At 67.1% G+C, this 55162-nt stretch carries 53 protein-coding genes and 1 tRNA gene (1 of these 54 cut by a window edge); 24 read left to right on the top strand and 30 right to left on the bottom strand.

All coding sequences use genetic code 11. The features are described from left to right. The 8 genes from LTI14_RS07695 to LTI14_RS07660 form a co-directional block, all read right to left on the bottom strand. Nucleotides 1-554: the 5' portion of a cytochrome c oxidase assembly protein gene (locus tag LTI14_RS07695; protein ID WP_241476172.1), read on the bottom strand. The gene continues 280 nt to the left of window position 1, outside the view; the window shows 554 of its 834 coding nt (coding positions 1-554); the start codon lies at nucleotides 552-554; its stop codon lies beyond the left edge, outside the window. Nucleotides 555-585: 31 nt separating this feature from the next. Beyond that, nucleotides 586-1050, bottom strand: a complete 465-nt coding sequence (locus LTI14_RS07690; protein ID WP_241464652.1) for a DUF2243 domain-containing protein — start codon at nucleotides 1048-1050, stop codon at nucleotides 586-588. Nucleotides 1051-1073: 23 nt separating this feature from the next. Next, a complete protein-coding gene (locus LTI14_RS07685) occupies nucleotides 1074-1730 on the bottom strand; it encodes a GyrI-like domain-containing protein (RefSeq protein WP_241476171.1) in 657 nt (218 codons plus the stop codon). Between the two features lie 82 nt (nucleotides 1731-1812). Next, nucleotides 1813-2304, bottom strand: a complete 492-nt coding sequence (locus LTI14_RS07680; RefSeq protein ID WP_241476170.1) for a hypothetical protein — start codon at nucleotides 2302-2304, stop codon at nucleotides 1813-1815. Between the two features lie 303 nt (nucleotides 2305-2607). Continuing rightward, a tRNA-Val gene (locus LTI14_RS07675) sits at nucleotides 2608-2680 on the bottom strand. Between the two features lie 67 nt (nucleotides 2681-2747). Next, nucleotides 2748-3611, bottom strand: coding sequence for a polyphosphate--glucose phosphotransferase (ppgK, locus tag LTI14_RS07670; RefSeq protein ID WP_241464655.1), 864 nt, complete (start codon nucleotides 3609-3611; stop codon nucleotides 2748-2750). Nucleotides 3612-3652: 41 nt separating this feature from the next. Next, complete coding sequence (map, locus tag LTI14_RS07665) at nucleotides 3653-4555, bottom strand: type I methionyl aminopeptidase (RefSeq protein WP_241464656.1); 903 nt, start codon at nucleotides 4553-4555, stop codon at nucleotides 3653-3655. Between the two features lie 10 nt (nucleotides 4556-4565). Further along, nucleotides 4566-5810 (bottom strand): MFS transporter, encoded by a 1245-nt coding sequence (locus LTI14_RS07660; RefSeq protein WP_241476169.1) that lies wholly within the window; start codon nucleotides 5808-5810, stop codon nucleotides 4566-4568. Between the two features lie 76 nt (nucleotides 5811-5886). On the opposite strand from LTI14_RS07660, the gene LTI14_RS07655 reads away from it, so the two are divergent. After that, the gene (locus tag LTI14_RS07655) at nucleotides 5887-6066 is read left to right on the top strand and encodes an SPOR domain-containing protein (RefSeq protein ID WP_241464658.1); all 180 of its coding nucleotides are present in this window, start codon (nucleotides 5887-5889) and stop codon (nucleotides 6064-6066) included. Between the two features lie 180 nt (nucleotides 6067-6246). On the opposite strand, the gene LTI14_RS07650 is transcribed toward LTI14_RS07655, so the two are convergent. Beyond that, complete coding sequence (locus LTI14_RS07650) at nucleotides 6247-7731, bottom strand: amidase (RefSeq protein WP_241476168.1); 1485 nt, start codon at nucleotides 7729-7731, stop codon at nucleotides 6247-6249. A 250-nt stretch (nucleotides 7732-7981) separates the two neighbouring features. Here LTI14_RS07650 and LTI14_RS07645 point away from each other — a divergent pair, with 250 nt between their 5' ends. Next, nucleotides 7982-8734, top strand: a complete 753-nt coding sequence (locus LTI14_RS07645) for a LamB/YcsF family protein (protein ID WP_241469467.1) — start codon at nucleotides 7982-7984, stop codon at nucleotides 8732-8734. A 298-nt stretch (nucleotides 8735-9032) separates the two neighbouring features. Here the strand turns inward: LTI14_RS07645 and panB are convergent, their stop codons facing one another. Further along, on the bottom strand, nucleotides 9033-9851 hold the full coding sequence (panB, locus tag LTI14_RS07640) for a 3-methyl-2-oxobutanoate hydroxymethyltransferase (protein WP_241464661.1): 819 nt from the start codon (nucleotides 9849-9851) through the stop codon (nucleotides 9033-9035). A gap of 103 nt (nucleotides 9852-9954) precedes the next feature. Between panB and glnA (LTI14_RS07635) the strand changes: the two genes are divergently transcribed. Then, nucleotides 9955-11295: a type I glutamate--ammonia ligase gene (gene glnA, locus LTI14_RS07635; protein WP_241464662.1), complete on the top strand. Its 1341-nt coding sequence runs from the start codon at nucleotides 9955-9957 to the stop codon at nucleotides 11293-11295. Between the two features lie 2 nt (nucleotides 11296-11297). Further along, nucleotides 11298-14414: a bifunctional [glutamine synthetase] adenylyltransferase/[glutamine synthetase]-adenylyl-L-tyrosine phosphorylase gene (locus tag LTI14_RS07630; RefSeq protein WP_241476167.1), complete on the top strand. Its 3117-nt coding sequence runs from the start codon at nucleotides 11298-11300 to the stop codon at nucleotides 14412-14414. A 76-nt stretch (nucleotides 14415-14490) separates the two neighbouring features. On the opposite strand, the gene LTI14_RS07625 is transcribed toward LTI14_RS07630, so the two are convergent. The 3 genes from LTI14_RS07625 to LTI14_RS07615 form a co-directional block, all read right to left on the bottom strand. Next, nucleotides 14491-15171 carry a type 1 glutamine amidotransferase domain-containing protein gene (locus tag LTI14_RS07625; protein WP_241469463.1) on the bottom strand — a complete coding sequence of 227 codons (681 nt, stop codon included), beginning with the start codon at nucleotides 15169-15171 and terminating at the stop codon, nucleotides 14491-14493. A 55-nt stretch (nucleotides 15172-15226) separates the two neighbouring features. Beyond that, complete coding sequence (locus LTI14_RS07620; RefSeq protein WP_241476166.1) at nucleotides 15227-16258, bottom strand: LLM class flavin-dependent oxidoreductase; 1032 nt, start codon at nucleotides 16256-16258, stop codon at nucleotides 15227-15229. Between the two features lie 440 nt (nucleotides 16259-16698). Further along, nucleotides 16699-17109: a hypothetical protein gene (locus tag LTI14_RS07615; protein WP_241464666.1), complete on the bottom strand. Its 411-nt coding sequence runs from the start codon at nucleotides 17107-17109 to the stop codon at nucleotides 16699-16701. A gap of 59 nt (nucleotides 17110-17168) precedes the next feature. Here LTI14_RS07615 and LTI14_RS07610 point away from each other — a divergent pair, with 59 nt between their 5' ends. After that, entirely contained in the window at nucleotides 17169-17600 is a 432-nt protein-coding gene (locus tag LTI14_RS07610) for a VOC family protein (RefSeq protein WP_241464667.1), read from the top strand. Nucleotides 17601-17728: 128 nt separating this feature from the next. Here the strand turns inward: LTI14_RS07610 and glnA (LTI14_RS07605) are convergent, their stop codons facing one another. Next, nucleotides 17729-19153, bottom strand: coding sequence for a type I glutamate--ammonia ligase (gene glnA / locus LTI14_RS07605; protein WP_241464668.1), 1425 nt, complete (start codon nucleotides 19151-19153; stop codon nucleotides 17729-17731). A 238-nt stretch (nucleotides 19154-19391) separates the two neighbouring features. Between glnA (LTI14_RS07605) and LTI14_RS07600 the strand changes: the two genes are divergently transcribed. The 4 genes from LTI14_RS07600 (at nucleotide 19392) to LTI14_RS07585 (ending at nucleotide 21880) form a co-directional block, all read left to right on the top strand. Beyond that, on the top strand, nucleotides 19392-19823 hold the full coding sequence (locus tag LTI14_RS07600) for an RDD family protein (protein WP_241469459.1): 432 nt from the start codon (nucleotides 19392-19394) through the stop codon (nucleotides 19821-19823). Continuing rightward, complete coding sequence (locus LTI14_RS07595; RefSeq protein WP_241464670.1) at nucleotides 19820-20704, top strand: EamA family transporter; 885 nt, start codon at nucleotides 19820-19822, stop codon at nucleotides 20702-20704. The genes LTI14_RS07600 and LTI14_RS07595 overlap by 4 nt, the downstream gene beginning before the upstream one ends. A gap of 148 nt (nucleotides 20705-20852) precedes the next feature. Next, nucleotides 20853-21500 (top strand): hypothetical protein, encoded by a 648-nt coding sequence (locus LTI14_RS07590; RefSeq protein ID WP_241476165.1) that lies wholly within the window; start codon nucleotides 20853-20855, stop codon nucleotides 21498-21500. Between the two features lie 5 nt (nucleotides 21501-21505). Next, nucleotides 21506-21880 (top strand): hypothetical protein, encoded by a 375-nt coding sequence (locus LTI14_RS07585; RefSeq protein WP_241464672.1) that lies wholly within the window; start codon nucleotides 21506-21508, stop codon nucleotides 21878-21880. On the opposite strand, the gene LTI14_RS07580 is transcribed toward LTI14_RS07585, so the two are convergent. After that, nucleotides 21873-23267 carry an ASCH domain-containing protein gene (locus tag LTI14_RS07580; protein ID WP_342357738.1) on the bottom strand — a complete coding sequence of 465 codons (1395 nt, stop codon included), beginning with the start codon at nucleotides 23265-23267 and terminating at the stop codon, nucleotides 21873-21875. The genes LTI14_RS07585 and LTI14_RS07580 overlap by 8 nt on opposite strands. Next, nucleotides 23264-24787: an acetyl-CoA hydrolase/transferase family protein gene (locus tag LTI14_RS07570; protein ID WP_241464673.1), complete on the bottom strand. Its 1524-nt coding sequence runs from the start codon at nucleotides 24785-24787 to the stop codon at nucleotides 23264-23266. Before LTI14_RS07570 ends, LTI14_RS07580 begins: the two co-directional genes overlap by 4 nt. A 107-nt stretch (nucleotides 24788-24894) precedes the next feature. On the opposite strand from LTI14_RS07570, the gene LTI14_RS07565 reads away from it, so the two are divergent. Continuing rightward, entirely contained in the window at nucleotides 24895-25452 is a 558-nt protein-coding gene (locus LTI14_RS07565; protein WP_241464674.1) for a flavin reductase family protein, read from the top strand. 37 nt (nucleotides 25453-25489) lie between these two features. On the opposite strand, the gene LTI14_RS07560 is transcribed toward LTI14_RS07565, so the two are convergent. Further along, nucleotides 25490-26722 (bottom strand): saccharopine dehydrogenase family protein, encoded by a 1233-nt coding sequence (locus tag LTI14_RS07560; RefSeq protein ID WP_241464675.1) that lies wholly within the window; start codon nucleotides 26720-26722, stop codon nucleotides 25490-25492. After that, nucleotides 26722-28281, bottom strand: a complete 1560-nt coding sequence (locus LTI14_RS07555; RefSeq protein WP_241476164.1) for an APC family permease — start codon at nucleotides 28279-28281, stop codon at nucleotides 26722-26724. The genes LTI14_RS07560 and LTI14_RS07555 overlap by 1 nt, the downstream gene beginning before the upstream one ends. Nucleotides 28282-28389: 108 nt before the next feature. Between LTI14_RS07555 and LTI14_RS07550 the strand changes: the two genes are divergently transcribed. Continuing rightward, nucleotides 28390-28932, top strand: coding sequence for a TetR/AcrR family transcriptional regulator (locus LTI14_RS07550; protein ID WP_241464677.1), 543 nt, complete (start codon nucleotides 28390-28392; stop codon nucleotides 28930-28932). Between the two features lie 33 nt (nucleotides 28933-28965). Here LTI14_RS07550 and LTI14_RS07545 read toward each other — a convergent pair whose 3' ends face one another. From LTI14_RS07545 to LTI14_RS07515, 7 genes are all read right to left on the bottom strand, one after another. Continuing rightward, nucleotides 28966-29709, bottom strand: coding sequence for an MBL fold metallo-hydrolase (locus tag LTI14_RS07545; protein ID WP_241476163.1), 744 nt, complete (start codon nucleotides 29707-29709; stop codon nucleotides 28966-28968). A 207-nt stretch (nucleotides 29710-29916) separates the two neighbouring features. After that, complete coding sequence (locus LTI14_RS07540) at nucleotides 29917-30333, bottom strand: ATP-binding protein (RefSeq protein ID WP_241464679.1); 417 nt, start codon at nucleotides 30331-30333, stop codon at nucleotides 29917-29919. After that, on the bottom strand, nucleotides 30326-30658 hold the full coding sequence (locus tag LTI14_RS07535; RefSeq protein ID WP_241464680.1) for an STAS domain-containing protein: 333 nt from the start codon (nucleotides 30656-30658) through the stop codon (nucleotides 30326-30328). Before LTI14_RS07535 ends, LTI14_RS07540 begins: the two co-directional genes overlap by 8 nt. Next, complete coding sequence (locus LTI14_RS07530) at nucleotides 30655-32613, bottom strand: glycosyltransferase family 2 protein (RefSeq protein ID WP_446740381.1); 1959 nt, start codon at nucleotides 32611-32613, stop codon at nucleotides 30655-30657. Before LTI14_RS07530 ends, LTI14_RS07535 begins: the two co-directional genes overlap by 4 nt. After that, a complete protein-coding gene (locus LTI14_RS07525; RefSeq protein WP_241464681.1) occupies nucleotides 32610-33755 on the bottom strand; it encodes a PP2C family protein-serine/threonine phosphatase in 1146 nt (381 codons plus the stop codon). The genes LTI14_RS07530 and LTI14_RS07525 overlap by 4 nt, the downstream gene beginning before the upstream one ends. A gap of 124 nt (nucleotides 33756-33879) precedes the next feature. After that, complete coding sequence (locus LTI14_RS07520; protein WP_342357737.1) at nucleotides 33880-35223, bottom strand: DEAD/DEAH box helicase; 1344 nt, start codon at nucleotides 35221-35223, stop codon at nucleotides 33880-33882. Nucleotides 35224-35504: 281 nt separating this feature from the next. Further along, nucleotides 35505-36890, bottom strand: coding sequence for a cryptochrome/photolyase family protein (locus LTI14_RS07515; protein WP_241476162.1), 1386 nt, complete (start codon nucleotides 36888-36890; stop codon nucleotides 35505-35507). A 100-nt stretch (nucleotides 36891-36990) separates the two neighbouring features. Here LTI14_RS07515 and LTI14_RS07510 point away from each other — a divergent pair, with 100 nt between their 5' ends. Genes LTI14_RS07510 through LTI14_RS07500 form a run of 3 tightly spaced genes read left to right on the top strand, consistent with a single transcriptional unit; the run spans nucleotide 36991 to nucleotide 37868 of the window. Continuing rightward, nucleotides 36991-37329 carry a biopolymer transporter Tol gene (locus LTI14_RS07510; RefSeq protein ID WP_241464683.1) on the top strand — a complete coding sequence of 113 codons (339 nt, stop codon included), beginning with the start codon at nucleotides 36991-36993 and terminating at the stop codon, nucleotides 37327-37329. A 40-nt stretch (nucleotides 37330-37369) separates the two neighbouring features. Next, nucleotides 37370-37708, top strand: a complete 339-nt coding sequence (locus tag LTI14_RS07505) for an ArsR/SmtB family transcription factor (protein WP_241476161.1) — start codon at nucleotides 37370-37372, stop codon at nucleotides 37706-37708. After that, complete coding sequence (locus LTI14_RS07500; RefSeq protein ID WP_241464685.1) at nucleotides 37701-37868, top strand: zinc transporter permease; 168 nt, start codon at nucleotides 37701-37703, stop codon at nucleotides 37866-37868. Before LTI14_RS07505 ends, LTI14_RS07500 begins: the two co-directional genes overlap by 8 nt. A gap of 138 nt (nucleotides 37869-38006) precedes the next feature. Here the strand turns inward: LTI14_RS07500 and LTI14_RS07495 are convergent, their stop codons facing one another. Both LTI14_RS07495 and LTI14_RS07490 read right to left on the bottom strand, forming a co-directional pair. After that, the gene (locus LTI14_RS07495; protein WP_241476160.1) at nucleotides 38007-39416 is read right to left on the bottom strand and encodes an aldehyde dehydrogenase family protein; all 1410 of its coding nucleotides are present in this window, start codon (nucleotides 39414-39416) and stop codon (nucleotides 38007-38009) included. Then, nucleotides 39413-40024: a hypothetical protein gene (locus tag LTI14_RS07490; protein WP_241476159.1), complete on the bottom strand. Its 612-nt coding sequence runs from the start codon at nucleotides 40022-40024 to the stop codon at nucleotides 39413-39415. The genes LTI14_RS07495 and LTI14_RS07490 overlap by 4 nt, the downstream gene beginning before the upstream one ends. Nucleotides 40025-40098: 74 nt before the next feature. Between LTI14_RS07490 and LTI14_RS07485 the strand changes: the two genes are divergently transcribed. After that, on the top strand, nucleotides 40099-42114 hold the full coding sequence (locus LTI14_RS07485; RefSeq protein ID WP_241476158.1) for a primary-amine oxidase: 2016 nt from the start codon (nucleotides 40099-40101) through the stop codon (nucleotides 42112-42114). A 40-nt stretch (nucleotides 42115-42154) separates the two neighbouring features. Here LTI14_RS07485 and LTI14_RS07480 read toward each other — a convergent pair whose 3' ends face one another. Next, nucleotides 42155-42772 carry a TetR/AcrR family transcriptional regulator gene (locus tag LTI14_RS07480; protein ID WP_241464689.1) on the bottom strand — a complete coding sequence of 206 codons (618 nt, stop codon included), beginning with the start codon at nucleotides 42770-42772 and terminating at the stop codon, nucleotides 42155-42157. A gap of 27 nt (nucleotides 42773-42799) precedes the next feature. Next, entirely contained in the window at nucleotides 42800-43798 is a 999-nt protein-coding gene (locus LTI14_RS07475; protein ID WP_241464690.1) for an AraC-like ligand-binding domain-containing protein, read from the bottom strand. 293 nt (nucleotides 43799-44091) lie between these two features. Here LTI14_RS07475 and LTI14_RS07470 point away from each other — a divergent pair, with 293 nt between their 5' ends. The 9 genes from LTI14_RS07470 to LTI14_RS07430 all read left to right on the top strand — a co-directional run bounded on the left by LTI14_RS07470 (nucleotide 44092) and on the right by LTI14_RS07430 (nucleotide 54568). After that, nucleotides 44092-45573, top strand: coding sequence for an APC family permease (locus LTI14_RS07470; protein ID WP_241469444.1), 1482 nt, complete (start codon nucleotides 44092-44094; stop codon nucleotides 45571-45573). A 169-nt stretch (nucleotides 45574-45742) separates the two neighbouring features. After that, the gene (locus LTI14_RS07465; protein WP_241464692.1) at nucleotides 45743-47230 is read left to right on the top strand and encodes a fumarylacetoacetate hydrolase family protein; all 1488 of its coding nucleotides are present in this window, start codon (nucleotides 45743-45745) and stop codon (nucleotides 47228-47230) included. After that, nucleotides 47227-47889, top strand: a complete 663-nt coding sequence (locus LTI14_RS07460) for a GntR family transcriptional regulator (RefSeq protein WP_241464693.1) — start codon at nucleotides 47227-47229, stop codon at nucleotides 47887-47889. Before LTI14_RS07465 ends, LTI14_RS07460 begins: the two co-directional genes overlap by 4 nt. Nucleotides 47890-47904: 15 nt before the next feature. Next, complete coding sequence (gene hpaE / locus LTI14_RS07455) at nucleotides 47905-49410, top strand: 5-carboxymethyl-2-hydroxymuconate semialdehyde dehydrogenase (RefSeq protein ID WP_241464694.1); 1506 nt, start codon at nucleotides 47905-47907, stop codon at nucleotides 49408-49410. Nucleotides 49411-49458: 48 nt separating this feature from the next. After that, the gene (gene hpaD / locus LTI14_RS07450) at nucleotides 49459-50568 is read left to right on the top strand and encodes a 3,4-dihydroxyphenylacetate 2,3-dioxygenase (RefSeq protein ID WP_241464695.1); all 1110 of its coding nucleotides are present in this window, start codon (nucleotides 49459-49461) and stop codon (nucleotides 50566-50568) included. A gap of 63 nt (nucleotides 50569-50631) precedes the next feature. Continuing rightward, nucleotides 50632-51417, top strand: a complete 786-nt coding sequence (hpaH, locus tag LTI14_RS07445; RefSeq protein WP_241476157.1) for a 2-oxo-hept-4-ene-1,7-dioate hydratase — start codon at nucleotides 50632-50634, stop codon at nucleotides 51415-51417. Continuing rightward, the gene (locus LTI14_RS07440; RefSeq protein ID WP_241476156.1) at nucleotides 51402-52187 is read left to right on the top strand and encodes an HpcH/HpaI aldolase family protein; all 786 of its coding nucleotides are present in this window, start codon (nucleotides 51402-51404) and stop codon (nucleotides 52185-52187) included. The genes hpaH and LTI14_RS07440 overlap by 16 nt, the downstream gene beginning before the upstream one ends. A gap of 10 nt (nucleotides 52188-52197) precedes the next feature. Then, complete coding sequence (locus LTI14_RS07435) at nucleotides 52198-54093, top strand: FAD-binding monooxygenase (RefSeq protein WP_241476155.1); 1896 nt, start codon at nucleotides 52198-52200, stop codon at nucleotides 54091-54093. Nucleotides 54094-54109: 16 nt separating this feature from the next. Further along, on the top strand, nucleotides 54110-54568 hold the full coding sequence (locus LTI14_RS07430; protein WP_342357736.1) for an aldehyde dehydrogenase family protein: 459 nt from the start codon (nucleotides 54110-54112) through the stop codon (nucleotides 54566-54568). Here LTI14_RS07430 and LTI14_RS07425 read toward each other — a convergent pair. After that, a complete protein-coding gene (locus LTI14_RS07425; protein WP_241465085.1) occupies nucleotides 54459-54809 on the bottom strand; it encodes a DUF2200 domain-containing protein in 351 nt (116 codons plus the stop codon). The two genes, LTI14_RS07430 and LTI14_RS07425, sit on opposite strands and share 110 nt — an antisense overlap. Between the last annotated feature and the right edge of the window lie 353 nt (nucleotides 54810-55162).

Here is a 55162-nt window from a genome sequence, read left to right as displayed (position 1 = left end):
GAGGCTGTGAACACATAGCCGGCCATGAAGATGTGCAGATGCACCAGCGCATAGGCCACCGGGGAGACGTGCATGACCTGGAACAGGTCCGTGGTGTAGAGCAGCCAGAGTCCGCCCGCGTTCAGCACGCCCGCGACCACCGGATGGGTGAGCACCCGTCCGCCGGGACTGCGCAGGACCCGGGTCAACCCTCGGGCGGCATGCACCGGAAGCGCGCGCAGGGTGAGGGTGACCGGTGCGCTGAAGACCAGCAGCAGCGGGGCGATCATGCCCAGCAGCAGGTGCCCGGCCATATGCGCGGTGAAGCTGGTGTGCGCCGCGGTGGCGACAGGCCCGAGCAGCCCGGTGGCCGCGCAGCCCAGCCCGAGGTAGAACAACACGCTGCGGTGCAACGGCCAGGGAGTACGTCGGCGGGAGGCCCAGAGTGCCGCGGCATGACCCAGCGCCGCGGTGAGCAGCATGAGAACGACGACGACGTCGAGCGCGGCCCAGACCGAGGGGTCCGCCGGCGCGAGACCCGTCGGAGCACCGAGGTGATCCTCCTGGTGACCCATCAGCGGCTCATCGGCTTGTCCGTCCCGACGTTCAGGCCGGGACCGCGGCTGGACGGGTGCGGCGCAGCATGACCAGACCGATCACCAGCAGCACCACCGCGGAGCCGATCCAGGTCAGGTCATAGACGAACAGGTCCACCCCGTAGCGGATCTGGTGGATCCCGAGCAGCTTGTGGAAGACCACCCCGTCGAACAGCTGGAACGCTCCCACCCCGGCAAGCACCGCCCCGGCCCAGCGCTTCCACGCGACCTCGGTCCGGCGTCGCACATCGGCGAGCAGGAACAGGCCCCAGACGGTGATGAACCAGCCGAAGGCGTGGAAGAAGCCATCGGCAGTCAGGGCCACCTCCGTGGTGGAGAGGTCGTAGAAGTGATGCCACTGCAGCGCCAGGTGAAAGATGAACAGGTCGATGATCGAGGCCGCGATCCCGGACCCGAACAGCACCCCCGAGAGCACCGTTCGCCGGTCCAGCTGCGCCTTCGGATCTGTACTCACAGGGCCCAGCCTAGACCTCCACGTCACCTGGGTTCTACGACGATCGCGGCGGCCGAAGCGGGAGAACGTCTGACGGGCTGGCGGATGATGGTGCGCAGCTTCTCAGGCGCGACCCTGCGCGGGTCGCTGAGATAGACCTCGTGGTGCTTACCCGTGGGTTCAAGACCATGGCTCGGCATGAATTCGCTGTGCATCGGTTCGATGGTCCTGGGCTCCTCATCGAAGGGGCCCACGTGCAGGGTCTGTACGCAGTGGCCCTCGGTGAGGGCCTCCAGGCGGACGGCGTCCAGGCGTGCGGGGGAGGACCTCGCCCGGACCGCGGTGACCGCATGGGCGAACATCTCTTGGTCGATCCACTCAGGAACCAGGAGCATCAGCGTCCACTGCCACTTCGACTTGTCCCGCGCGCTGGTGAACACCGACATGTCCTCGGCCCACCACAGGCCTTCCAGCGGCGGGACCACATAGTCGCGCTCAAGCTCGCGCTTGCTGGAGAACTTCAGCGCAAAGGCCAGCGGATACAGCGCCTCCAGCGAGCCCGCGTACTCGGGCGAGGTGTTCGGGTCACCGTGGCCGTCGATCATCAGGTACTGCATCTCGGGCAGCTCGAGGACCTGGTGCATTCCGGGCCTGGCCCGATAGCTGGGCAGCGTCTTCTTGAAGTGGATCTTCTCGATCATGACGGCTGTCGGGTTGACCACACGGCGAGACCGATGAGCGCAGGCTGGAAGGAGAGCCGCACCAGGTGTCTGCGGGAACGACTCAGGCTCCAGCGTCGTCGTCCTTCTGGTCTGCGAAGTCGGACTGATCCGGCACACGGGCCGCGGCGATTCCGGTGTCCCACCCGGGAGCGTCTCCCCCCTCCGGCGGAGCGAGCCGACCGGCATCGATTCCGGAGGACTGGAGGAGCCAGGAGATCAGCGAGTTGGAGTTCCACATGTCTCCGATCCCATAGATGTCGCGCCCCCAGGTCAGCTGCGGGGTCGTGGGGATTCGTCCGATCAGCGCGTCGACTTCGCCGGGAGCGAGCAGGAAGCGAACCGGCGGGCCGATCGCCCAGTCTCGATCGGGTATGGATCCGCCCTTCCAGCATCGGATCTCATAACGAAAGAAGCGGGAGGCGCCCAACCAACGGATACCGACAGGCCCCTGGCCCACCACGCCGCGAGGTCCGGAGGGCTGGCCCCATACCGGAGTCATCTCGATCACGTACTTGCTGGTGCCGTCGAACACCTCGAGCGCGGCATGGAACAACCGACAGGCTCGACGGCGGGCCCTGAGTGCGCGCAGCGACTCCCACCACCTGCTTGTATGGACGACTACGTGCCCACCGGCGCCTACCGGAATCCACCACAGGTCGAGGTGAGGGCCGGTCATGGCCGGACGGGCCCTGTGGTCAGGCTCCGTGACGAGAGTGCCATATCTGTAGGATAAACGTCCCCACAGCACCCGCTCCAGAGCCCGGTTCGCCGAATCCAGAACCGGGTGCCCTGCGCCGCCGCCCCTGGTCGCAGCCAGGTCGCGGGGAAGGCTTGGCGTGTGAACATCCACGGTGGGTGGGCCCTGTCGGGATCGAACCGACGACAACCGCGGTGTAAACGCGGTGCTCTACCAGCTGAGCTAAAGGCCCGTGCCCAGTCACCGCCGTGACGGCGCGATCTGGTGCAGCAAGAAGTGTAGCAACCTGTGCGTGAGGCTCAGGACCGCCCGCGGGACTGGTTCAGCCGGGTCTGCTCGGCGGCGTAGAGCGCCGCCCCGACGATCCCGGCGTTGTTCTGCAGCGCGGCGACCTCGACCTTCGCCCGCAGGTCCTTGATCTCGGGCAGGAAATCCTCGCTGCGCTTTGAGATCCCCCCGCCGATGATGAACAGCTCGGGCGACTGCAGCCGCTCCACATGCTTGAGGAACCGGTTCAGCAGCTGGCCGTATTCATTCCAGGGCATGTCGGTGCGCTCACGCGCCGCGGCGGAGGCCTTCTTCTCCGCCACCTCGCCCTCGAACTCCAGGTGACCCATCTCGCTGTTGGGGACCAGCACGCCGTCGTGCACCAGGGCTGACCCGATGCCGGTGCCCAGGGTGATCGTCATGACCGTGCCCTCGAGCCCCTTGCCCGCGCCGTAACGGGCCTCGGCCAGACCGGCGCCGTCGGCGTCGTTCAGGGTGTGGATCTGCCCGGGCAGGTGGCGCAGCAGCTTCGCGGCGTCGGTGTTGATCCAGGACTGATCGATGTTCGCCGCAGAGAGCACGATGTTCTTGTCCACGATCGCCGGGAACAGCACGCCGACGGACAGCTCTTCCAGCGCCGGGGCCTTCTCCCGGCTGAGCAGCTCATCGAGGATCTGACCGATCACCTCGGCCACCGCCTCCGGGGTCGCAGGCTTCGGGGTCGGGATCCGGAACCGTTCACCGGTCAGGGTGCCCTTGTGCAGGTTGACCAGACCGCCCTTGATCCCGGTGCCGCCCACATCGATGCCGATGGCCCGCTTGGGAAGATCCGTGATGGTCTCGCTGGCGGAACCGAGGGACTGGGCAGCCAGTGGCTGCTCGTGAGAAGAGCTCATAGTGGTGCAGTATCTCCGTGCTGTGGGGGAGGGGACCGGACTCAGGAGCCCGAAGGCAGCGTGAGGATCTCGGCGCCGTCATCGGTGACGACCAGAGTGTGCTCGAACTGCGCGGTGCGCTTCCGGTCGCGGGTCACGGCTGTCCAGCCGTCCTCCCACATGTCCCAGTGGCGCGTGCCCAGGGTGAGCATCGGTTCGATGGTGAACACCATTCCCGGCTCCATCAGGCGCGCGTGGTCCGGTGCCGCATCGAAGTGCGGGATCACCAGGCCGGTGTGGAACGCCTTGCCCACGCCGTGGCCGATGAACTCGCGTACGACACCATAGCCGAAACGCCTCGCATAGGACTCGATGGCGCGACCGATCACATTGATCGGCCGGCCCGGCTTCACCGCCCGGATGGCACGCATCATCGCTTCCTCGGTGCGTTCGACCAGCAGCCGGGTCTCCTCATCGACCTCGCCGACGAAGAACGTGCGGTTGTGGTCCCCGTGCACGCCGTCGATATAGGCGGTGATGTCGAGGTTCACGATGTCACCCTCGGCGAGCACTGTGGAATCCGGGATGCCGTGGCAGATGACCTCGTTGACCGAGGTGCAGATGGCCTTGGGGAACCCGCGGTAGGACAGGCAGGACGGGTAGGCCCCACGGTCGGTCAGGTACTGGTGCGCGTAGGCGTCAAGCTCCTCGGTGGTGACCCCGGGGCGGATCAGCTCGGAGGTCGCGACCATGGCGTCGGCGGCGAGCTGGGCCGCCCGTCGGATCCGCTCGACGGTCTCGGCGTCGTAGACGTCTTCACCGGTGTACTCCGGCGGGGCCTCGAGGCCCACGTAGTTGGGCCGATCGATGTGCGCCGGGACCGGACGTTGAGGGGACACCGTGCCCTTGGTGAGCGTGCCCACGGGGGCACGGGAAGACAGGGGAGCGGACTGCGGGGTAGCCATGAGGTTCATCCTATCGGTCTGCTGCTGCCCGGGGCTCGGGCTGCAGCTGGGGTCGCGGCCGCAGCTGCAGCGCCAGCGCCAGCGCCGCGATGCCCACGATCACGCTGATCGCAACCGGCAGCGAGGACCCCTGGGTCATCACTCCGATGGCCGGGGAGAGGCTGAGCATCACCGCGCGCATCGCCCAGCTGATCCAGGTCACCCCGCTGTGCGCGGGCAGTCCCGGCACCCGGTCCGCCCGGGCGAAGGCCAGCGGCACGGTCACCGCGCAGCCCAGACCGGCCACTGCCAAGCCGACCAGGGTCAGCGCGACACCCGGTGCCCAGGCGGCGCCGAGCAGACCGATGATCACCGCCGAGAGGCTCAGGATCAGCGAGGTCCGTTCCCCGAGCCGGTCGATCACCCGGTCACCGATCATCCGCCCGATGAACTGGGCGGCAAGCAGCACGGTGAGTCCGACGCCGGCCGAGGCCGCGTCCATGCCGCGTTCGGTCGAGAGCAGCACGGCGGACCAGTTGTTGCCCACGTCTTCGACCGAGATCCCGGCCAGCGCGATCAGCGCAAGCGGCAGCAGGATCTTGACTGTGGACCACCCGGAGGGCCTGACCGGGGGCTCTGCGTCCTCCGGTTCCGCGTCAGGTTCGGGCATGAACGCGCGTGCTGAGAGTGTCATCGAGGCCACACAGATCAGCGCCCACACCGCCATATGGGTGGCCAGCGGCACGCCGAGCACCGCGGCCAGGATACCGACGGCGCCGCCGAGAGCAGCGCCGATGCTCCAGCCCGCGTGCATCGAGTTCAACAGCGACCGTCGATACGCCGTCTGGACACGCAGCCCCTGGGAGTTCTGCGACACATCCACCGCGGCATCGCCGAAGCCCGTGATCAGCAGGCCCGCCACCGCCACCCAGGGGTTGCCCAGCGCCACCCCGGCCGCGGCGAGGGTCAGTCCACCGCCCATCAAGAGGGTGCCGAAGCTCGCGGTGCGCGCGACTCCGAGCCACCGGTTGATCACCCCGGGCATGTGCAGCGCCAGTGCGCCGCCCAGCCCGAAGCCCACCACCACGAGTCCAAAGATCGCCGGGCTCAGCTCCAATTCGTCCTTGACCTCGGCGTAGCGGGCCAACAGCGAGGCAGGGAGGGCCCCATTGGTGGCGAAGGCGGCCATGGTCGCGGCCCGGCTGCGCCGCAGAGAGGGGGCGCGCCGTCGTCGTGCTGATCCAGAGGTCGCCGTCGGCGGGGTGCTCTCGTGCATGGGCAGAAGTCTGACACGCTGCCGCCGCGCTGAACTTCAGGATGTGTCAGCCGAGGCCGGGGCGTATTCTGGGGCCATGAGCACCGAATACTGGTTCAACGTCCGCACCGGCCAGGTCGAGGAGGGCGCGCAGTCCTCCTGGAGTCAGCTGCTGGGCCCCTATCCCACCCGCGAAGCCGCCTCCGAGGCGCTCAAACGCGTGCAGGAGAACAACGAGGCCTGGGATGAAGAGACCGAGAAGCACGAGAAGCGCTGACCGTCAGAACTGACCGCCGACGCCGGCCCTCGATCCACCTGGGTGGCCAGCTCGGCGGGCAGCATCTCCGGTCGATCTGAGTCGTCACCATGCGCCCCGGAGACTGCAGCTGTCTGTGGTGCTCCAAGAGACCCCGGGGCGCATGTTCTGACGTCGATGGTTCGGTCCTGGGTCGGCGGCTCAGGTGAACTTAGGTGCGCGCCGCTGCTTGCTCTGCGCCTCGAACGCGGCAGCGATCCGGAAGCCGGACGCCTCATCATACGGGCGGGTTACGAGCTCGATGCCGGCGGGGATGCCGTCCTCGGTGAATCCTGCTGGCACTGTCACCGACGGCAGAAGCGCCTGGGAGGCGATCAGCGTGTTCGTCGGGAAGCTCAGCACGGTCCACTCATCGCGTTCTGTGTTTGAGGGCGCAGGAACTCGAGTTACCGGGTAGGTGAGTGCATCCAGTGAATTCTGTGCCATCACGTCCAGAATCACCCGCGTGAACTCCTCCCGCACGACGAACCGGCGGGAGTAGTCTGGGTCGTCTTCGGGCTGTTCAGGGCCTTCGACAAGTGCTTCGAGCAAGTCAAGCTGCTTGTGGTACCTGCCCTCAGCGACGATGTCCGCGATCCGCAGGTGGTTGAGTGGCTCACGCTCCCGCAGATAGACGTCGACGTCGTGGCGCGAACACGCCACATACTGACTGGTGTCGATCAGATAGTCCATGAGATTGGGAATCTGGACGTCGACGACCTCGGCCCCAGCGTCCTCCAGATCCTCGACCGCTTTCCGCATGAGCAGATTCATGGCTGCTCCGCGCGGATCAGATTCGTCACCCAGAGCGTTGGTGACCAGTCCCACCCGCGCATTCTGCATGCCACCGTTCACCGACTCCAGGTAGGAGGTCGGCGGATTCCCGACTGTCGCGGAGACGGAGAAGGGGTCGCCGTTGTCATAGCCCGCCATAGCGTCGAAGATCGCGACCGCGTCTTCAACCGACCGTGCAAGCGGCCCGACGGTGTCTTGGAAAGCGACGAGGAATCCGGTGCCGGTGCGTGGTACGACCCCTGGAGTGGAACGTATGCCAACGAGATTGCAGAAGGAGGCCGGGATTCGGACGGATCCGCCACAGTCGGTTCCGAGTCCGGCGACAGCCAGGTTGGCCGCGACCGCTGCCGCAGATCCAGCACTGGAACCGCCGGGATCGTGATCCAGGGCGTATGGATTCTTGGTCTCGCCGCTGACCGAAGAGTAGGACCACCAGGAGGTCGCGAAGTCTGGAAGGGTGGATTTCGAGAGGATGACAGCCCCAGCCTCTCTCAACCTGGCAACAGCGACAGCGTCTTTCTCGGGACGGAAGCCCAAGAGGGCCTCGCTTCCACACGTCGTATCCATCTCCGCAGTATCGATGTTGTCCTTCACCACAATGACAACTCCGTGCAGCGGACCTGCAAGGGTGTTCGTGCTTCTCAGGTGTTCGTCGAGCTCTTCGGCCCGAGTGAGGGCGAAATCATTGGTGGTGATGATCGAGTTCAGGCTTGGTCCAGAACGGTCAATCGCTTCTATCTGGTCTAAGTAGTGCCGTACGACATCTTGGACCTTGATGTCCCCTGAGGAGTAAGCATCGAGCAGTTGAGGAATTGAGATTTCGTGCAGCGAGAAAGAATCTTCCGTGGACATCGATCGGGCTCCTTAGAAGTGGGAAGTGTCGCGAGTGCGTCGTCGAGGTGCAGGCGAGGATGAGACTCTCTGCCCCATGTGAGGTCTAGCACACCACCCAACAGCCTACCCAGGACGCGGTTGTTTCTTCGCAGAGGAGTGCCGATGGCTGTCCGGTGCACGCCACGAGTCTAGGATCAGGAGTTCCGTGGGGAGCGGGCAGGTGGAGCTCGCGGGTAGGCTCCCAAGGAGCTCTGGAAAGGAGGCTGTGATGACCGGAACTATAGATCTCAACGTAGACGGTGGAGAAAGTCTTGGACGATGGCGGCTGGGAGCGGACGAGGCCCTGGCCCCGCTGGTCTCTTCTCTGAATGTCGCCTGCGGCTGGCATGCTGGCGACGCGGGGACTATGGCAGCTTCTGTTCGACTGGCGAAGCACCACGGCTTGGCGCTCGGATCCCACCCTGGCTTCCCGGACCTGATCGGGTTCGGCCGTCGCGAAATGGCGTTCTCGCCAGACGATGCCGCGCAGGCGGTCCTCTACCAGACGGGTGCACTGCGAGCTTTCGCTGATCAGCAGGGAGTAGCGCTGGCCCACGTCAAGGCCCACGGAAGTCTCTATGGGTTACTGATGAGGGATGACAATGTGTCGGACGCCGTCGCTGATGCGATTGGCGAGATGGATTCCACGTTGATCCAATTTCTCCCGGCTGGCCACGCGGCCGATCGACAGCGCAGACGGGGCCACCGGGTCGCGGCAGAGGCTTTCGCGGACTTGGAGTACGCCGATGATGGGCGGATAGTCATAGACCCGGAGAATCGTCGCAGGGATCCTGAATGGTGCGCCGAGCAGGTCCAAGCAATCCTCGGCGGGCATGTTCGTACCGCAGATGGCTCAGTGATACCCATTCAGGCAGACACTGTCTGCCTCCACTCGGATCGACCAGGAGCCGAGGCAAACGCCCACGCTGTGACCAGGACAGTCGCTGCTCTGGGGATCGCTGTGCGTCCCCCAAGTCCGTGAAGCTGGCCCGTTCTCATATGCCCTTGCCGTGATGCCGCAGCAAGGAGGTCACCGTATCGGGCAGCTGTGTGCCGAACCTCGTCAGGCCCTGACTCTCTATGCGGCGAACTGATTGATGATCTTCCGATAGAGATTCGTCTAGACCTGTTAGAACTACACGAGGCGAACTCAACGGTAAAGCCATTCAGATACGTCTTTTTAATCGATCTTTAATAATCTTAATCATGATTCGATAAATGCTATCTGATGGGAGTTCTGCAATTCGGAGGAATTCGCCTCTGCGCACGAGCGGGTGGCCCTAATCCTCGAAGCTGTGCTCCGGCGCCGGGAAGCTTCCGGCGCTGACGTCCTTGCGGTACGCCGCAGCCGCCTCGGTCACCACCTCGCGCAGGTTCGCGTACTGCTTCACGAAGCGCGGCACCCGACCCGAGCCCAGGCCTAGCATGTCCTGCCAGACCAGCACCTGACCGGTGGTGCCGTTGCCGGCACCGATGCCGATGGTGGGCACGCGCAGCGCTCGATCCACCTGGGTGGCCAGCTCGGCGGGCACCATCTCCATGAGCACACAGAACGCCCCGGCGGCCTCCAGCGCCAGAGCGTCATCGATCAGTGCCTGCGCGGTCTCCCCGCGACCCTGCACCCGGTACCCGCCGAGGGCATGCTCGGACTGCGGAGTGAAGCCGATATGGGCGATCACCGGGATCCCCGCGGCGACCATCGCGCGGACATGACCGGCCATCGCCGCGCCGCCCTCTACTTTCAGAGCCTGGGCGCCGGCTTCCTTCATGAACCGGACTCCCGTGGTCACCGCCTGCGCCGGGGAGCTCTCATAGCTGCCGAAGGGAACATCGGCGACCACCAGCGCGCGGTTGGCGCCGTTGACCACTGACTTGGTGAAGACCAGCATCTCTTCGACGGTGATCGGCAGCGTTGACGAGTGGCCCATCATCACGTTGGAGGCGGAGTCGCCCACCAGGAGCAGCTCGATCCCGGCCTCGTCGAAGATCGACGCGATCTGCGCGTCATAGGCGGTCAACATGGAGAATTTCTGGCCGGCATCCTTGAACTGCTGAAGGTGCACGGTGCGGACCCGTTTAGGGTTGATCGGCTCGGACATGTGATCAGGCTACCCAATTCCGCGCAGGCCCAGGCTTAGGAGCAAGAGGAGTTGGGTAGAGTGGTCCCGGCGACACCCACTGCATTTCAGGAGGCTTCAACGTATGGATCGACAGCAGGAATTCGTACTGCGCACCATCGAGGAGCGCGACGTCCGCTTCGTGCGCCTCTGGTTCACCGATGTGGTGGGCTCGCTGAAGTCCGTGGCGCTGGCTCCGGCCGAGGTCGAGGGAGTCTTCAACGAAGGGCTGGGCTTCGACGGCTCCTCGATCGAAGGACTCTCCCGGGTCTTCGAATCCGACATGCTGCTGCGCCCGGACCCCTCCTCCTTCCAGATCCTGCCCTGGCGCGGTGAGGAAGAGCCGACGTCGCGGATGTTCTGCGACATCCTCACGCCCGATCAGGAACCCGCCGCCGGGGATCCGCGCAACGTGCTCCGCCGCCAGCTCGACGTCGCCGGGGAGATGGGCTTCACCTGCTACACCCACCCCGAGGTCGAGTTCTACGTGCTCGAGTCCCAGAACCTCAACTCCGACGGCGAGCCGATCCCGGTGGACCGTGCCGGCTACTTCGACCACGTCACCGGCAGCGTCAGCCAGGACTTCCGCCGCCACACCGTCAACATGCTCGAAGCTGTGGGCATCTCGGTGGAGTTCAGCCACCACGAGGCCGGCCCGGGTCAGAATGAGATCGACCTGCGCTACGCCGACGCGCTGACCACCGCAGACAACATCATGACCTTCCGCACCGTGATCAAAGAAGTGGCGATCATGCAGGGCAAGTACGCAAGCTTCATGCCCAAGCCCTTCTCCGAGCACCCCGGCTCCGGCATGCATACCCACTTCGGGCTCTTCGAGGGCGACACCAACGCGTTCTTCGCCCCGAACACCGAGTACAACCTCTCCACCACCGCGCGGCAGTTCATCGCCGGGATCCTGCGCCACGCGCCGGAGTTCACCGCGGTGACCAACCAGTTCGTGAACTCCTACAAGCGCCTCTGGGGCGGGGGAGAAGCCCCCTCGCACGTCTCCTGGGGACACAACAACCGCTCCGCCCTGGTCCGGGTGCCGCTGTACAAGCCCACCAAGGGCGGCTCCGCACGAGTGGAGTTCCGCGGGATCGACTCCGGCGCCAACCCCTACCTGGCCTACGCCGCCGTGCTCGGCGCCGGACTCAAGGGCATCCGCGAAGGCTACGAGCTGATGGAGCCGGTGGGTGAGGACGTGTGGTCGCTGACCACCTCCGAGCGCAAGGCCCTGGGCATCAAGCCGCTGCCGGGCACCCTGCACGAGGCGCTGCGCCAGATGGAAGACTCCGAGCTGATGGCCGAGATCCTCGGCGAGCAGGTGCTGGAGAACTTCCTGCGGAACAAGCAGCAGGAGTGGGACGAGTACCGGGTGAACGTCTCGCCCTTCGAGATCAAACGGTACCTCGGCCTGATCTGATCGTGGCCGACACTGCGCTGACCCGCCGGGAGCTCATCGCTGCCGGGTTCCAGGAGCTGGAGCGCGCCTCCGGGTTCCTGGCCGACGAGCACCTCGCCGGGTTGGAGCCGGCCGTGCTGCTCAAGACCCTGCACTATGCACCCAACCCGGATCAGGCGCTGCTGCTGCTCATCCGGCTGGTGGAGCGCGCCGGCGACGTCTGTGACCTCTTCGAAGTGGTCACCGACGGCGTCTACCTGCGCGCGGTCCCGCTGATCCGGCTGCTCGGCGCCTCCCAGGCGCTGGGCGAGTTCCTCGTCCGCCGCCCAGAGAACTGCGACCTGCTGTTCAGCATCGCCGACACCCTGGAGGCGGACCGTGATGAGCACCAGCACAACCACGCCCCCGACGACGCCGCGGCCATCGCCCTTCCGGAGGTCACCGAGCCCGAGGTGCTGCGCACCCGGCTGATCCAGGCCGTCCATGCCGACCCGACAGCGGAGCTGCCCACCGCGGCGCTGGACTCCGAGTTCAACGCAAAAGCGGCCGGCGTCGCGCTGCGCCGAGCCTACCGGCGCGAACTGACCTCCCTGGCGCTGCGTGACCTCAGTGCCGCTGATCCCGCCGCGTATCAGCCGCTGGCCTCCCGGCAGCTCTCCGATCTGGCCGGCGCGGCCATCGACGCAGCCCTGGCAGTCAGCCGGGCCGAACTCACCGACCGCAACGGGCGCACCGCGGAGATCGTGGAGCTCGCGGTGATCGGCATGGGCAAATGCGGCGCCCGCGAGCTGAACTACATCTCCGATGTGGACGTGATCTTCGTCCACCGCGCCTCCGAAGACATCGACTCCGCGGCTGCCCGCAACACCGCGGTGGCCATGGCATCTGGCATCTCCAAGGTCATCAACGGCACAGGTCCCGAGCCCGGACTCTGGGAGGTGGATGCGAACCTGCGCCCCGAGGGCCGCGAAGGCGACCTCTCCCGCACCCTGGAATCCCACCTGGAGTACTACAAGCGCTGGGCCCACGGCTGGGAGTTCCAGGCGCTGCTCAAGGCCCGGCCCATCGCCGGCAGCCGCAGCCTGGGCAATGACTACATCGAGGCCATCTGGCCCCAGGTGTGGACCTCCTCAGCCCAGGAGCACTTCGTGGAGAACGTCCAGCGGATGCGCCGGCGGGTCTTCGACAACATCCCCGCCGACGAGGTGGACCGAGAGATCAAGCTCGGCCGCGGCGGGCTGCGCGACGTCGAGTTCACCGTCCAGCTGCTGCAGCTGGTCCACGGACGGGTCGATGAGTCCCTCCGGGTGCGGGACTCGCTGACCGCCATCGAGATGCTCGAGGCCGGGGAGTACGTGGCCCGCGCAGACCGGGACGCGATGTCCCGCTGCTACCGGATGCTGCGCCTCTATGAGCACCGGATCCAGATGAGCAACATGCGACGGACCCATCTGATGCCGGTGAAGGCCGATGAGATCCGTGCGCTGGCCCACGCGGTCCACCCGCCGAACCGGCGTCGTCGTCCTGCCGGAGAAGAGGTGCTGACCCAGTGGCGCGAGATCGCCAAGGAGGTCGCCAGCTTCCACGAGCGGATCTTCTACCGCCCGCTGCTCTCCACCACTGCGGTGCTCTCCGACGAGGAGGTCCGACTCACCGCCAAGGCCGCCCAGGACCGTCTCGCGGCGCTGGGCTATCACGACCCGGCCGGCGCGATGCGGCACATCTCCGCGCTGACCTCGGGGTTGTCGCGTCGGGCGAAGCTGCAGCGGCGGATCCTGCCGATGATGCTGGGCTGGTTCGGCGAAGGGGTGGACCCCGACGGCGGGCTGCTGGCCTTCCGCCGGCTCAGCGAGTCATTGGGTCAGAGCCCCTGGTATCTGACCATGCTGCGGGACTCCTCGGTGGCCGCGGAACGTCTGTGCCTGGTGCTCTCCGGCTCCCGGTTCATCTCCGACATGCTCGAACACTCCCCGGAGTCCACCAAATGGCTCGGAGACAATGCGGCGCTGACCCCACTGAGCTACGAGGCGCTGTGGAAGGAGATCAGCAACAAGATCACCCGACACAAGGGCGACCTCGAGACCGCCATGCGGCTGACCCGCCTGGTGCGCCAGCGCGAGACCCTCCGGGTGGCGATCGGCGACGCCGTCGGGCTGCTGGAGATCTCCGAGGTCGGCACCGCACTCTCCGATGTGGACCGCGCCGCAACCCTGGGCGCGATGCGCGTGGCAGAGTCCGAGGTCTGGGAGACCGAAGGTCGGCACGCCGATCTGGCGGTGATCGCCATGGGACGCCAGGGCGGACGCGAGATCGGGTACGGCTCCGATATGGACGCCATGTTCGTCCACGACGTCGCCGAGGGCGGGGATCCGAAGCTCGCCGATGCGCAGGCGCAGAAGCTCGCGATGCGGATCAGCGCCCAGCTCTCCAAACCGCTCAAGCCCGCGATCCGCGGCGAGTTCCCGCTCAAGCTCGACGCCGATCTTCGCCCCGAGGGCAAGCAGGGTCCGCTCTCGCGGTCGCTGGACTCCTACGCCGAGTACTACCGGCGCTGGATGGATGTCTGGGAGCGCCAGGCGCTGCTGCGCGCCCGGCCCATCGGCGGGGACGACGACCTGCTGGACGGGTTCATGGAGCTCGCCGACTCCGTCCGCTATGGCGCCCCGCCGAGTGCCTCGCAGACCCGTGAGATCCGCCGGATCAAGGCCCGGGTGGAGTCCGAACGGCTGCCCCGTGGGGCCGATCCGTCCCGGCACGTGAAGCTCGGCCGCGGCGGTCTCAGCGATGTGGAGTGGCTGGTGCAGCTCTTGCAGCTCCAGCACGCCCATGCGCTGCCGCGCCTGCGCACCAGCTCCACGCTGATCGCGCTCGACGCGATGGTCGATGAGGAGCTGATCAGCCCGATCGACGCGGAACAGCTCACCCAGGCGTGGAAGCTGTGCACCCGGGTGCGTTCCGCCACCACGGTCTGGAGCGGCAAGACTGCCGACGTGCTGCCTTCAGCGCGCCGGGATCTCGACGCCGTCGCCCGCTGGTGCGGGTTCCCCTCCGGCGGCAGCGCGGACTTCGAGGATCACTACCTGCGCACGACCCGGCGCTGCCGACAGGTCTACGAGCGATTGTTCTACGACGAGGCGTAGCGAGGGAGCCGAGCATCGCTGAACTGGCGGGGAGGCCCCGTGGCACCCGCCCGGCAAGGGGCAGGTGCCACCTCGCTCAGGCTGCGAGCTTGGCGATCAGCGCCTCTGCGGTCTCCGCGGAGGACTGCGGGTTCTGACCGGTGATCAGCAGGCCGTCCTCGACCACGTAGGAGCTCCAGTCCTCACCCTTGGAGTACCTGCCGCCGAGCTTGGTCAACTCGTCCTCGACGAGGAACGGCACGACATCGACCAGGTCGACCCCGACCTCCTCCGTGTTGGTGAACCCGGTGACCAGCTTGGCGTTCACCAGGGGAGTCCCGTCCTCGTTGGTGGCATGGCGCAGCACTCCGGGCGCGTGGCAGACCAGCGCGAGAGGCTTGCCGGCACGCAGCGTGGTCTCGATCAGGCGGATGGACGCCGGATCCTCGGCGAGATCCCACAGCGGGCCATGGCCGCCGGGGTAGAACACGGTGTCGTAGTCCGCCGCTGAGACCGTGTCCAGGCGCACCGTGTCTGCGAGGGCGGCGGTGGCGTCGGCGTCGGCCTCGAACCGGTGGGTGTCATCGGTCTGGAAATCGGGCGTGTTGCTCGCCGGGTCAAGCGGCGGCTGGCCGCCCTTGGGTGAGGCCAGGGTGATCTCGTAGCCGGCCTCCTTGAAGCGGTAGTACGGGGCCGCGAGCTCTTCGAGCCAGAAGCCGGTCTTCTTGCCGGTGTCACCGAGCTCGTCGTGTGAGGTGAGAACGATCAGGACCTTCATGTGGATCTCCTTGATGTAGACGATCTTGTGGCGTGGTATGCCGCGCGGCGAGTGCTCAGGCGACCCGGGCGGGGGACTCCTGGGCGGCGGCCATGCTGGGCGCGAGCAGCTCCAGCGTGCGGTGCTGGACCGCTTCCTCGGGGGCCAGGTTCACCAGCATCAGCTCATCGGCCTGGACCTCCTCGGCGAAGGCGTCGAGCCAGGAGACGACGTCGGCCTGGGTCCCGACGGCAACGCGGGAGAGCATGCTCAGCACCTGCTGACCCGCGGGGTGGTCGCGCAGCATCACCACATCCTCGTCGGTGATCTGCCTGTTCCGGCCCAGGTGGTTCTTGATCCAGGCGTTCTCCGCCAGGGTCTTCTGTTCCTGGGCGACCGTGGCGTCGTCGTGGGCGATGACATTGGCCGCGGCGATGAAGTGGGGCTGCGCGTCCGGGCCCAGCAGGGAGTTGGTCGCGTCGAAATGTTCGCGGTAGATGTGAGCCGCCTGGTTGAGCATCTGCGGCGCGAAGTGTGAGGCGAACGCGTAGGGGAGACCAAGCTGCGCGGCCAGTTGGGCGCCGAAGAGCGAGGACCCCAGGATGTAGAGCGGCACATTGGTGCCCAAGCCGGGGTAGGCGTTGACTCCGGGGATGCGGCTGTATCCGGTGAGGTAGCCGCTGAGCTCCATGACGTCGGCCTGGAAGCGGTCGGCCTCGGTGCCGTCGCGGCGCAGTGCGCGCATGGTCGGTCCGTCGGTGCCGGGTGCGCGGCCCAACCCCAGGTCGATCCGATCTGGGTAGAGAGTCGCCAGGGTGCCGAACTGCTCGGCGATCATCAGCGGTGCGTGGTTGGGAAGCATGATGCCTCCGGAGCCGACCCGCAGGTTCTCCGTGGCGGCGGCCACATGCTGGATCAGCAGGGCGGTGGCGCTGGAGGCGATGTTGGGCATGTTGTGGTGCTCGGCGAACCAGATGCGTGTATAGCCCAGCTTGTCTGCGGTCCTGGCCAGCCGGACGCTGCGGGCGATTCCGTCGGCGACTGTCTCTGGTGGGCGCACAAACGCGAGGTCAAGCAGGGACAGCGGGCGCGAGGCGGTGTTGGGCATACCTGGTGCAACAGCATGAGGGAGCGATCTCATTCCGCGAGGTGTGCACCGGCACAGGTTCGGGACCTGGCCACGGGGGCAGAGGCGCCCAGAATTGGTTGACACTCTGAACGATGATGATATGTTCGAGTCCCAATGATCAAGCAGGACCGAGCGTGGCAGATGTGACGATTCCGTCTGCGGAATGCAGGACCAGGCCCATTGCTCCCGCCTGGCATCAGAGACATGAAGGGGGAGTCCCGCCGTGGCGCAGGCCGAGCAGCCCCTTCCGGAGGGCGAGAACCCTGCGAGGTCTTTCCGCATCTCGTTGGCGATAGGCTCTCTGCTTCTCACGGCGCTGGTCTACGGATTCCTCATCTGGTCGAACTGTGCGACCGACGGTATAGCTGCGTTCTCGAGTGACGTTCGGAGCTTCCACACAGCCGAGGGGTGTTGACCCTTCATCCCGGCTCGGTCACAGACTCACGGGGGCTGAAGAGTCTCCGCGTGCCCCCACGGGCGAGCATCAGCACGACGATCAGCGCCGTGACCAGGAAGAAGCCGCCGAGCTGGACCTCGCCGCGGAAGATCAGAGCAGTCAGCTCCAGGACCAGGAACTTGCTGCCCGGCAGCACCAGGATCAGCATCGCCACGTTGAGGGCTCGACGAGCGCCGCGCCGTGCCCGGAGCCGGGCCACCAGGGACTTCTTCGCCCAGGTCACCAGCTCGAGCACGAGTTTCAGCAGCACTGCGGTGAGCAGCGTGATCGAAAACGACTCCGAGATCACTGCCGGGAAGAACTGGACGAAGAGCCCCAGCACCACCGTGTAGACGAAGACGTCGATCACATCCAGGGGTCCCAGCCGTGTCATGGATGTATTTTAGTGAGCAGAGGCTGGTCAGGTAAGGGTGTCCGGGTTACGGTGAGGCCATGGCTCTCATCAACAGCAATGGGTTGGCACATGTCCGGCTCACCGTCACCGACATCGCGCGATCAAAGGCGTTCTACGACCAGGTCTTCGGCTGGCCCTCCGTGGTGGACACCTCGGCCCACGCCGATGACCCCGCGGTCCTTGCCTCTCAGGAACAGTTCTACGGCGGCGTCATCTACCAGACGCCTCAGGGCACGCTGGTGGGTCTTCGGCCGGTGGGGGAGGCCTCGTTCAACGCCGACACCACAGGACTCGATCACCTGAGCTTCGCCGTGGACTCTCGCGCCGCGCTCCAGGACGCCGCCCAGGCGCTGGCCGGGGCCGGCATCGAACATGGCGAGATCAACGACCTGCACGACACCGGGCTCGCGATCCTCTCCTTCCAGGATCCCGACGGGATCAACCTGGAGCTCACCGCGCCCCTGGGCTGATGTCCCGCCCTCTCCAACACGCCTGTCCCGGGCGAACAAGTCCCGGACGCAGGATGCCCGGACACAGCAAGCGGCCCCTCACCGATGACTCGGTGCGGGGCCGCTTGCTGTTCAGGCTCGGTGGGTGATCAGACCGAGTAGTAGAGCTCGAACTCGTACGGGTTCAGCCGCAGGTTCAGCGGTGCGATCTCTTCTTCGCGCTTGTATTCGACCCAGGCCTTGACCAGGTCCTCGGTGAAGACGCCGCCCTCGAGCAGGAACTCGTGGTCAGCCTCGAGTGCCAGCAGGGCCTCTTCCAGCGAGCCGGGAGCCTTCTGGATGCTGGCGGCCTCTTCGGCGGGCAGCTCGTAGAGGTCCTTGTCGATCGGATCTGCGGGCTCGATCCGGTTGCGGATTCCGTCCAGGCCAGCCATCAGCTGCGCCGCGAAGGCCAGGTAGGGGTTGGAGGAGGGATCCGGTGCGCGGAACTCAAGCCGCTTGGCCTTCGGGTTCGCTCCGGTGATCGGGATGCGGATCGCGGCGGAGCGGTTGCCCTGCGAGTAGACCATGTTGACCGGGGCCTCATAGCCCTTGACCAGGCGCTTATAGGAGTTCACCGTCGGGTTGGTGAAGGCCAGCACGGCCGAGGCATGCTTGAGCAGACCACCGATGTACCAGCGGGCGGTGTCGGAGAGGTTCGCGTAGCCCTTCTCGTCGAAGAACAGCGGGGTGCCGTCGGTCCACAGCGACTGGTGGCAGTGCATGCCGGAGCCGTTCTCACCGAAGATCGGCTTGGGCATGAAGGTAGCCGACTTGCCGAACTGATCCGCGGTGTTCTTCACGATGTACTTGAACTTCATCAGGTCATCTGCGGCGTGGGTCAACGTGTTGAACTTGTAGTTGATCTCCTGCTGACCGGGGCCACCGACCTCGTGGTGGGAGCGCTCGACCTCCAGGCCGACGGCGTCCAGGGCCACGCAGATCGCATCGCGCAGATCGGCGCTCTTGTCCTGGGGGCTGACCGGGAAGTAGCCGCCCTTGGTGGCCATCTTGTGACCGAGGTTGCCGCCCGGGATCTCCTCGGAGGACTGCCAGGAAGCCTCATCGGAGTCGAGGGAGTAGAAGGAGGTGTCCGGGCTGGACTGCCACTTCACATCGTCGAAGAGGAAGAACTCGGCCTCGGCGGCGAAGAAGGCGGTGTCAGCGATGCCTGAGGCCTCGAGGTACTCCTCGGCCTTCTGGGCGACGCCGCGGGGGTCACGGGCGTAGGGCTCGCCGGTGCGCGGGTTGACGATCGAGAACGTCATCACGAGGGTCTTCTCCACGCGGTACTCATCGATGTACGCGGTGGTCACATCGGGGATGAGCTGCATGTCAGACTCGGCGATGCCCTGGAACCCGCGGATGGAGGAGCCGTCGAAGAGCTGTCCGTTCTCGAAGAAGTCGAGGTCAACGGTCTTTGCCGGGAGGTTGAAGTGGTGCTGAAGGCCGGGAAGGTCGGTGAAGCGGACGTCGACGAATACGACATCCTCTTTCTCGATGTACTTCAGAACTTCGTCAGGGCTTTTGAACATACGTCCGTGCTCCTCGTCAGGTGTCTGGGCTTGCGTGCGTAACTGGGGTGAACGCTCGGTCCCACGCTATGGGCCGGGCATTTCCCGGCCATCACGCAAATGTTTCCGTCATGTAACTTAAGTTGCTCATGGGCCTGTGACAAGGCGTCCCCGGTGGAAGGAATAGACTGACCGGGGCCGTGCTCGCACGGCCACATGTTCTACATCACTCTCTCATATCCGAGGCAGAAGGAGATCTGTGGCGAAGAGCGACGGCGCATCCCCCAGCGGCTCCGCGGCGGACTCCGGAGAGCCTCGGTGGGCCGGTGAACACCTGGGCCTGCCGGAGTCTGGCCCCGGCAGCATGGCGCCCTGGAGCCGACGCGTCCTGGCCCTGTTCATCGACTGGGGGATCGCCACCCTGATCTCGATGGCCTTCTTCGGCGGCGACGAGCTGGTGACCTTTGGGATCTTCGTGGCCAGCCACATCATCCTGATCGGCCTGCTCGGTGTCACGATCGGCAAGCGGCTGATGCGGATCCAGGTGGTCCGCGGCCAGAACGTCCCGGGACCGATCTGGTCCACGGTCCGCACGCTCCTGCTGCTCCTGCTCCTGCCGGTGATCCTCATCGGCGCCGACGGTCGCGGAGCCCACGATCGGGCGGCAGGCACCGTCCAGCTGCGCATGTGAGTGCCCCCGGACCCGCGCGGGTGAGCCGACTCGCCGATCACCCCGGCCGCGGCCTGGCAGTCATCTGTGCCAGCGCGCTGAGCACCCAGTCCGGCGCCGCCGTCGGATCGCTGGCCTTCAGCAGCCTCACCCCGGTCGGCGTGGTCGCGGCCCGTCAGCTGGTCGCCGCCACCGTTCTGCTCTCCATCGCCCGCCCGAAGTTCTGGCGCTTCACCCGCAGCCAGTGGTCGCCGGTGCTGCTGCTGGCCTTCTTCTTCGCCGGGATGAACACCGCGCTCTACGCAGCCCTGGAGCGGGTGGGCCTGGGCACGGCGGTGACCATCGAGTTCCTCGGTCCGCTCGCCGTCGCCGTGCTCTCCTCTCGGCGCCCCCGCGACGGGCTCTGCGCGCTGATGGCGCTGACCGGGGTGGTCCTGCTGACCCGACCCGGACCCACCAGCGACCTGCTCGGACTGGGCTTCGCCGTGCTCGCGGCAGGTTGTTGGGCCGGTTATATCCTGACCAACAGGGTCGTGGGTCAGCGCCTGGAGGGCGTCCAGGGGGTCGCCGTCGGCACCGCGATCTCGGCGCTGGGGCTGCTGCCGATCGCTGCCGTGATCGTGTGGCACATGCAGCCGCCGCTGGAGGCCTTCCTGTTCGCCGCCGTCGCCGGGGTGCTGGCCTCCGCGGTGCCCTACTCGCTGGACCTGATCGTGCTGCGCCACATCAGCCCGGTGGTGTTCGGCCTCGGCATGTCTCTGCACCCGCTCTTTGCGGCGCTGATCGGGGCAGGCTTCCTCGCGCAGCACCTTCCGCTGGTGGCCTGGGCCGGCATCGTGCTGGTGGTGCTGAGCAACGCACTCACGCTCAGCGGCCCATCCCGGCGCCTCCCCTCTCGTTGAGAAGCGGCGCACCTTCGCGTTGCGGGGCGGAGCCTCCGGGTGGTGAGGGCGTCTTCGGGTCCAGGTGATCGGAGAATCCGCCCCTCAATGCAATCTGTTTCCAGGTTGTAGCCTTGAAAGTAGCTTTTGAAGGCTGTAGCCTGCATCTATGTTCGTCGTCACCGCTGATCAGCATCGCAGCACCGAGATGGGGGAGCGGGTGGACGAGCTCCTCGCTGAGCTCGCGCCCTGGAACGCCCGGTGGGAGGCTCAGATCGTGCTGCCGCTGGAACGCACCGTGGGCGATGAGGTCCAGATCCTGCTGGGCGGCGCGGAGGCCGCGGTGGATCTCGCGCTGACCCTGTGCCGCACCGAACAGTGGGCCGTGGGCATCGGGGCCGGAGCCGTGGAGCATCCGCTCGGCCCCAGCGCCCGGGCCAGCTCCGGGAGCGCCTTCATCCAGGCCCGCTACGCCGTGGAGCGTGCCCGCAGCCGCACCGAACCCGTCCCGCTGGTGGTCCAGGGTGATCACCCGGAGGCAGCCGTGGCCGCCACTGCGGTGCTGCAGCTGCTCGGCGGGGTGGTGCGACGCCGCGCGGACACCGGCTGGGAGGTCAGCGACCTCACGGAGCAGGGACTGACCCGGGCCCAGATCGCCGCAGAGCTGGGCATCACCGTGTCAGCGGTCAGCCAGCGCGCGCGCTCTGCGATGCTTGAGGAGGAGCGGCGCAGCCGTCCCGTGGCGGCGGCCCTGATCTCCGCCGCCGCCGGGGAAGGCAGCTGGAAGGTCGCCCCGCCCCAGGACCAGGAGGACTGACACCCATGACATGGCTCGCGATCACAGCGGTGGTGCTGCTCGCCCTCGCCCTCTCGGCATTCCTGGGCGCGGTGCTGGTGGGCTGGCTGCTGCGTCGGGTGGAACCTGAGGGCTATGGTCCGGGCATCCTGCGCGGGGGCACCTGGATCGGGATCCTGGAACGACTCGCGATCACCGGCGCGGTCTTCGGCGGCTACCCCGAAGCCATCGCGGTGGTGCTCGCCGTCAAGGGCCTGGGCCGCTACCCAGAGCTGCGCTCCTGGCAGGCTGACCAGCGCGCAAAGGCCACCGAGCGGTTCATCATCGGCACCCTGGCCAGCTATATCTGGTCCGGAGCGCTGGGCCTGATCGGTCTGGCCGTGATCCGAGCGATCAGCTGATCGCTCGGCCCCTTCCACTCGGCGACTCCGCGCCGACCGCCAGCCGGTGATCGATGGCGCGAGCCAGCTCATCGGCGGCCCAGGGCGCGCGGTGAAGGTTCAGCGCCGGTTCGAACAGCTCCGCCTCGAGCAGCACCGTCCCATGCTCGGCGGATCGGACCAGATCGATCCGGCCGTAGAGCGGCAGCTCGGTCTCGGTGGTCTTCGTCGCAGTCGCCCGGGCCGCGGCGGCCAGCGCCCGCTCTCCGAAGCTGACCTCGTCGGCCGAGGCCTGCACCAGCTGCGGGTCCTCCAGATAGGTGCCGCCGCGCAGACCCCCGCCACGGGCCAGCAGCGCGCCCTTGGAGATCGTGTGCGTATGGTGGCCATCGATGAAATAGAGCGCCTTCTCCCGGCCCTCACTGAGCTCGGGAACCTCGGGCTGGATCATCACGGTGAGGCCGCGGGCGAGGATCCGCTCCCCCAGGGTGATCGCCCCCGCGGAGTCCGCGCGCAGCAGCTCGGTGTCGAAGGAGCCGGCGGAGATGGTGGGTTTGATGACCACCCAGCCATCGCCGTGCTCGGCCAGCCCGCGGCGAAGCGCGTCGTCGTCGTCGGCCCAACTGGTGGGGACGCTGGCGAGCCCCTGGGCTTCGAGCTCGCGCAGGTAGACCTTGTCGAGGTTCCAGCGGATCAGCTCGGGGCTGTTGAGCACGCGGACCTGCGCCTGCGCCCGCTCCAACCACCCCAGGAACGCCTGCGCGCGGGCAGGGTAGTCCCAGGGGGTGCGGATGACCAGCAGGTCGTACTCCGGGGCCGGTTCCCAGCGGTGCCAGATGACCGGCTCCGCGAAGATGCCCAGCCGCTGCAGCGCAGCGATCAGCGGATCGGTGTCCCGGTCAGGGGCCAGCGGGTAGTCGTCGGTGACCACGATCCCGACCCGGCGCGGCCGCGGCGTGGGGACCAGGCTGTGTTCGGGAAGCCAGCGGAACCGCTCGACGACGATGAGCTCATCCTCGCCCAGGCCCGGCTTCTGCGACCCGCCGTCGCCGCTTTCGCCGGTGCTGCGCCAGAAATCTTCATGTGCTTCACGCCAGGCCGCCACGGAGGCGTAGCCCTCACCTTCTCCGCGGGCGACCACCTGGGTGATCTCACCCAGCGGCACCAGGGACACCTGAACCACCTCGACGACGCCGAGGTTCTCATCCTCGACGCCCAGCAGCCGCTGGAGCCCGGGCGTCGGCAGCGGATCGGCGTCGGCGACGTAGGAGCGGTGCAGGCTGGTGGTCATCGTCTTGACCCCGGTGATGACGGCGCCGGTGAGGCGCGCGCGCAGCTCCCCGGAGGCGAGGTCCATCGCAGGCAGGGAGTTGATCTGTTGCGGAGTCAGGGTCTGTTGAGGTGTCACGGCTTCATGCTTCCGGTGCGCTGGTAGTTCCCGTGCCAGCTCAGCGCCTCGCCCAACAGGTGAGGGGTGTGCCGTCCGCGGACGTTCTGGGCCACTGCGCGGTCGAAGTAGTCCTGGAGCAGGTCCTGGAAGTCCGGGTGGGCGCAGTTGCGGATGATGGTGCGGGCGCGGGCCGCGGGGGAGAGGCCGCGCAGGTCCGCCAGTCCCTGTTCGGTGACCAGGATCTGGGTGTCATGTTCGGTGTGGTCGATGTGGCTGGCGAACGGCACGATCGCGGAGATCGCGCCCTCCTTGGCCGTCGAGCCGGAGACGAAGAAGTTCAGGTAGGCGTTGCGCGCGAAGTCGCCGGAGCCGCCGATGCCGTTGATGATGGAGCTGCCCATGACGTGGGTGGAGTTCACGTTGCCGTAGATGTCCGCCTCGACCATGCCGTTGATCGAGATCACGCCGAGCCGTCGGATGGCCTCCGGGTGGTTGGAGACCTCCTGGGTGCGCAGCAGGATCCGGCCCTTGTACTCCGCAGCGCGGGCGTTGAACTGCGCGGCGCGCTCGGCGGAGAGCGAGAAGGAGGTCGCGGAGACCGCGGTCAGCTTCCCTGTGTCGATCAGGTCCAGCATGCCGTCCTGGATGACCTCGGTGTAGGCCAGCAGATCCTCGAACTCGCTGTGCGCGAGCTCGGCCATCATCGCGTTCGCGACGTTGCCGATCCCTGACTGCAGCGGCAGCAGGTTCTCCGGCAGCCGCCCCTGCTTGATCTCGTAGCGCAGGAAGTCCACCACGTGCGCGGCCATGGCCTTGGACTGCTCATCGGCGGGCTTGAAGGGCAGGTTCCGGTCCGGCGCGTCGGTCTTGACCACCGCGACCACCTTCTCCGGGTCCACGCGCAGGTAGGGATCTCCGATGCGCTGCATCGGGTCGGTCAGCTGGAGCGGGCGGCGCTCCGGGGGCAGCTTGGTCCCGTAATAGATGTCGTGGAAGCCCTCGTAGGCTCGCGGATGCCAGTCATTGACCTCCAGGATGACCTTGTCCGCCAGCTGCAGCCAGGTCTTGTTGTTGCCCACCGAGCTGCCCGGGACCAGAAGTCCGTTGGGCAGGATCGCGGCGACCTCGATGACGGCGACGTTGAGCTTGCCGTAGAAGCCGAACCAGGCCTGCTGGGCGGAGTGGCTCAGGTGGGTGTCGACGTACTCGGTCTCGCCGGTGTTGATGGCCTCACGCATGGTGGGATCTGACTGGAAGGGCAGCCGACGGCGGACGGCGCGGGCCTCGGCGAGCACGCCGTCGAGCTCAGGCGCGGTGGAGGCACCGGTCCAGAGGTCGATGCCGAACTCCTCGCCACGGTCGTGGGCGTCCTTGGCCCGCTCCGCCAGCGCTGCTGGGACCGCTTTGGGGTATCCGGCGCCGGTGAATCCGCTCATCCCGACCCGGTCGCCGTCATTGATGTGGGTGGCGGCGTCAACGGCGGAGGTGACCTTGGCGGCCAGCGTGGGACAGGTGATTCGACTTGGAACAGCGTTCATTCACCCCAGCCTAGGCGACCGCTGGCCCTGCCGGGATTCGGGGCCTGGCGCTAGGCTGGGTGACACGACGCAGGTTCATCCCTGCATCTCAAGTGGGAGGACGCACTATGAATGGATTCGTGCCCTATCCGGTCCGAGACACCTACCGGCTGATCGAGCCAGGACCCACGGTGTTGATCTCCACCTCCGACGGTGTCCGGGACAACATCATGACCAACGCGTTCAACATGCCGGTCCGCCACGACGGGATCCTGGCAGTGATCGTGGGCACCTGGGACGCCAGCTTCGCGACGCTGCAGTCCACCCGGCAATGCGTGATCGGCATTCCCGGCGCCGAGCTGATGCGCACCACGGTGCAGCTGGGCAACTGCTCCGGCGACGACCTCGACAAGTGGGAGCACTTCGGACTGACCCGAGTGCCCGGAGTGAGCGTCGCGGCGCCGCTGATCGGCGAGTGTGTGGCCAACATCGAGTGCAAGGTCGAGGACGACTCGCTGGTGGAGGACTACTCGCTGTGGCTGCTGCGCACCACTGCGGCATGGATCAGACCCGACGCTGCACCCACCCCGGAGTTCCACCACCGCGGCAACGGGACCTTCTCCACCAATGGCGAGCTGCACGACCTCAGCGACGAGATGACGAAGTGGAAGTACTTCACGAACTAGAGCCGCTCCATGAGTCGCAGCGACAGGGTGGGTCGGCCTAGCGCTCCTCAAGTCCCCACGGTGACCCGTAGCCGACCGGCGCGTCTGCGGCGAGCAGCTCCAGAAACGGCCGGGAGTCGAAGGCCTCCGGACCCAGGACGCCGGTGCCCTGCCAGGTTCCCTTCGCGAGCAGCTCCAGAGCGATCACCGGATTCACCGCCGTCTGCCACACCACCGCCTGCGAGCCGAACTCGGCCATCGACCATTCGTTGTCCACCACGTGATACAGGTACACGGCCCGGGGGTCACCGTCTTTGCCGACCCCCGTCACATACAGGCCTGCGCAGGTCTTTCCCGTCATCCGGTCGCCCAGGGTGGCGGGATCGGGCAGTGCCGCTGCGACGACGTCGCGCGGCGACACCGGCACTCCCTTCACCATCAGCGGATCGGTGGAGTCGAGTCCAAGCTTGTGCAAGGTCTTGAGCACGTCGATGAACTCGTCGCCGAGCCCGTACTTGAAAGTCACCCTCCGGGCCTTGGTCCAGCGAGGCATGAGGATGACCTCCTCGTGCTCCACGTTGACACACTCCACCTCCCCGATCCCTTCGGGGAAGTGGAAGACCTCCATTTCACTGAACGGCTCGGTGGTGTACCAGCCGGTTTCACGTTCAAAGATCACCGGAGGGTTCAGACACTCCTCGATCGTGGTCCAGATCGAGAAGGAAGGCGCGAACGCCGGCTCGCCATCGGCTCCTGCCACAACGAGGTTGGCGCCGTCACGCACGCCCAGCTCATCTATCGAGCTGAACAGCTCATCCTCGGCGTAGCGGGCAAAGACGTCCGACAATCCCGGCTCCACGCCCATTCCCACCAGAGCGAGCCGTCCGGCGTCCTCCCACTGCTGGGCCAGGGCAAACTGTTCATCTCCCAGCATCACCCCGGTCTTCGAGTACGGCTCCTCCGGGTGCTTGACCGACAGGCTCATCGCCATGTCGAGGTAGGTCGACCCCGCGGCGAAGCAGCCATCGAAGATCGGCATCACGAACCGCGGATCCACAGCGTTGAGCACATGGGTGATCCCGTATTCGCGGACGACGGCGGCCACCGCCTCCGCCGATGAGGCGTCCACCTGCGTGGCCACCAAGCGGTCGTCGTCGAGGGATCCCACCAGGGCCTGGGGCCGGGCGGGGTCGTAGTCCGCGACCACCAGCAGGTCGAAGAACGTGCGGCGGACCGCGATCCGGACGGCGGCGGATCCCACGCCGCCGGCTCCGACAATGAGAATGCGCATCAGGTCAAGCCTCCATCGATTGAGCGTCGGTCGTCAGTGGGGGAGTCGGGCACCAGCACGGCGGTGTCGGCGTTCAGGCTCTCCCCGCGGAAGAACGGCAGCGACCCGGATCGGGTCCGCCAGAGCAGCATCAGCACAAGGCCCAGGGCCAGGGAACCGATGCCGACGACGAAGGTGCCGCCGACGCCGAGGAGCACGCTGTACCCGTAGTCGACGTCGGCCATGTCGATCGCTGACTTGATGAACGCCGCGGTCAGCAGCAGTGCGCCCAGCAGGGGGAGCAGGAAGCGGAAGATGAAGCTGTGGCGGGAGGTGAACAGCTCCCGGCGGAAGTACCAGACGCAGGCGTACCCGGTGATGGCGTAGTAGAAGGCGATCGCCAATCCGAGCGACAGAATCGAATCAGCCAGAATGTTCTCGCTGATCAGCGTCATCACCACGTAGAACCCGATCCCTGCCACTCCCATGACCAGCGTGGAGAAGGAGGGGGTCTTGAACCGCTGGTGCACCGTGCTGAACCGGCGCGGGAGCGCCTGGTAGACGGCCATGGACAGGGTGCCCCGGGCGGTGGGCAGGATGGTGGTCTGTGTCGAGGAGACAGCAGAGACGAGCACCGCCACCACCAGCAGCCAGGCGGCAGGGCCGAGGACGACATCCTTCAGCGCGAAGAACACGTCCTCAGCGTTGCCCTCGTTCCCGAGGCCGACCCCTTCCTCGCCCACCCCGGCGTACATCATCGCTGCGACGGTCACCCCCACATAGGTGATGAGGAGCAGCACCGTGGAGATCAGGGCGGCCAGGCCGGGAATGCGACGGGCATCGCGGGTCTCCTCGTTCAGGGCCAGGCAGGCGTCCCAGCCCCAGTAGATGAACAGGGCCAGCAGCACCGCCTCGGTGAAGCCCTCGATGCTCTCGAAGGCGAACGGGTTGAACCAGTCCAACGACGGCGTGGTGGCGTTCTCGGCGGATCCATTGGCGATCCCGATCAGCGAGAACACCACAAACAGGCCCAGCGCGAGGTACTGGATTCCCAGGAGGACGTTCTGGAGCTTCGCGCCGATTTCGACCCCGCGGTAACTGACGTATGTCATGGAGGCGATGAAGAAGACCCCGGTGGCGGTCACCAGCAGGGAGTTCTCGGCGAGGGACCCGTCACCGATCAGCAGCCAGAGGTAGATCCCGGCGATCTGCGCCAGGTTGGCCAGCACGATGATGCCCGCGACGGCCACACCCCAGCCGGCCATCCAGCCCACCCACGGGCCGAATGCCTTCGTGGCCCAGGTGAAGGATGTGCCGCAGTCGGGGATTTCGCGGTTGAGCTCTCGGTAGGCGAAGGCGATGAACAGCATGGGAATGAATGCCAGGATGAACGCGATGGGCGCCTGTGCTCCGACCGCGAGGACTACAAATCCGAGGGAGGCCGCCAGCGAATAGACCGGGGCCGTAGACGCGAGCCCGATGACCACCGATCCCCAGACGCCGAGTGTGCCGGTGGAGAGGCCCTTCCCCTGGCCCGACCGCGAGCCGCGGGGATTCTTCCCGAGGGTGGCATGGCTCATGGTGCTCCTCCGATGTCCGGCCGGGTCGGCGTCGGCGACCCGAAGCGATGTAACGCACGTCACTATACCGACTAGTCGGTTTTTCGGGTAGGCCCTACACTCGCTCTCATGGGTCATGCTCCGAGCACCGTTCAGCGGCTGATTGACGCGTACCAGGACATCCTGGTGTCCGACGGCGAACGCAGCGCCACCCTTGAAGCCATCGCCCAGCGCGCGGGCGTCTCCAAGGGTGGGCTGACCTACCACTTCAAGTCCAAGGACGAGCTGGCGGCTGCGCTGTTCGATCGGCTGCAGAGCCTGGTGGAGGCCGATCTGGCGGTGATGCGTGCGGAACCTGCACAGGCTGCCGATTACTACGTCAAGAGCTCACTCGACGTCGAAAGTCCGCTGGAACGCTGCAACATGGCGGTCACCCGCCTGGCCCAGGGGTCGCATCCGGAGGCCAACGAACTCCTCGCCAGATGCCGCACCCAATGGTTCGACGTGTTGATGGACGCCGTGGGAAACGAAGACATGGTCCACCTGGTGATGCTGCTGGGGGACGGGATCTACTTCAACGCCTCGCTCACCGGCACCGGCGCCATGCCTTCGGAAACCGATCCGGCCACGATCGATCGGATCGTCGGCCTGATCGGGACGATCGAATACTGAGACGATTGAACACGCTCTCTGTGGCGGCCCGATTCAGTGCCGACCGACCTTGCGGGCGGCCTCCACTGCGGCCTCCGCGCCGTCGGACCACACCGCTCCGTGGCCGGGCAGCAGGTGGTCGGCTTCGGTGAGTGCGATCGCGTCCAGAGAGCTGATCGCCTGCGCCGTGTCCTTGGTGGCCGCCCCCGCGACGATCTGCGGACCGGTCTGACCGGTGTAGGGGTCCAGGGTCACCAGCGCGTCTCCGGTGAAGACCGCCCGGCGGTCCGGGAAATGCAGGATGCAGTGTCCGTCGGTGTGACCCGGGGTGTGCACCGGGACCGGAAAGCCCGGCACCTCGAGCACGGACCCTGCCGTCATCAGCTGGACTCCGTGGACCCCTTTGACGGCCAGTGCTCCGGAGGCCGCCATCCGGCCCAGCAGCGGCAACGATCGAGGGTGGCCCAGCGGGTAGAGCAGCCGGTTTCGTTCGGTCGCGTAGCGGTAGGGGTTGGCCGCCAGCCGTGCGTCGTCGTGATGAACGATGACCGGGATCCCCAGGCTCTGCTGGGCTCGCAGCGCGAACCCCAGGTGATCGAAGTGACCGTGGGTCAGCACCAACGCCTTGATCTCATAGGGGAGCCGCTGGCGCGTCTTGAGCACCTCCATGACCTCGTGCCACATCCGGGGCAGCCCGGCATCGATCAGGGTGATGCCGTCCTCCGCCTCCACGACGTAGCAGTTCACATTCGCCTGCGACACGAGGTGGATGCCAGGGGCGACGCCATATTCGATCATGAGCTGGGGTTCCGATCCGTGGGGGTTCCGACAATCCTGGGTGTCCACACGGGGGTTGGTCAAGCGTGACGCGGGTCAGCTGCGCCACCTCTCTGGCGGCGACACCCGGCCCCCGCCGATCTCGAGCCCCCGGAGTCCAGGATTCACCGGCAGCGCATCGAGCAGTCCCTGAAGGCGGGGCGAGAGCGGGCCTGTGTGTGCGGCTCCTCAGCGGCGCTTTCTGACCAGTGTCCAGATGTGTCCATTGTTGACCTCGTGGCTGAGCTGGTCCAGGGCCATCTTCGCGATCGCCAGGCCGCGGCCAGACTCGGCCAGCTCATCGGGAAGCTCGGCCTCTTCGAGCGCGACGGCGACCGGTGCGGCGTCGTCCTGGAAACGGGCGGACAGCGCGGCGTCGTCGACCGTCAGATCCGCGATGACGGTGACCTCGGCGTCGCCCTCACAGCCTGAGTGGGTGACGATGTTGGTGGCGATCTCGCTGACCGCCAGCGAGAAGAAGGTGCGATCCTCCTCGGAGATGCCATCGGCCGCGCGGCAGAGCCGCTCCAACGCGTCCAGCACCTGGTCCACGAAGGTCAGCTCGGCGGTGCCGGTCAAGGAGACCCGCGAGATCCCATCACCCATCGCCGAACGCCGCCTCGACGGTGGGGTGGTCGCGCAGGACTCGATCGAGGCTCGTGAGCCTCAGGATGCTCTTGACGGATTCACTGGCGGCGGCGAGCCGCAGATCACCCTCGGCGAGCCGCGCAGCCTTCAATCCGCCGATCAGGGCGCCCAGCCCGGAGGAGTCGATGAACTCGGTCTGGGCCAGGTCCACCACGATGCGCGGGCTGCCCTCATCGATGAGCTTCTTGATCGCCTGCTTGAGCCGGGGTGCACCCGAGGCGGTGAGCCGACCTTCGGGGCGCACGACGGCATGCCGTGTATGGGTGGTGACGTTGAGATTCATGATGCTCCTTCTGCCTCTTCGGCGTGTGCTGCAGGGCCCTTATAGCGAAGGGCTTGGATGACGACGCTCAGCGCGGCCAGCGAATAGGCCACCCAGACGATGTTGACCAACGTGCCGGTGCCATCGGCGGTGCCCATCAGGACCCGCACGACTCCGGTGATCAGCGCGATGATCAACAGTGCGATCGCGGTGAGCTGGGGCCAGACCTCGCGCAGCGGCAGGGAGCCGCCCACACGACCGTCCTTGCGGGTGACCACGAAGCTCAGCGGCTTCTTGAAGACCACATTGGCGAAGGACGACGTGCACGCGCGGATCCAGACGGGAAAGAGCGCCAGCGAGTACTGCTGGCCGCGCCAGGTGCGGATCCCGCGTGACACGATCAGGAAGAACAGCTGATTGATCAGGAAGTACGGCAGGAAGCGGGCGAAGAAGTCGCCGCTCCAAGCGGTCACCGGCATGACTCCGAACATCAGGTAGATGATCGGTGCGGAGAGGTAGACGATCGCGGCGAATCCGGCGAGGTAGCTCCACATGGTGCCGAAGTACATCAGCCGCTGACCGGCGGAGAGTCCCCGTTTGGCCATGGGGTTGTCACGCAGGAAAACCTGCATCGTGCCCTGCGCCCAGCGCAGGCGCTGCTTGAGCATGGTCTGCAGGTCCTCCGGCGCCAGTCCCCGGGCGAGGATCTCGTGGTGGTAGGCGCTTCGCCATCCCATGCTGTGCAGCTGCATCGCGGTGGCCATGTCCTCGGTCACCGAGATGGTGGCCAGCGGCTGGATCGGCTGGGCCTCGCCGGGGCGGTCGACGCGCAGCGCATCCACCAGAGCTCCGACGGACTTCACGGCGGCCAGCGGAGAGAGCTCACGGGTGGTCAGCGCGTCCAGGCCGACCTCATCGACGACGACCACGTCTCGTTCGGCGTCGCGCTGGACCGGCATCGCGTGGATCGCGGCGAGGTCCTCGGCCATCAGGTCCATGTCGTTCTTGACCAGCCGGCGGGAGGCGGCGTCGATCTGGGTGCGGAGCTGGTGGGTGACGTCAGCGATCGGTTCGCCGGCGGAGACGACGAACCTGGCTCCGGTGACCTCTTCGCGCAGACGCGTGAGCTCCTTGTGTAGCTCGGGCATGGCCCGGTGGCGGCCTGCTTCGCGGGCGAGCAGCCGCTCAGCCGCGCGCAGCGTCCGACGAGTGGAGTCCTCGAGCTCGCGCACATAGCCGACGATGCCGAGCTGCATCAGCGCCTCGCGGCGCAGCACGGCATTGGATCCGCAGAAGAAGGCGGCGTTCCAGCCATCCTTGCCCTGCTGGATCGGTCCGTAGAACAGCGGCGCCTGGCTGCCCAGCGGGTCTGCCTCGTCCACATTGATGAACCACTGCGGGGTCTGCACCAGGGCGACCCGTTCTTCGTCGGCGAAGTAGCCCAGGGTGCGGTGCAGGATCAGCGGGTCCGGAATCTGATCGGCGTCGAGGATCAGCAGGAACTCGCCGTCGGTCTCGAACAAGGCGTTGTTGAGGTTCCCGGCCTTCGCGTGGCGGGGCTTGTCGGTCCAGTCTGCCGACCGGGTGATGTAGCCCAGGCCCTCGGCCCGGGCTGCCGCGGCCATCTCCGGGCGGTCGCCGTCGTCGAGGACGAAGGTCTCGTGCGGATAGGCGATGTTCTTCGCGGCCCGCGCGGTGGCCATGACCATGGCGACGGGTTCGTTGTAGGTGGTGATGAAGACGTCCACGGTGCCGGTGGGAGGGGACTCGGGGCCGGACCGTTCCTTGGCCCGCCACATGGTCGTGGCGAAGAGGAAGGTGTCGATCAGGCTGTAGGTCTCGGCGATGACCAGCGGCACCGCGATCCACCAGGCGTCCCAGTTGAGGGATTCCATCCAGCGCCAGGTGAGGTAGTTGACCCCGGTCAGCACCGCGAGGACCGCGAAGACCCGGATCAGGATCAGACGACGAGTCAAGAATCTCTCCTGACCACGAGCACAGTGACATCATCGGCGGCCTTGACCGCGAGGGCGCGGCGCAGGGCCTCTTTCACGGCACCGTCGATCCCATATTCGGCGAGGATCTCATCCACCTGGCCAAAGGGATCCTCCAGGTCCAGGAGGTCCAGCAGGCCGTCGCTGCAGCTCATGAGGGCGTCTCCGGGATTCAGCTGCACCGTGCCCAGTCCGTGGGCGTCTCCCATGCCCATGGCCAGCGGCAGTCCGGTGGAGTTCAGGTGCTCCCAGGTGCCATCGGCGCGCAGGATGAAGCTCAGGCTGTGCCCACCGTCGACATAGCTGACGACTCCGGTGCGGGTGTCGACGTCGGCGCAGAAGAGGGTGACGAACATGTGCAGGTCGCCGATGTCGTGTTCGAGGATCGAGTCGATCTCGGCCACGGTGGTGAGCAGTGAACGTTCAGGGGCAGTGCGCATCGAGGCGCGCACGGCGGATGCGATGATGCCGGCCCCGGTGCCTTTGCCCATCACATCGGCGAGGGTGATGCGGAGCTGATCATCTCGCAGCCTCACGTCGTGGAAGTCCCCGGAGACGCTGCCGGCCGGGGCAGAGCCGGCTGTGACGGTGTAGCCGTCAGGCTGCGGGAGGTCTCGCGGGGTCAGCGCGCGCTGGACGACGGCGGCGTGGTCCAGCTCCTGCTGCTGGGCGAGTTCGGTCTGGACCCAGACGGCGAGGTCCTTCAGGAGGTCGCGCTGGCTCGCATCGAGGGTCCGCGGCTCGGTGTCGAGCATGCAGAGGGTGCCCACATGTTCGCCGCAGGGTGCCTGCAGCGGGTGTCCGGCATAGAACCGGAGGTGCGGATCACCCAGGACGAAGGGGTTGGAGGCGTAGAACGCGTCCTGGGCGGCATCCTCGATGACGAGGGTGCCGGTCTGGGCGATCGTGGCCTCACAGAACGCGTCGGCCCGGGGCACCTCTCTCACGCCGAGGCCGATCTCCGACTTGCGCCACTGGCGATCTCGGTCGAGGAGATTGACGCTGACCATGGGGACGCCGAAGATCTGCTGGGCCAGACGGGTGATCCGGTCCACACGTTCGTCGGGCGGAGTGTCGAGGACCTTCAGGGCGTCGAGCGCACTTTGTCGACTCTCTTCGTCCAAGATTTTCAGCTCCTCCTAAGCTCGCGTACAGCAGCTGCTTAGGATCAGCCTAATGCACAGATGGGCGGGCCCTAGGGCCCACCCATCTGCGGTGTTGTCATTCAGGTGTCATCGTGCGGTGTTCTCAGCGTGCGGGGCGCGGGGACCGTCCTGCTGAGCCTGCGCCGCTGCGTCCCGAGGGGCGACCGCCGCGGGCGGGTCCGGCCTGGCCGCTGCGTGCTGGGCCGCCGGAGCCGCCGCGACCGCCGCGTGCTGGGCCGCCGCCGCGAGGCGCGGAGGTCCCTGGACGACGGCGGGGCTGCTGCTGCTGGACAGGAGCGCGCGGGGCAGGCTTGACGAAATCGGCGGTGGCACCGACGAGTTCGCTCACGGCCTCGGACTCGGAGTTGACCCGGATCGGGTGCACGGCGATGGCTGCCTTGCGCAGCAGCGCCTGGGTGTCGCGGCGCTGCTCCGGAAGCATCACGGTGACCACGTCGCCGGCGCTGCCGGCGCGGGCGGTGCGACCCGAGCGGTGCAGGTATGCCTTGTGCTCGGCCGGCGGATCCACGTGGACCACGAGCTCCACCGAGTCCACGTGCACGCCGCGGGCTGCGACGTCGGTGGCGACCAGGACCTTGATGTCGCCCTCGCCGAAGGCGGCGAGGTTGCGGTCACGCTGGGACTGGGAGAGGTTGCCGTGCAGGTCCACCGCGGGTGTGCCCTGATCGGTGAGCTGCTTGGCCAGCTTCTTCGCCTGGTGCTTGGTGCGGGTGAAGAGGATGCGGCGTCCGGTGCCGGAGGCCAGCTGCTTCACCAGGTCACGCTTGTCGTCGTTGTGGACCTCGAAGACGTGGTGGGTCATCGCGGAGACGTGGGAGGTGGCCTCATCCACGGAGTGCAGCACCTGGTTGTTCAGGAAGCGCTTGACGAGCTTGTCCACACCGTTGTCCAGGGTGGCGGAGAAGAAGAGCCGCTGGCCCTTGGGGTCGGTCTTCTCCAGCAGCCGGGTGACCACCGGGAGGAAGCCGAGGTCGGCCATGTGGTCGGCCTCGTCCAGCACGGTGATCTCGACTGACTCGAGGCTCAGGGCGCGCTGGTTCAGCAGGTCCTCGAGGCGGCCGGGGCAGGCCACGACGATGTCCACGCCGGACTTCAGCGCGTTGATCTGGCGTGAAGCGGTGACGCCGCCGAAGATCGTGGTGGTCTTGAGGTTGTACGAGGCCGCCAGGGGCTCGAGCACCGCGTTGATCTGGGTGGCCAGCTCGCGGGTCGGAGCCAGGATCAGGCCCAGCGGGCGGCCCGGACGGCGGCGCTTGGCCGCGTCCTTCTCGCCGAGGCGGGCGACCATCGGGATGGAGAAGGCGAGGGTCTTGCCGGAGCCGGTCTTGCCGCGGCCGAGGACGTCGCGTCCGTTCAGCGTGTCGGCCAGGGTCTGTTCCTGGATGGCGAAAGCGTCAATCTTGCCGTCTGCAGCGAGAGCGCGCACCAGCGGTGCGGGAACGTTGAGGTCGGCGAAGGTCTGGGTCTCAGAAATGGCGGGAGCCTTTCGGAAAGCGCCAGACGCAGAGAAGGCAAGGGGGTACCCGCCTGGGACTGGTCTGGCAAAGGGCGAAGGCATCGGTTGATGCACTCGGTCGCCGCGAGAAAATCACTGCTGAAACGTGGGCCGGTGGAAAACACGGCCCCGTTGATCAAGGCGTTCTTACGACGCAGGCAACCACACGAGGTGGGCACCAGACTCATCACTCTACCCCATGGGAGCGCCGATCACTTCCCGCTGATCTGGCTGTAGTGCTCCAGCGCCTCCTCGCGCGAGGCCTTGAGGTCCACGATCGGGGCCGCGTACTCGGGGGAGTTCAGCTCCGGGATCCAGGCGCTGACGTAGGTGCCCCTGGGGTCGAAGCGCTCCCGCTGGCGCTCCGGGTTGAAGATCCGGAAGTACGGGGCGGCGTCCATGCCGCAGCCGGCCACCCACTGCCAGTTCGCCGGGTTGGAGGCGGCATCGGCGTCCACCAGCGTGTCCCAGAACCAGGCCTCGCCCTCGCGCCAGTCGATGCCCAGGTTCTTGATCAGCAGGCTCGCCGAGGCCATCCGTACCCGGTTGTGCATATGCCCGGTCTTCCAGAGCTGCCGCTGGCCGGCGTCCACCCAGGGAAACCCGGTCTGCCCCGTGGCCCAGGCATGGAAGTCCTCGGGCGCGTCGCGGCGGGACTTCCAGGGGTAGGCGTCGAACTGGGCGCGCAGATTGGTGTGCGGCAGCTGCGGGAAGTGGAAGAGCAGGTGCCAGCAGAACTCGCGCCAGCCGATCTCGGAGAGGAACTTGTCCACCGCCTCCTCGGTCTGCTGGTGTGCGGCGTCCCACACCTGGCGCGGGCTGAGCTGCCCGAAGCGCAGATAGGGCGAGATCCGCGAGGTGCCGTCCCCGGCAGGGGCATCCCGGGCGTCGTCGTAGTCCTGGACCTGATGTGCCAGGAACTCGCGCAGCCGCTCGTGGCCCCCGGCCTCGGTGGGGGTCCAGTTCTCGCGCAGACCACCGGCCCAGTCCGGTCGGGTGGGAAGCAGCTCCCAGTCCTCGAGGTTCCCGGCGCCCAGGGCCAGGGTGGGAAGTGCGGCTGCCGCATCTTCGAGCGTGCCCAGCGCGGCGGGGCGGGCATGCGGGGTGCCGGGGTCGCGGACGCTGATCTGCTTCCAGAAGGGGGTGTAGACCTTGTACGGGCCACCGGTGTTGGTCTCCACGGTCCACGGCTCATGCAGCAGCGAGGCGTTGAAGCTCTCCACCTCGATTCCATGCTCGGGCAGCGCCGCCTTGATCCCGGCGTCCACCGCGCGCTCGGGACCGCCGTAGCGCCGCGACCACTGCACCCTCTGCGCGCCGAGCTCCTGTGCCAGAGCGGGCAGGATCTCGGCAGGGTCTCCCGCGCGCAGCAGAAGCGGGATGCCCAGTTCGGCGAGATCGGTCGCAAGCGACTCCAGTGCGTGGTGCAGCCACCACTTCACCGCCCCGCCCAGCGGGCGCACCCCCGGGCTCACCTCGTCCAAGAGATAGAGTGCGACGACGTCGCCCGGGTTCTCCGCGCGCTGGCAGGCGGTGAGCAGTGCTTCATGGTCTGCGGTGCGCAGGTCGTCGCGGAACCAGAGGAGCGTGCGGGTCATCAGGGCCCTTTCGGGGAAGCGTCGCCGCGCGAGCGGCCGTCCTGGCTGGCACAGTAGCAGGGGAACCCGCGCGTCAACTGAGCTGGTGAAGGAGATGTCGATGCCTGAAGGTGCACAGTCCGCCGAGGAGTCCGAACGCTGGCTGGTGATCAAGGGGCGGCGCTGGCGCCGGACAGATCCGGCGCTGCCCGAGGAGCTGGTCGCTGCGCTGAAATCCCACCTGGGCCGCGGCCGATCCGGGGTCGGGGCGGGCAAGAAGACCGGCGACGACGAGCGGGTGGCCGCCTCTCGCAGGCGGGTCGGCCTGGCCAAGACCGGGCTGGGGGAGCGCGGCCCGTATTGGTGGGAGCGGCCTGAGGCGCAGCGGATCGCCGCGGCGAAGCAGTCGCTGGCCGAGCTCGAGTCGCTTGACGACCCAGATGAGAGTGCGTCGCAATAAATACATTGCAATCTCTTTATCTATCTGGTGTGCTGAGGTTGTGCGTGACAACCCGGCGGTGATCAGCGCGGCCCAGCTGTTCAAGGTTCTCGGCCACGAGTCGAGGCTCTGGCTGCTCTGTCTGATCGGTGAGTCTCCGAAGACGGTGAACGAGCTGGTGGCGCTGACCGCGATGTCTCAACCGCTGGTCTCCCAGCATCTGCGGACGCTCAAGCAGGCGGGTCTCGTGCTGACCGATCGGCATGGCCGAGAGATCGAGCATCGGCTCGCCGATGAGCATGTCTCCCAGGTGATCGCCGACGCGATCGCGCACGCACAGGAGCCCGTACCCCAGCGATCGGCGGCCGAATCCGCCGCGAAGGAGCATCATCATGACTGAGAACCCTACCGCCGAGCACAAGACTGCTGAGCACAACCACCACGACCACGCCCACGGCGAGGACTGCGGGCATGAGGCCGTGGAGCACGGTGACCACGTGGACTACGTCCACGACGGCCACCGCCATGCAGCTCATGGCGACCACTACGACGAGCACTGAGTCTGGACCAGAGCTGAGTCTCGACCAGAGCTGAGTCTGAGCCGGTGGCGCTTGTCCGCCGCGCGAAGGCAGAAGAGGGAGCCCCCGATCATGGGCGGCTCCCTCTCCGCTCGCGTCCGTTCCTTGACGGAGGAGGCGCTACTGGCTGATCACGTGCGGCTGGGCGACCTCCTTCAGGCCTGCCACGCCGAACTCCATCCCGAAGCCGGATTCGCGGGCTCCGCCGAAGGGGATCCGCGGGTCCACGGCGCCGTGCTTGTTGATCCAGGTGGTGCCGGCCACCAGCCGCGCCGCCACCTCGATCGCCCGGTCGGTGTCCGCTGACCACACCGAGGAGCCCAGGGCCTCATCCAGAGCGTTGGCCCATTCGATGGCCTGATCCAGATCGGTGTACTTGATGATCGGCAGCGCCGGACCGAACTGCTCCTGAACCACCAGCGGGTTCTGCGGGTCGATGTCGGCCACCAGGGTGGTCGGATAGAAATTTCCGGGGGCGTGAGCGTCGGGGTCGCCGCCGAGCAGCACCCGTGCGCCGGAGTCCTTGGCGGCCCGCACCAGCCGGTCCACGATCTCCCACTGCGCACGGTTCTGCAGCGGACCGAGCACATTCTGCTCCTCGAGACCGATGCCCATCGGCATGGTCTTGGCGACCTCGACCAGGGCGTCACAGACCTGCGCGTAGATCGATTCCGGGACATAGAGCCGCTTGAGCGCCGCGCAGGTCTGCCCGGTGTTGATGAACGCGCCCCAGAAGATCCCTTCGGCGAGCGCCCGCGGGTCGGCGTCGTCAAGCACGATCCCAGCGTCGTTGCCACCGAGCTCCATCGTCATCCGCTTCATGGTGTCCGAGGCAGCCTTCACGATGGACTTGCCGGTCTCCGTGGAGCCGGTGAACATGATCTTCGCGACATCCGGGTGCCGGCAGAGCCGATCCCCGATATCACCGCGGCCGGGAACGGCGATGAGCACATCGGCCGGCAGTGCAGAGTTGAGCACCTCCACCAGGGCGAGCACGCTCAGCGGGGTGTAGCCGCTGGGCTTGATCACCACGGTGTTGCCCATCCGCAGGCTCGGCGCGATCTGCCAGATCGAGATCATCATCGGCCAGTTCCACGGACCGATGGCCCCGACGACGCCGAGCGGACGATAGTGCAGGATTGCGCGGCCGGACTCGTCGTCGACGACCACCTCGGGCTCCAGCGGAAGGTCCGCGGTGGTGCGCAGCCAGGCCACGCAGGCGCCGACCTCGAAGCGGGCGTTGGGTCCGTTCAGCGGCTTGCCCTGCTCCCGGGAGAGCAGCCTGGCCAGTTCCTCGGCGTGGGCCTCCACCGCGTCGGCGGCCGCGTGCAGAGCCTGTCTGCGCGAGTCCTCGCCGGTGGCGGCCCAGCCTGGCTGGGCTGCGAGTGCCCTTGCGACGGCGGCATCGAGGTCCTCGGCGGTGGCCTGCGGGGCGAAGCCCACCCGTTCACCGGTGGCAGGATCGAGGATCTCTCGCCCATCTTCGGGATCCTGGACGCGGTCAAGAAGGTCGGTGGTCTGGGTGCTCATCGGGTGACTCCTTTGTCAGTGGCGGATGGTGCTGTGATCAGAATGGGCCCGCCCGTGCGCCTGGATGTTGACTCCGCGTGCAGGGCTCTTCTGCCTGCCTGCATGCTCGGCGTACCGCCGTCTCGTCGCCGCAGCACGATCAGTGCCGCGACTGCCAAGACGATCTCCATGGCTGCCAGACCGGAGGCCAGAGGCAGCAGCACGTGGTGGAAGAGTTCTGCGGGGGTTCCTGAGCTGGTGGTGGCCGCCCCGGCATCCGGGGCGACGCCGACCGCCACGCTGCCGGCCGGACCGTGGAGATGACCCGCCACGAGCGCCTCGTCGGCAGAAGTCAGAACCGCAGGTTCAGGGTGACCCGGTTCAGGTCCGGCGATCACCCAGAGGTGCATGCCCAGCATGGTGGCGTTCATCGCGGCGATCGTGATCCAGGAGCGCGGACTGGGAACTCGCCAGAGGTGTCCGGCACACGGCAGGCAGATGATGGCCATGACGGCCATCGCCAGGGCCCAGCCGAGGTGGGGTCCGTGGCTGAGCATCAGCAGGTGCAGCAGGCCCGAGAGGGCGGCGCCACCGGCCGCCGTCCTGCGGATCATGGTCATCTTTTCCATCTGACCCTTCCGAACCCATGTGAGATGTGTCATATTTATTGTTGAGCGTGCGCTCAACTATAAGGAGGATCACCATGGCTGACAAGACCCCAGACCAGCAGGACCGCCACCCCCTGACGCCCCTCTCGGTCTCCGAGATCGACGCGATGCGAAGCGTCTTGGAGCGCGAATCGCTGCTGAACGATGCGACCCGCATCTCCTACGTGACGCTGCGCGAACCCGCCAAGCACGACGTCATGGCCTGGACGCCCGGGGTGCATCTGCCGCGGGAGGTGGCGCTGCTGCTCACCGACCTGAACACGCTGACACTGACCGAGCTCGTGCTGGACCTGGATCGTGAGGCCATCGTGGCGCGCCGCGACGTCGACGCTGTGGAGAAGGGATCCGCGCCGAGCTTCGACGAGGACCTCGCCGGCGCGGACCCGATCGTGAAGGCTGATCCGCGCTGGGTCGAGGCGATCGCGAAGCGCGGCGTGACCGATCTGGACAAGGTCGTCGTCGTCGGGCTCTCCGCCGGGATCTTCGGCTACGCCGATGAGGTCGGTGTGCGGATGGTCCGCGCGCTCGCCTTCCGCCAGGACTACCCCAGCGATTCGATCTGGGCGCATCCGATCGACGGAGTGGTCGCCCACGTGGACCTGACCCACAAGAAGGTCCTGCGTGTGGTCGAGACCGAGGTCATGCACGTGCCGGAGGAGTCCGGTGACTACCTGGACCCTGCCGTGCGCGGTGAACACCGCACCTCGCTGAAGCCGATCTCCATCACCCAGCCCGAAGGCGTCAGCTTCAGCCTCCAGGACGGGGTGCTCGCCTGGGAGAACTGGAAGGTCCGGGTCGGGTTCAACGGCCGCGAAGGCCTGACGCTGCACCAGCTGAGCTTCCACGACCACGGCGTGGACAGGCCCATCCTCTATCGCGGCTCGATCGCCGAGATGGTGGTCAACTACGGCGACCCCTCGCCCTCCCACGCCTGGCAGAACTACTTCGACGTCGGGGAGTACCAGTTCGGCCGGCTCGCCAACGCGCTGGAGCTCGGCTGCGACTGCAAGGGTGAGATCACCTACGTGGACGCCGTCGTCGTCGATGACCACGGCCAGCCGAAGACGCTGCCCAATGCGATCTGCATCCACGAGGAGGACTACGGCATCCTCTGGAAGCACACCGACGACTTCTCCGGCACCAGCGAGGTCCGCCGCCAGCGCCGCCTCGTGGTGTCCTTCTTCGTCACCGTGGGCAACTACGACTATGGCTTCTACTGGTACCTCTATCTGGACGGAAAGATCGAGCTCGAGTCCAAGGCCACCGGCATCGTCTTCACCTCCGGGATGCCCTCGCCCGACTACCCCTACGCCACGCAGCTCGCCCCGGGCCTGGGCGGGCCGGTCCACCAGCACCTCTTCTGCGCGAGGCTGGACATGACCGTGGACGGGATCAGCAACTCCGTCGATGAGATCGACGCCGTCAGGGTGCCCACCAGCGAGGAGAATCCCTGGGGCAACGCCTTCACCCGCAGCTTCACCCGGCTGCGCTCGGAGAAGGAGGCCGTCCGCGATGCCAAGGGGTCGGTGGGTCGGGTCTGGCAGATCAGCAGTGCGGAGAAGACCAACCGAGTCGGGGCCCCCACCTCCTATCTGCTGCATCCCGAGGAGAGTCCCACCCTCTTGGCGGCTGAAGACTCCTCGATCCGGCGCCGCGCCGCCTTCGCCGGGCACCATCTGTGGGTCACCCAGCATCACCCCGATGAGCAGTTCCCCGCGGGGGATCAGGTCAACCTCAATCCTGGATTCGGCGGCCTGTCCAGCTACATCGAGCAGGACCGGTCCCTGGAGGGACAGGATCTGGTGCTGTGGCACACCTTCGGGCTGACCCATTTCCCGCGCACCGAGGACTGGCCGATCATGCCGGTGGACTATGCCGGGTTCAAGCTCACGCCTTACGGCTTCTTCGACCGCAACCCGACCCTGGACGTGCCACCGGAGACCTCCGGACACTGCGCCACCGGGGAGTCCGGCGTCGCGGGGGAGTCGGGCGTCGCGGGGGAGTCGGGAGAATCCGGGCAGGAGAAGTCCTGCGGGTGCGGCTGCAGCTGAGCTGACCTGCTCTTCCGCCCGGACCTGACGTGGGAGTCCGTCAGAGCTCGACGGCGGCGCGGCCAGCTTGGGTGAGCCAGGAGGAGAGGCAGTGGCGGACAGTCCGCCACTGCCTCTGCGTGTCTGCCAGCGGGGTGCGCAGCGCGCATTCCACCTGGAGCCCGGTGATCAGCACCATGAGCACATCGGCGATCTCCTCGACCGGCGCAGCGGCGGTGAGCTCCCCGGCGTCGATCGCCTCGCTCAGGTGGTCGGTGATCTGCTGGCGCCATTTCACTCCCACCTCGGTCTGGAACTGACCCAGCGCCGGCTTGGAGGAGGCGCGGCCCCAGAAGTTGGTGACGATCAGCGCCTCACGCTCGGTCTCCTCGCCGACCGGAAGGACCTCTTCGAGCAGGGCCATCAGTGCGCGCAGTCCTGAATGGCACCCGACCCCCTCGGTGATCCGCGTGTTGGTCCGCTCGAAGATCAGCGTGAAGGCCCGAAAGACGACGTCGTCGAACCCGGAGAAGTAGTGCCAGAGCGATCCGGTGGAGACGCCCAGCTCCGTGGCGACGGCGCGGGAGGTCGCAGCCTCGAGGCCGTCGCGATCGGCGATGCGCAGATAGGTCCGCACGATCTGCTGGCGGCGGTCTTCACGATCGATCTTCTTCGGCATGAGCTGATTCTCCCGCATCGTGCGCGCTCAGGCGGCCAGTGACCCCCCGGCCAGGCGCTGACGCCGGTACACGCTCGGGGACTCTCCGTACTCGGCCTTGAACAGCCGGGAGAAGTGCGCCGCGTCATGGAGTCCCCAGCGCCCCGCCACCCAGGAGACCGGTCGCTGCGCGTAGATCGGATCCACCAGATCTCGGCGGATGTGTTCCAGCCTCCGCGCCCGGATCCAGGCGGAGATCGTCTCGCCCTCCTCCGCGAAGATCGTGTACAGGTAGCGCAGCGAGACGAAGTGGGCCGCGGCGATCGATGCCGGGGTCATCGTCTCATCACCCAGGTGGTTCAGGATGTACTCGCGGATCTCCCGATGCAGGCTTCCGGTGGGGGAGCTGGGTCCGCCGCTGCGGGTGTCGAGCTCATGGGCGAGCATGGTCACCATCAGATCCAGCGCGGAATGGACCAGCCGGGCGCCATAGGCTCCGGGCAGCTGCTCGATGCTGTTGCACAGCTCGACGAAGAACGGGTTGATCAGTCGTCCGAAGCCCCGGTCGCTGGAGAAGCAGGTCGCGGTGACTCTGGCGATCTGTTCCGCCGTGAGCTCCACCGGCTCCCGCGGAATCACCATCACCATGGTCCGGCTGGGCTCCGGGAAGTGCAGGGCGTAGGGGCGGTGGGTGTCATAGATGGCCAGGTCCCCGGGGCCCAGTTCGGCGCGGCGGCCATCCTGCTCCAGGATGCCGCGGCCGGAGAGCTGCAGGCTGAGCTTGTAGAACTGGGAATCGTCCTTGGAGATCAGCTTCGGCGTGCGGCGCACCGTGTGGGCCGTGGTGAGCAGCTCGTAGACCCCCACGCCGTCAACGGCAGAGCTGCGGATGTGTCCGGCGAAGGTGGTGCCCGGCTTCGCCTGGATCTCCAGCGGCACGACGGCGGCTGCGATGGCCTCGCGCCACGTCGCGAGATCGGAGGCCGGGAGGGGCAGGTCAGGGGAGAGCGGCTCGAGATCGGCGTTCGTCGTGTTGATCGTGTGCATCGTCGCTCCTGTGCAGGGGTTCACACCAGGTTATTGAGCACGTGCTCAAGATCGAGGACACAGGCGTTCCGAACACGTGAACCTTGGTGGCCCTTCAGTGTGACAGTGATCACACAGGCTGTAAAGGGTCGGTGCTGACGGGGTTCGAGAATCTCCGCCCGGATGCGCAAGGCCGCTGCACCGTGATGCAAGACACGCTGGGCTTCGGCTCGAGATACTTCGAGGCACCGGCACCGGCACTTGCACCTGCAACGACACTCTCGCCGGCACCTGCGAGCAGATGGAGCACCCTGATGACTGAGCACACTGCCCCCACCCGGCCCACGGCGGTCGAGGACACCACCCTGGCCAGACGAACACTGGGAGTCCCGGCCCTGGTGTTCCTGATCATCGCAGCCTCCGCACCGCTGACGGTCCTGGCCGGGGGAGCCACCGCGAGCTTCGCCGTCACCGCTGAGATCGGAGTGCCCGTCGGGTACCTGCTGCTCGGTGTGATCCTGGTGTTCTTCGCGCTGGGCTATGGGCGGATGAGCACCTACGTGCAGAATGCCGGCGCCTTCTACGCCTACGTCACAGCCGGGCTGGGCACCCGGATCGGGATCGGGAGCTCCTTCCTGGCTCTGGTGACGTACAACGCGATGCAGGTGGGCCTCTACGGAGTCTTCGGCTTCACCGCCTCGTCGATCGTCAATGACCTCTTCGGCCTGGAGGTCGCCTGGTGGATCTGCGCCCTGGTGGGGTGGGTGATCGTCGGCGCGCTCGGGGTCAATCGCATCGACCTCTCGGCGAAGGTTCTCGCAGTGATCGTGCTGCTGGAGTTCCTGGTCGTGATCGTGGTCAGCGTGCTCTCGCTCTCGACGTCCCCCGAAGGGATCAGTGCCGCACCGCTGCAGCTGGAGAACTGGTTCAACGGCAGCCTCGGGGCCATCCTGGCCTTCGGCATCGCAGCCTTCATGGGGTTCGAATCAGGTGCGATCTACTCGGAGGAGGCCAAGAACCCAGAGCGATCGGTGGCGCGCGCCACCTACATCGCGGTCTCGATCATCGCCGTCTTCTACGCCTTCTCCGCCTGGGCCTTCGCCGTGGGCATCGGCCCCTCGCAGATCGTGGCCCAGTCCCAGGAATGGGGCCCGGACCTGCTCTTCATCTTCCTCGACGGCCATCTGCCTGCGCTGCTGGTGAACCTCGCCGCAGTGCTGTTCATGACCAGCATCATCGCCGCCATGGTGGCCTTCCATAATGCGGCTGCCCGGTACTTCTTCTCGCTGGGCCGGGCTCGGGTGCTGCCACAGATCCTCGGGCGAACCGGAGCCTCCAACGGAGCCCCGGTGGCAGGTTCGCTGACCCAGAGCGTGATCGGCGTGGTCTTCATCCTGATCTTCGCCGTGGCCGGGGTCGGCTCCGACTTCGGTCCGCTCTTCCCGGTGATGACGATGTTCCCCTGGCTGACCAACGCGGCGGGATTCGGTCTGGTGCTGCTGCTGTGCCTGACCTCGGTGGCCATCATGCGCTACTTCAATCGGGATCCGCAGCAGCACCCGTTGTTCGTCCGCACCATAGCGCCGCTGATCTCAGCCGTGGGACTCGGCATCATCGCGGTGCTGATCATGTTCAACTTCGACGTGATGATCGACTCCGACGGCTTCTCCCCGCTGGTGGTCGTGCTTCCCGGTGTGATCGTCGGGGCGGGCATCCTGGGACTCATCTGGGGCGAATACCTGCGCACCCGGCGGCCCGAGCTCTACGCCAGCGTGAGCGGAGCAGACATCGGGTGAATCACAGCCGGGCTCAGACCCTGCAGTGCACTCCGCGCTGCGCGGCCCAGCGCATCGCGGCTCCCCGGGCAGCAACCACGCGAAGGGGTTGTGCGTCGCATCACATACCGTATACGATCTGGAATATCATCTACCGGAGGGATCCGGGCCGGATCGTCGAGGAGACCATATGACTGCGCAGGAACTGGGCACACCCGGCAAGATCGTCGCCGTGCACATCAGCTATGAGTCCCGCGCCGCGGAGCGCGGCCGGCGCCCGGCGACCCCGTCCTACTTCTTCAAGCCGACCAGCTCGCTGGGCGTCTCCGGGGACTCCGTGCAGCGTCCCGGCGGGACCGAGCTGCTCGCCTTCGAGGGTGAGATCGCGCTGATCATCGGCACCGCCGCACGTCAGGTCACCGCCGATGACGCCTGGAGCCACGTCCGCGCGGTCACCGCGGCCAATGACTGGGGGCTCTACGATCTGCGCGCCGCGGACAAGGGCTCCAACGTGCGCAACAAGGGCCGCGACGGCTACACCACGGTGGGCCCCGAACTCATCGATGCCGCGGAGGTGGACCCGAGGAAGCTGCGTGTGCGCACCTGGAAGAACGGTCACCTCGTCCAGGACGGCGCCACCGGCTCCATGATCTTTCCGCTGACCCAGCTCATCGCCGACCTGTCCCAGCACATGACCCTGCAGCCCGGAGACATCATCCTCACCGGAACTCCCGCCGGCGCCTCGGTGGCGGAGCCGGGGGACACCATCGAAGTCGAGGTCGACGCCGCCCGCGGGCTCACCAGCGGCCGACTGGTCAGCCCGGTGACGGAGGGACCAGGGGTGTTCGATCCCGCCCTGGGCTCGCTGCCCAGCGTGGACGACACCCAGCGCGAAGAGGCCTGGGGCTCCCGGGAGGCCGCCGGCCTGCCCCCGAAGCAGGCCCCCGGTCTGGATCCCGAGCTGCGCGCCACGCTGGAACAGGTGCCGGTCGCCGCCCTCTCCCAGGAGATGCGCCGACGCGGGTACAACAACGTCACCGTCGACGGCGTGCGCCCCACCCGCCCCGGCCACAAGCTCATCGGCACTGCCCGGACCCTGCGCTTCGTGCCCCACCGCGAAGACCTCTTCGCCTCCCGCGGAGGCGGCTTCAACGCCCAGAAGCAGGTGTTCGACTCCGTGCACTCCGGCGAGGTCATCGTGATCGAGGCCCGCGGAGAGCGCGGCTCGGGAACCCTGGGAGACATCCTGGCGCTGCGTGCGCTGCATCGCGGTGCCGCCGGTGTCGTGACCGACGGCGGGGTGCGCGACTACTCCACCGTGGCCGAGATCGGACTCCCGGTGTTCAGTCAGGGCCCGCACCCGGCGGTGCTCGGCCGCAAGCACGTCCCCTGGGACGCCGATCTCACCGTGGCCTGCGGGGGAGCGACCGTGCAGCCAGGCGACATCATCGTCGGCGACGACGACGGCGTCATCGTGCTCCCGCCCTCGATCGCCGACGAGGTGGCCGAGGCGGCGCTGGTCAAGGAGGCCGAGGACGCCTGGGTCGCCGAACAGGTCAAGGCCGGGAACCCGGTGGACGGACTCTTTCCGATGAACTCCACCTGGCGCGCCCGCTACGAGGCCGAACAGGGACGCGCCGGCGCCGAGGCCCCCCTCGTCAAGGGAGAGGGCCCGTGATCCGCATCGATGAGCGGATCAGCAAGTCCGAGCTGACCTACGACTGGATCCGCGAGCGCATCGTCGGCCGCGAGTTCAACCCCGGTTACCGGCTGGTCCTCGGCGCCATCGCCAAGGAGCTGGGCATCAGCGTGGTCCCGGTCCGCGAGGCGGTGCGCCGGCTCGAGGCCGAGGGCCTGATCGAGTTCGAACGCAATGTCGGCGCCCGGGTCGCCATGGTCAACCAGGACGAGTACATCGACACCATGCAGACACTCGGGGTGCTCGAGGGTGCGGCCACCGCGCTGGCGCTGCCGCTGATGCTTGACGCCGACCTCGCCCGCGCCCAGGCGATCAACGATTCGATGCGCGCCATGCTCGAGGACTTCGATCCGGTGGCCTTCACCTCGCTCAATGAGAAGTTCCACCGGGCGCTCTTCCAGCGCTGCCCCAATCCGCACATCTCCGAGCTCGCCGACCGCGGCTGGAACCGGATGTCCGGGCTGCGCAGCTCCACCTTCGCCTTCGTGCCGGACCGGGCGCCCCGCTCGGTCCAGGAGCACGACGACATCCTTCGACTCATCCGTGAGAATGCCGAGCCGCTGGAGATCGAGATGGCAGTGCGCCAGCACAAGTGGCGCACCGTCGAGGCCTACCGCCAGCAGCGCACCGACTCCTAAGGAGACCCACCAGAGATGAACGACTACCAGAGCCCCGTCCCGGCCGATCTGCCGGAACGCATCCAGCACTACATCGACGGCGAGTTCCTCGACTCCGCAGAGGGCGGCACCTTCGAGGTGCTCAACCCGGTGACCAACGAGGTCTACATCAGCGCCGCCGCCGGCACCAAGGCCGACGTCGACCTCGCCGTGGCCGCCGCGGCCCGCGCCTTCGAGACCGGGACCTGGCGCGAGACGCTGCCCCGGGAACGCTCCCGGGTGCTGCACCGGATCGCCGACCTCGTCGAAGAGCGCGGCGCCCGGCTCGCGGAGCTGGAGTCCTTCGACTCCGGGCTGCCCATCACCCAGGCCCTCGGGCAGGCCCGCCGCGCTGCCGAGAACTTCCGCTTCTTCGCCGATCTGATCGTCGCCCAGGCCGATGACGTCTACAAGGTGCCGGGACGACAGATCAACTACGTCAGCCGCAAGCCGATCGGTGTGGCCGGACTGATCACCCCCTGGAACACCCCCTTCATGTTGGAGAGCTGGAAGCTGGCTCCCGCCCTGGCCGCCGGCAACTCGGTGGTGCTCAAGCCGGCCGAGTTCACCCCGCTCTCGGCGAGCCTGTGGGCCGGGATCTTCGAAGAGGCCGGACTGCCCAGGGGCGTGTTCAACCTGGTCAACGGGCTCGGTGAGCAGGCCGGTGACGCCCTGGTCAAGCACCCGGACGTGCCGCTGATCTCCTTCACCGGTGAATCAAGCACCGGGCAGACCATCTTCGCCAACGCGGCACCGGCGCTGAAGGGCCTCTCCATGGAGCTCGGCGGGAAATCGCCCGCCGTCGTCTTCGCCGACGCTGACCTTGAGGCGGCCGTCAACGCCACCATCTTCGGGGTCTTCTCGCTCAACGGCGAGCGCTGCACCGCCGGCAGCCGGATCCTGGTGGAGCGCAGCATCTACCCCGAGTTCCTCGAGCGCTACGCCGCCCAGGCCAAGCGGGTCAAGGTCGGACTGCCGCACGAGCCCGGCACCGAGGTCGGCGCGCTGGTGCACCCCGAGCACTTCGAGAAGGTGATGAGCTACATCGAGATCGGCAAGACCGAGGCGCGGCTTCTTGCCGGCGGCGGTCGCCCGGAGGGGTTCCCGAGCGGGAACTTCGTGGCGCCCACGGTCTTCGCCGACGTCGCGCCTGAGGCGCGGATCTTCCAGGAGGAGATCTTCGGCCCGGTGGTCGCCATCACTCCCTTCGACTCTGACGCCGAGGCGTTGGAACTGGCCAACAACACCAAGTACGGGCTGGCCGCGTATATCTGGACCAATGACCTCAAGCGGTCGCACAACTTCGCCCAGTCGGTCCAGGCCGGGATGGTCTGGCTGAACTCGAACAACGTCCGGGATCTGCGCACCCCCTTCGGAGGGGTCAAGGCCTCCGGACTGGGCCACGAGGGCGGCTACCGCTCACTGGACTTCTACACCGACCAGCAGGCCGTGCACATCAACCTCGGCGAGGTCCACAACCCGGTATTCGGCAAGGCCGACTGAGGCTTCACCGCACCCCACACCTTCCACCATCGAGCAAGGACGCTTCTGATGAATGACAACCCCATCCCGGGTCGGATTCCCACCCCCTCTTCACCGGCGCCGGACATCCTGCGCTGCGCCTATATGGAGCTGATCGTCACCGATCTGCAGCGCTCCCGCGACTTCTACGTGGATGTCCTCGACCTCACGGTCACCGCCGAAGACGAGGACGCGATCTACCTGCGCTCCATGGAGGAGTTCATCCACCACAACCTGGTGCTGCGCCGCGGGGAGCAGGCCGCCGTGGCCGCCTTCTCCTACCGGGTGCGCGCACCGGAGGACCTGGACAAGGCGGAGGCGTTCTACCGCGAGCTCGGCTGCGAGGTCATTCGGCGCAAGGAGGGCTTCACCCGCGGCATCGGCGACTCGGTGCGGGTCCAGGACCCGCTGGGCTTCCCCTACGAGTTCTTCCACGATGTGCAGCACGTGGAGCGGCTGGCCTGGCGCTATGACCTCTACACCCCTGGCGCCCTGGTCCGGCTGGACCACTTCAACCAGGTCACACCGGACGTGCCCAAGGCCGTGGCCTATATGGAGGACCTCGGCTTCCGGGTCACCGAGGACATCCAGGATGAGCACGGCACCACCTACGCGGCCTGGATGCGGCGCAAGCCCACCGTCCATGACACCGCGATGACCGGCGGCGCGGGACCGCGGATGCACCACGTCGCGTTCGCCACCCATGAGAAGCACAACGTGCTCGCGATCTGCGACAAGCTCGGCGCGCTGCGGCTCTCCGACCACATCGAGCGCGGCCCCGGCCGACATGGGGTCTCCAACGCCTTCTACCTCTACATCCGTGACCCCGACGGGCACCGGATCGAGATCTACACCCAGGACTACTACACCGGAGACCCGGACAACCCGGTGGTGACCTGGGACGTGCACGACAACCAGCGCCGCGACTGGTGGGGCAACCCGGTGGTCCCGTCCTGGTACACCGAGGCCTCCACCGTGCTGGACCTGCACGGACGCCCGGTGCCCTCGGTGGAGCGCACGGAGAGCTCCGAGATGGACGTGACCATCGGCGCCGACGGGTTCTCCTACACCCGCAAGGACGACGAGGATTCCATGCCCTCCTGGAAACAGGGCGAGTACAAGCTGGGCCACCAGCTCTGAGGCTGTCCAGAGACCTATGACCGGGAGACCTATGATCAGGAGCGCCATGATCCGGAGTGCACAATGCTGACACCAGAGCAGATCACCACCATCGCCGACGAGCTCGCCGAAGCCGAGGCGCAGCGCAGCATGATCCCGCGGCTCACGACCCGCCACCCCGAGATGACCATCGAGGACTCCTACGCGGTGCAGAACGAATGGCGACGCCGCGCCGTGGCGTCCGGACGCCGGCTGGTGGGCCGCAAGATCGGGCTCACCTCCAAGGTCATGCAGGTGGCCACCGGGATCACCGAACCCGACTACGGGGCGATCTTCGACGACATGGTCTTCGAGAACGGCTCGGTGATCGAGCACAGCCGCTTCTCCAACGTGCGCATCGAGGTGGAGCTCGCCTTCAAGCTCGGCAAGCCGCTGAAGGGCCCCGGAGTCACGGTCTTCGACGTGTTGGACGCCACCGACTACGTGGTGCCCGCGCTGGAGATCCTCTCCAGCCGGATCGAGATGCAGGGCCGCACGATCGTGGACACCATCAGCGACAATGCCGCGATGGGCGCCATGGTCTACGGCGGCAACCCGGTGGCCCCGGACGCGGTGGATCTGCGCTGGGTCTCCGCGCTGCTCTACCGCAACGAGACCATCGAGGAGTCCGGCGTGGCCGCCGCCGTGCTCAACCACCCCGCCATGGGCGTGGTCTGGCTGGCGAACAAGCTGGCCCAGCACGGCGACAGCCTGCAGGCCGGGGAGCTGATCCTCGCCGGCTCCTTCACCCGCCCGATGTGGGTGGAGCCCGGAGACACCGTCACCTGTGACTATGGAGAGCTGGGAACCCTGACATGCCGCTTCAACTGAACCCCACCCTGCGCGCGGACCTGGCCGCCGCCGACCGCCCGCTGATCGGCGGATGGGTCTGCTCCGGGTCCCCGGTGATGGCCGAGATCATGGCCGGCTCGGGGCTGGACGTGGTGCTCATCGACATGGAGCACGCACCCAACGGGCTTGAATCCGTGCTCGCCCAGCTGCATGCGCTCTCCGGGTACCCGGTGACCCCGCTGGTCCGGCTCTCCTCCGACGACCCGGTGACCATCAAGCAGGTGCTGGACCTCGGCGTGCAGAACCTGCTGATCCCGATGATCTCCACGCCCGAGCAGGCCCGCCAGGTCGCCGCCTCCACGCAGTACCCGCCCGCGGGGCGCCGCGGGATCGGCAACGCGCTGGCCCGCTCCGGACGCTGGAACCGGGTGCCGAACTACCTCGACGATGCCGCCTCGCATGTGAGCATCCACCTGCAGATCGAGACCGTCCAGGGTGTGGAGAACGCCGAGGCGATCGCCGCGGTGGAGGGCATCGACGGGATCTTCGCCGGTCCCAGCGACCTCTCCGCCTCGATGGGGCTGCTCGGTCAGCAGACCCACCCCCAGGTGGTCGACGCTGTGAAGGCCACCTTCACCGCCGCAGCGCGCGCCGGCAAGACCGCCGGCGTCAACGCCTTCGACCCGGCAGCCGCCCGTGACTACCTCGACGCCGGAGCGTCCTGGGTGCTCGTGGGCGCCGACGTCTCGCTCGTGGCGCGCGGCTCGGAGAAGCTCGCCGCGGACTTCATCCCACGCACCGCTCACTGAGGAGTCATCCATGCAGTTCCACCATCACGGCTACGTCTCCAAGAATCCCCGTGTCCAGGCGCCCGCCGGCGTCGGACTCGACCGTCCGCAGGAGCTCCCCGAGCACATGGACGTGCTCATCGTGGGCACCGGCCCGGCGGGGATGATCGCCGCCGCCCAGCTGGCCCAGTTCCCGCAGGTGCACACTCGGATCATCGAGAAGCGCGACGGCCGACTCGAGGTCGGTCAGGCCGACGGCATCCAGGCCCGCAGCGTGGAGACCTTCCAGGCGTTCGGCTTCGCCGACGAGATCTCCAACGAGGCGTACCACATCACCGAGATGGCCTTCTGGAAGCCCAACCCGGAGGCGCCCGAGAACATCGTGCGCACCGCCCGTCCCGCCGATGACCCGCACGGGATCAGCGAATTCCCGCACCTGATCGTCAACCAGGCCCGGGTGCTGGACTACTTCGCGGAATCTATGGAGAACTCTCCCTCCCGGATGACCCCGGACTTCGGCTGGGAGTTCCTCGGCCTCACCGTGCACGAGACCGGGGAGCACCCGGTGGAGGTCACCCTGCGCCGCGCCGCCGGCGATGAGGCGGGCCAGGAGCGCACCGTCTGGGCCAAATATGTGCTCGGCGCCGATGGGGCGCGCAGCGGGGTGCGCACCGCCATCGGCTGCACCATGGAGGGGGACCGGGCCAATCACGCCTGGGGCGTGATGGACGTCCTGGCCGTCACCGACTTCCCCGACATCCGACGCAAGTGCGCCGTCCAGTCACGCTCGGGCGGCAGCATCCTGCTGATCCCGCGCGAGGGCGGACACCTGTTCCGGATGTACGTGGACCTCGGTGAGGTCCAGCCCGGTGAGGGCGCACAGGTCCGCAGCACCACCATTGAGCAGATCATCGAGAACGCCAACCGGATCATGCACCCCTACACGGTGGACGTGAAGCACGTGGCCTGGCACAGCGTCTACGAGGTCGGGCACCGGGTCACGAACAAGTTCGACGACGTGCCCGCCGAGCTCACCGGTCAGCGCACCCCGCGGGTGTTCATCGCCGGGGACGCCTGCCACACGCACAGCGCGAAGGCCGGCCAGGGCATGAACGTGTCCATGCAGGACGGCTTCAACCTGGGCTGGAAGCTCGGGCAGGTGCTGGCCGGCCGCAGTCCGGCGGCGCTTCTGGACACCTACTCCGGCGAACGCCAGGTCATCGCGCAGAATCTCATCGACTTCGACAAGGAGTGGTCCACGCTGATGGCGCAGAAGCCCGAAGAGATGGAGGACCCGTCTGCGCTGGAGGACTTCTACGTCAAGACCATCGAATTCCCCGCTGGATTCATGACCGAGTACACCCCGTCGTTGGTCACCGGGGAGGCCACCCATCAGCAGCTCGCCACCGGATACCCGGTGGGCAAGCGGTTCAAGTCAGCGCTGGCCTCCCGGGTCTGTGACGGCAACCCGCTGCAGCTGGGACACCTGGCCACCGCCGACGGCCGCTGGAGGATCTACGTCTTCGCCGATGCCCCGGCCGCCGGAGAGCCCTCGGCGCTGGCCGACTGGGCCCACTGGCTTCACACCGACCCCGGCTCACCGGTGCTGCGCCACACCCCGCGAGGCGAGGACGAGGACACGCTCTTCGACATCAAGGTCATCTACCAGCAGCCACATGACCAGTTCGACGTCACCCACGCGCCGCGCGCGTTCCTGCCCACGGTGGGGCCCTTCGGACTCACCGCCCGGGATCGGATCTTCGGCACCCACCCCGAGCATGACATCTTCAGCGAGCGCGGGATCAGCCGGGACGGCTGCGTCGTCGTCGTGCGACCGGATCAGTACGTGGCGCATGTTCTGCCGCTGACCGACACCGCCGCGCTGGCAGAGTTCTTCGCCCCGATCTTCCTGGAGGCCACCCGATGAACCGTTCGAGTTACTCATGGCCGCGTACTTCCGGATGCAGGAGCAGGCCGAGCGGCTGCGCGATCTGATCGTTGCCGGGAACGGAAAGTCCAAGACCGACGCCGCGGCCGCGCAAGCTGCCCTGCCGGAGGGCACGAATGCCGCGTTGCTCGCCCCGACCCTGCTCACCGGGGTGCCTGTGGATGCGGAGATCCGCAGCGGGGAGATCTTCGGACCGGTCGCGCCGGTGGTGGCCTGGACCGGTCTGGACGCGGTGATCGGGCGGGCGAACGCGGTCGAGGTCCGGCTCTCCGGGTACGTCTATGCCGGGAAGCTGCAGACCGCGACGAAGATCGCCGAGCGGCTCGAGGCCGGCATGGTCGGGCTCACCCGCGCAGCACCTTCTCCATCGCCCTGCCCCGGGCCATCTCGTCGATCAGCTTGTCCAGGTAGCGGATCTCGCGCATCAGCGGCTCCTCGATCTCCTCCACCCTGACTCCGCAGATCACCCCGGTGATCAGTGAGCGCGAGGGGTTCATGGCGGGCGCCCGGGCGAAGAACGTCTCGAAGTCGATCCCCTCGTCCAGGACCGCCCTCAGCTGCTGCGCGGAGTAGCCGGTGAGCCAGCAGATGATCGCGTCGACCTCAGCCTGGCTGCGTCCTTTGCGCTCCGCCTTGGTCACATAGTGCGGATACACGGACGCGAAGCTCATCGTGTAGATGCGGTGCTTGGTCATCGGGGGCTCCTGGTCGGACGCGGACCTCTGCTCTGACATCTCGTCTCCACGGTCCCACGGGGTGCAGTGATGACTCAACGGATGGGGCTCCGCTCGGTGGGACCGCGGGCGTGCACCGTCGTCCCAGCGTTGCTCCGCGACCCCAGCCCGACCCCTCGGCTCCGGACCCCCGACCCGTCTCCTTCAGGTGTCGCATCTGCGTGCCACGTCGCATCGTTGTTTCCGTCCAAACCGTGGGACCTGGCATAGAGATGCGACAAACACGGGGGGATGTCCCGTCCCGCCAGCGTTCTGACGACGTCTTGCCGAAGGATGTGCCCCGATTCCGGCATTGGAACGCTGACGAGACGGTG

It is taken from the genome of Nesterenkonia sp. YGD6, from assembly GCF_022565895.1.
Lineage (GTDB): Bacteria > Actinomycetota > Actinomycetes > Actinomycetales > Micrococcaceae > Nesterenkonia.
This window is presented reverse-complemented; position numbering and strand designations above follow the sequence as displayed.

Excerpts from the sequence above, each read along its gene's own strand:
- LTI14_RS07685 (WP_241476171.1), bottom strand. The coding sequence starts at position 1,730 with ATGATCGAGAAGATCCACTTCAAGAAGACGCTGCCCAGCTATCGGGCC.
- ppgK (WP_241464655.1), bottom strand. The coding sequence starts at position 3,611 with ATGAGCTCTTCTCACGAGCAGCCACTGGCTGCCCAGTCCCTCGGTTCC.
- map (WP_241464656.1), bottom strand. The coding sequence starts at position 4,555 with ATGGCTACCCCGCAGTCCGCTCCCCTGTCTTCCCGTGCCCCCGTGGGC.
- LTI14_RS07660 (WP_241476169.1), bottom strand. The coding sequence starts at position 5,810 with ATGCACGAGAGCACCCCGCCGACGGCGACCTCTGGATCAGCACGACGA.
- LTI14_RS07655 (WP_241464658.1), top strand. The coding sequence starts at position 5,887 with ATGAGCACCGAATACTGGTTCAACGTCCGCACCGGCCAGGTCGAGGAG.
- LTI14_RS07650 (WP_241476168.1), bottom strand. The coding sequence starts at position 7,731 with ATGTCCACGGAAGATTCTTTCTCGCTGCACGAAATCTCAATTCCTCAA.
- LTI14_RS07645 (WP_241469467.1), top strand. The coding sequence starts at position 7,982 with ATGACCGGAACTATAGATCTCAACGTAGACGGTGGAGAAAGTCTTGGA.
- panB (WP_241464661.1), bottom strand. The coding sequence starts at position 9,851 with ATGTCCGAGCCGATCAACCCTAAACGGGTCCGCACCGTGCACCTTCAG.
- glnA (WP_241464662.1), top strand. The coding sequence starts at position 9,955 with ATGGATCGACAGCAGGAATTCGTACTGCGCACCATCGAGGAGCGCGAC.
- LTI14_RS07625 (WP_241469463.1), bottom strand. The coding sequence starts at position 15,171 with ATGAAGGTCCTGATCGTTCTCACCTCACACGACGAGCTCGGTGACACC.
- LTI14_RS07620 (WP_241476166.1), bottom strand. The coding sequence starts at position 16,258 with ATGCCCAACACCGCCTCGCGCCCGCTGTCCCTGCTTGACCTCGCGTTT.
- LTI14_RS07615 (WP_241464666.1), bottom strand. The coding sequence starts at position 17,109 with ATGACACGGCTGGGACCCCTGGATGTGATCGACGTCTTCGTCTACACG.
- LTI14_RS07610 (WP_241464667.1), top strand. The coding sequence starts at position 17,169 with ATGGCTCTCATCAACAGCAATGGGTTGGCACATGTCCGGCTCACCGTC.
- glnA (WP_241464668.1), bottom strand. The coding sequence starts at position 19,153 with ATGTTCAAAAGCCCTGACGAAGTTCTGAAGTACATCGAGAAAGAGGAT.
- LTI14_RS07590 (WP_241476165.1), top strand. The coding sequence starts at position 20,853 with ATGTTCGTCGTCACCGCTGATCAGCATCGCAGCACCGAGATGGGGGAG.
- LTI14_RS07585 (WP_241464672.1), top strand. The coding sequence starts at position 21,506 with ATGACATGGCTCGCGATCACAGCGGTGGTGCTGCTCGCCCTCGCCCTC.
- LTI14_RS07570 (WP_241464673.1), bottom strand. The coding sequence starts at position 24,787 with ATGAACGCTGTTCCAAGTCGAATCACCTGTCCCACGCTGGCCGCCAAG.
- LTI14_RS07565 (WP_241464674.1), top strand. The coding sequence starts at position 24,895 with ATGAATGGATTCGTGCCCTATCCGGTCCGAGACACCTACCGGCTGATC.
- LTI14_RS07560 (WP_241464675.1), bottom strand. The coding sequence starts at position 26,722 with ATGCGCATTCTCATTGTCGGAGCCGGCGGCGTGGGATCCGCCGCCGTC.
- LTI14_RS07555 (WP_241476164.1), bottom strand. The coding sequence starts at position 28,281 with ATGAGCCATGCCACCCTCGGGAAGAATCCCCGCGGCTCGCGGTCGGGC.
- LTI14_RS07550 (WP_241464677.1), top strand. The coding sequence starts at position 28,390 with ATGGGTCATGCTCCGAGCACCGTTCAGCGGCTGATTGACGCGTACCAG.
- LTI14_RS07545 (WP_241476163.1), bottom strand. The coding sequence starts at position 29,709 with ATGATCGAATATGGCGTCGCCCCTGGCATCCACCTCGTGTCGCAGGCG.
- LTI14_RS07540 (WP_241464679.1), bottom strand. The coding sequence starts at position 30,333 with ATGGGTGATGGGATCTCGCGGGTCTCCTTGACCGGCACCGCCGAGCTG.
- LTI14_RS07535 (WP_241464680.1), bottom strand. The coding sequence starts at position 30,658 with ATGAATCTCAACGTCACCACCCATACACGGCATGCCGTCGTGCGCCCC.
- LTI14_RS07515 (WP_241476162.1), bottom strand. The coding sequence starts at position 36,890 with ATGACCCGCACGCTCCTCTGGTTCCGCGACGACCTGCGCACCGCAGAC.
- LTI14_RS07510 (WP_241464683.1), top strand. The coding sequence starts at position 36,991 with ATGCCTGAAGGTGCACAGTCCGCCGAGGAGTCCGAACGCTGGCTGGTG.
- LTI14_RS07500 (WP_241464685.1), top strand. The coding sequence starts at position 37,701 with ATGACTGAGAACCCTACCGCCGAGCACAAGACTGCTGAGCACAACCAC.
- LTI14_RS07495 (WP_241476160.1), bottom strand. The coding sequence starts at position 39,416 with ATGAGCACCCAGACCACCGACCTTCTTGACCGCGTCCAGGATCCCGAA.
- LTI14_RS07490 (WP_241476159.1), bottom strand. The coding sequence starts at position 40,024 with ATGGAAAAGATGACCATGATCCGCAGGACGGCGGCCGGTGGCGCCGCC.
- LTI14_RS07485 (WP_241476158.1), top strand. The coding sequence starts at position 40,099 with ATGGCTGACAAGACCCCAGACCAGCAGGACCGCCACCCCCTGACGCCC.
- LTI14_RS07480 (WP_241464689.1), bottom strand. The coding sequence starts at position 42,772 with ATGCCGAAGAAGATCGATCGTGAAGACCGCCGCCAGCAGATCGTGCGG.
- LTI14_RS07475 (WP_241464690.1), bottom strand. The coding sequence starts at position 43,798 with ATGCACACGATCAACACGACGAACGCCGATCTCGAGCCGCTCTCCCCT.
- LTI14_RS07470 (WP_241469444.1), top strand. The coding sequence starts at position 44,092 with ATGACTGAGCACACTGCCCCCACCCGGCCCACGGCGGTCGAGGACACC.
- LTI14_RS07465 (WP_241464692.1), top strand. The coding sequence starts at position 45,743 with ATGACTGCGCAGGAACTGGGCACACCCGGCAAGATCGTCGCCGTGCAC.
- hpaE (WP_241464694.1), top strand. The coding sequence starts at position 47,905 with ATGAACGACTACCAGAGCCCCGTCCCGGCCGATCTGCCGGAACGCATC.
- hpaD (WP_241464695.1), top strand. The coding sequence starts at position 49,459 with ATGAATGACAACCCCATCCCGGGTCGGATTCCCACCCCCTCTTCACCG.
- hpaH (WP_241476157.1), top strand. The coding sequence starts at position 50,632 with ATGCTGACACCAGAGCAGATCACCACCATCGCCGACGAGCTCGCCGAA.
- LTI14_RS07440 (WP_241476156.1), top strand. The coding sequence starts at position 51,402 with ATGCCGCTTCAACTGAACCCCACCCTGCGCGCGGACCTGGCCGCCGCC.
- LTI14_RS07435 (WP_241476155.1), top strand. The coding sequence starts at position 52,198 with ATGCAGTTCCACCATCACGGCTACGTCTCCAAGAATCCCCGTGTCCAG.
- LTI14_RS07430 (WP_342357736.1), top strand. The coding sequence starts at position 54,110 with ATGGCCGCGTACTTCCGGATGCAGGAGCAGGCCGAGCGGCTGCGCGAT.
- LTI14_RS07425 (WP_241465085.1), bottom strand. The coding sequence starts at position 54,809 with ATGACCAAGCACCGCATCTACACGATGAGCTTCGCGTCCGTGTATCCG.